General features: G+C 69.9%; 68 protein-coding genes (2 of these 68 only partly in view). 42 read left to right on the top strand and 26 right to left on the bottom strand.

The window, feature by feature from the left end; genetic code table 11:
* From OC490_RS31975 to OC490_RS31965, 3 genes are all read right to left on the bottom strand, one after another.
* Positions 1 to 254 carry the beginning of a PH domain-containing protein gene (locus tag OC490_RS31975; protein WP_262061499.1) on the bottom strand. Its footprint begins 469 nt before the window's first position, so 254 of the gene's 723 nt are visible here — the first part of the coding sequence; the start codon lies at positions 252 to 254; its stop codon lies beyond the left edge, outside the window.
* Between the two features lie 64 nt (positions 255 to 318).
* Positions 319 to 630, bottom strand: a complete 312-nt coding sequence (locus OC490_RS31970) for a hypothetical protein (protein ID WP_262061498.1) — start codon at positions 628 to 630, stop codon at positions 319 to 321.
* Positions 627 to 815: a hypothetical protein gene (locus OC490_RS31965; protein ID WP_262061497.1), complete on the bottom strand. Its 189-nt coding sequence runs from the start codon at positions 813 to 815 to the stop codon at positions 627 to 629. Before OC490_RS31965 ends, OC490_RS31970 begins: the two co-directional genes overlap by 4 nt.
* Before the next feature lie 137 nt (positions 816 to 952).
* On the opposite strand from OC490_RS31965, the gene OC490_RS31960 reads away from it, so the two are divergent.
* Genes OC490_RS31960 through OC490_RS31950 form a run of 3 tightly spaced genes read left to right on the top strand, consistent with a single transcriptional unit; the run spans position 953 to position 2203 of the window.
* On the top strand, positions 953 to 1792 hold the full coding sequence (locus OC490_RS31960; protein ID WP_262061496.1) for a helix-turn-helix domain-containing protein: 840 nt from the start codon (positions 953 to 955) through the stop codon (positions 1790 to 1792).
* On the top strand, positions 1776 to 1985 hold the full coding sequence (locus OC490_RS31955; RefSeq protein WP_262061495.1) for a DUF397 domain-containing protein: 210 nt from the start codon (positions 1776 to 1778) through the stop codon (positions 1983 to 1985). The genes OC490_RS31960 and OC490_RS31955 overlap by 17 nt, the downstream gene beginning before the upstream one ends.
* Positions 1982 to 2203, top strand: coding sequence for a DUF397 domain-containing protein (locus OC490_RS31950; protein ID WP_262061494.1), 222 nt, complete (start codon positions 1982 to 1984; stop codon positions 2201 to 2203). Before OC490_RS31955 ends, OC490_RS31950 begins: the two co-directional genes overlap by 4 nt.
* 90 nt (positions 2204 to 2293) lie before the next feature.
* On the opposite strand, the gene OC490_RS31945 is transcribed toward OC490_RS31950, so the two are convergent.
* The 4 genes from OC490_RS31945 to OC490_RS31930 form a co-directional block, all read right to left on the bottom strand.
* Positions 2294 to 3751 (bottom strand): sensor histidine kinase, encoded by a 1458-nt coding sequence (locus OC490_RS31945; protein WP_262061541.1) that lies wholly within the window; start codon positions 3749 to 3751, stop codon positions 2294 to 2296.
* Between the two features lie 74 nt (positions 3752 to 3825).
* Positions 3826 to 4563 (bottom strand): response regulator transcription factor, encoded by a 738-nt coding sequence (locus OC490_RS31940; protein WP_019073726.1) that lies wholly within the window; start codon positions 4561 to 4563, stop codon positions 3826 to 3828.
* A 138-nt stretch (positions 4564 to 4701) separates the two neighbouring features.
* Positions 4702 to 4908, bottom strand: a complete 207-nt coding sequence (locus tag OC490_RS31935; protein WP_262061493.1) for a hypothetical protein — start codon at positions 4906 to 4908, stop codon at positions 4702 to 4704.
* Positions 4909 to 4944: 36 nt separating this feature from the next.
* A complete protein-coding gene (locus tag OC490_RS31930) occupies positions 4945 to 6195 on the bottom strand; it encodes a S1C family serine protease (protein ID WP_262061492.1) in 1251 nt (416 codons plus the stop codon).
* A 342-nt stretch (positions 6196 to 6537) separates the two neighbouring features.
* On the opposite strand from OC490_RS31930, the gene OC490_RS31925 reads away from it, so the two are divergent.
* A complete protein-coding gene (locus OC490_RS31925) occupies positions 6538 to 8295 on the top strand; it encodes a trypsin-like serine protease (RefSeq protein ID WP_262061491.1) in 1758 nt (585 codons plus the stop codon).
* 27 nt (positions 8296 to 8322) lie between these two features.
* On the opposite strand, the gene OC490_RS31920 is transcribed toward OC490_RS31925, so the two are convergent.
* Both OC490_RS31920 and OC490_RS31915 read right to left on the bottom strand, forming a co-directional pair.
* On the bottom strand, positions 8323 to 9348 hold the full coding sequence (locus OC490_RS31920; protein ID WP_262061490.1) for a LacI family DNA-binding transcriptional regulator: 1026 nt from the start codon (positions 9346 to 9348) through the stop codon (positions 8323 to 8325).
* Between the two features lie 150 nt (positions 9349 to 9498).
* The gene (locus OC490_RS31915; RefSeq protein ID WP_262061489.1) at positions 9499 to 10299 is read right to left on the bottom strand and encodes a winged-helix domain-containing protein; all 801 of its coding nucleotides are present in this window, start codon (positions 10297 to 10299) and stop codon (positions 9499 to 9501) included.
* A 193-nt stretch (positions 10300 to 10492) separates the two neighbouring features.
* Between OC490_RS31915 and OC490_RS31910 the strand changes: the two genes are divergently transcribed.
* The 9 genes from OC490_RS31910 (at position 10493) to OC490_RS31875 (ending at position 15972) form a co-directional block, all read left to right on the top strand.
* Complete coding sequence (locus OC490_RS31910; protein ID WP_262061488.1) at positions 10493 to 11377, top strand: alpha/beta hydrolase; 885 nt, start codon at positions 10493 to 10495, stop codon at positions 11375 to 11377.
* A 37-nt stretch (positions 11378 to 11414) separates the two neighbouring features.
* Entirely contained in the window at positions 11415 to 11669 is a 255-nt protein-coding gene (locus OC490_RS31905) for a MoaD/ThiS family protein (RefSeq protein WP_019073733.1), read from the top strand.
* A gap of 8 nt (positions 11670 to 11677) precedes the next feature.
* A complete protein-coding gene (locus OC490_RS31900) occupies positions 11678 to 12808 on the top strand; it encodes a hypothetical protein (protein ID WP_262061487.1) in 1131 nt (376 codons plus the stop codon).
* A 130-nt stretch (positions 12809 to 12938) separates the two neighbouring features.
* Entirely contained in the window at positions 12939 to 13679 is a 741-nt protein-coding gene (locus OC490_RS31895; protein WP_262061486.1) for a DUF2993 domain-containing protein, read from the top strand.
* 201 nt (positions 13680 to 13880) lie between these two features.
* A complete protein-coding gene (locus tag OC490_RS49625) occupies positions 13881 to 13961 on the top strand; it encodes a putative leader peptide (protein WP_353963781.1) in 81 nt (26 codons plus the stop codon).
* Positions 13962 to 14075: 114 nt separating this feature from the next.
* Complete coding sequence (locus OC490_RS31890) at positions 14076 to 14915, top strand: sulfurtransferase (protein WP_262061485.1); 840 nt, start codon at positions 14076 to 14078, stop codon at positions 14913 to 14915.
* A gap of 35 nt (positions 14916 to 14950) precedes the next feature.
* Positions 14951 to 15238 (top strand): DUF1416 domain-containing protein, encoded by a 288-nt coding sequence (locus OC490_RS31885; protein WP_019064558.1) that lies wholly within the window; start codon positions 14951 to 14953, stop codon positions 15236 to 15238.
* Positions 15239 to 15314: 76 nt separating this feature from the next.
* Entirely contained in the window at positions 15315 to 15575 is a 261-nt protein-coding gene (locus OC490_RS31880) for a DUF3099 domain-containing protein (RefSeq protein WP_262061484.1), read from the top strand.
* A 22-nt stretch (positions 15576 to 15597) separates the two neighbouring features.
* Positions 15598 to 15972, top strand: a complete 375-nt coding sequence (locus OC490_RS31875; RefSeq protein WP_262061483.1) for a VOC family protein — start codon at positions 15598 to 15600, stop codon at positions 15970 to 15972.
* Between the two features lie 7 nt (positions 15973 to 15979).
* Here the strand turns inward: OC490_RS31875 and OC490_RS31870 are convergent, their stop codons facing one another.
* From OC490_RS31870 to OC490_RS31850, 5 genes are all read right to left on the bottom strand, one after another.
* Positions 15980 to 16885 (bottom strand): NADP-dependent oxidoreductase, encoded by a 906-nt coding sequence (locus OC490_RS31870; protein ID WP_262061482.1) that lies wholly within the window; start codon positions 16883 to 16885, stop codon positions 15980 to 15982.
* 28 nt (positions 16886 to 16913) lie between these two features.
* Entirely contained in the window at positions 16914 to 17963 is a 1050-nt protein-coding gene (locus OC490_RS31865) for an NAD-dependent epimerase/dehydratase family protein (RefSeq protein WP_262061481.1), read from the bottom strand.
* Positions 17964 to 17976: 13 nt separating this feature from the next.
* A complete protein-coding gene (locus OC490_RS31860) occupies positions 17977 to 18432 on the bottom strand; it encodes a MerR family transcriptional regulator (RefSeq protein WP_262061480.1) in 456 nt (151 codons plus the stop codon).
* Positions 18433 to 18506: 74 nt separating this feature from the next.
* Entirely contained in the window at positions 18507 to 18749 is a 243-nt protein-coding gene (locus OC490_RS31855; protein ID WP_262061479.1) for a hypothetical protein, read from the bottom strand.
* A complete protein-coding gene (locus OC490_RS31850) occupies positions 18746 to 19111 on the bottom strand; it encodes a hypothetical protein (protein ID WP_262061478.1) in 366 nt (121 codons plus the stop codon). Before OC490_RS31850 ends, OC490_RS31855 begins: the two co-directional genes overlap by 4 nt.
* A gap of 166 nt (positions 19112 to 19277) precedes the next feature.
* On the opposite strand from OC490_RS31850, the gene OC490_RS31845 reads away from it, so the two are divergent.
* On the top strand, positions 19278 to 20120 hold the full coding sequence (locus OC490_RS31845) for a helix-turn-helix domain-containing protein (RefSeq protein ID WP_262061477.1): 843 nt from the start codon (positions 19278 to 19280) through the stop codon (positions 20118 to 20120).
* A complete protein-coding gene (locus tag OC490_RS31840; protein ID WP_262061476.1) occupies positions 20102 to 20383 on the top strand; it encodes a DUF397 domain-containing protein in 282 nt (93 codons plus the stop codon). Before OC490_RS31845 ends, OC490_RS31840 begins: the two co-directional genes overlap by 19 nt.
* Here OC490_RS31840 and OC490_RS31835 read toward each other — a convergent pair.
* Positions 20377 to 20739 carry a DsrE family protein gene (locus OC490_RS31835; protein ID WP_262061475.1) on the bottom strand — a complete coding sequence of 121 codons (363 nt, stop codon included), beginning with the start codon at positions 20737 to 20739 and terminating at the stop codon, positions 20377 to 20379. The two genes, OC490_RS31840 and OC490_RS31835, sit on opposite strands and share 7 nt — an antisense overlap.
* 171 nt (positions 20740 to 20910) lie before the next feature.
* On the opposite strand from OC490_RS31835, the gene OC490_RS31830 reads away from it, so the two are divergent.
* Positions 20911 to 21630 carry a hypothetical protein gene (locus OC490_RS31830; protein WP_262061474.1) on the top strand — a complete coding sequence of 240 codons (720 nt, stop codon included), beginning with the start codon at positions 20911 to 20913 and terminating at the stop codon, positions 21628 to 21630.
* The gene (locus OC490_RS31825; RefSeq protein WP_262061473.1) at positions 21627 to 22469 is read left to right on the top strand and encodes a hypothetical protein; all 843 of its coding nucleotides are present in this window, start codon (positions 21627 to 21629) and stop codon (positions 22467 to 22469) included. Before OC490_RS31830 ends, OC490_RS31825 begins: the two co-directional genes overlap by 4 nt.
* Here the strand turns inward: OC490_RS31825 and OC490_RS31820 are convergent.
* Positions 22444 to 23022 carry a hypothetical protein gene (locus OC490_RS31820; RefSeq protein ID WP_262061472.1) on the bottom strand — a complete coding sequence of 193 codons (579 nt, stop codon included), beginning with the start codon at positions 23020 to 23022 and terminating at the stop codon, positions 22444 to 22446. The two genes, OC490_RS31825 and OC490_RS31820, sit on opposite strands and share 26 nt — an antisense overlap.
* A gap of 64 nt (positions 23023 to 23086) precedes the next feature.
* Here OC490_RS31820 and OC490_RS31815 point away from each other — a divergent pair, with 64 nt between their 5' ends.
* From OC490_RS31815 to OC490_RS31785, 7 genes are all read left to right on the top strand, one after another.
* Positions 23087 to 23836: a hypothetical protein gene (locus tag OC490_RS31815; RefSeq protein WP_410099201.1), complete on the top strand. Its 750-nt coding sequence runs from the start codon at positions 23087 to 23089 to the stop codon at positions 23834 to 23836.
* A 207-nt stretch (positions 23837 to 24043) separates the two neighbouring features.
* Positions 24044 to 24619, top strand: coding sequence for an FABP family protein (locus OC490_RS31810; RefSeq protein WP_262061470.1), 576 nt, complete (start codon positions 24044 to 24046; stop codon positions 24617 to 24619).
* A 345-nt stretch (positions 24620 to 24964) separates the two neighbouring features.
* Complete coding sequence (locus tag OC490_RS31805; RefSeq protein WP_262061469.1) at positions 24965 to 25636, top strand: hypothetical protein; 672 nt, start codon at positions 24965 to 24967, stop codon at positions 25634 to 25636.
* Between the two features lie 14 nt (positions 25637 to 25650).
* Positions 25651 to 27261, top strand: a complete 1611-nt coding sequence (locus OC490_RS31800; RefSeq protein WP_262061468.1) for an SAM-dependent methyltransferase — start codon at positions 25651 to 25653, stop codon at positions 27259 to 27261.
* Positions 27258 to 27914: a restriction endonuclease subunit S gene (locus OC490_RS31795; RefSeq protein WP_262061467.1), complete on the top strand. Its 657-nt coding sequence runs from the start codon at positions 27258 to 27260 to the stop codon at positions 27912 to 27914. Before OC490_RS31800 ends, OC490_RS31795 begins: the two co-directional genes overlap by 4 nt.
* Before the next feature lie 30 nt (positions 27915 to 27944).
* A complete protein-coding gene (locus OC490_RS31790; RefSeq protein WP_262061466.1) occupies positions 27945 to 28442 on the top strand; it encodes a Fur family transcriptional regulator in 498 nt (165 codons plus the stop codon).
* Between the two features lie 10 nt (positions 28443 to 28452).
* Positions 28453 to 29418, top strand: coding sequence for a YgfZ/GcvT domain-containing protein (locus OC490_RS31785; RefSeq protein ID WP_262061465.1), 966 nt, complete (start codon positions 28453 to 28455; stop codon positions 29416 to 29418).
* Between the two features lie 13 nt (positions 29419 to 29431).
* Here OC490_RS31785 and dtd read toward each other — a convergent pair whose 3' ends face one another.
* A complete protein-coding gene (dtd, locus tag OC490_RS31780) occupies positions 29432 to 29857 on the bottom strand; it encodes a D-aminoacyl-tRNA deacylase (RefSeq protein ID WP_262061464.1) in 426 nt (141 codons plus the stop codon).
* Positions 29858 to 30017: 160 nt separating this feature from the next.
* Here dtd and OC490_RS31775 point away from each other — a divergent pair, with 160 nt between their 5' ends.
* From OC490_RS31775 to OC490_RS31760, 4 genes are all read left to right on the top strand, one after another.
* Positions 30018 to 30620: an aerial mycelium formation protein gene (locus OC490_RS31775; RefSeq protein ID WP_262061463.1), complete on the top strand. Its 603-nt coding sequence runs from the start codon at positions 30018 to 30020 to the stop codon at positions 30618 to 30620.
* A gap of 12 nt (positions 30621 to 30632) precedes the next feature.
* Positions 30633 to 31586, top strand: a complete 954-nt coding sequence (locus tag OC490_RS31770) for an asparaginase (protein ID WP_262061462.1) — start codon at positions 30633 to 30635, stop codon at positions 31584 to 31586.
* A 207-nt stretch (positions 31587 to 31793) separates the two neighbouring features.
* On the top strand, positions 31794 to 33053 hold the full coding sequence (locus tag OC490_RS31765; RefSeq protein WP_262061461.1) for a GNAT family N-acetyltransferase: 1260 nt from the start codon (positions 31794 to 31796) through the stop codon (positions 33051 to 33053).
* 238 nt (positions 33054 to 33291) lie between these two features.
* Positions 33292 to 34200, top strand: coding sequence for a winged helix-turn-helix domain-containing protein (locus OC490_RS31760; RefSeq protein ID WP_262061460.1), 909 nt, complete (start codon positions 33292 to 33294; stop codon positions 34198 to 34200).
* Positions 34201 to 34240: 40 nt separating this feature from the next.
* On the opposite strand, the gene OC490_RS31755 is transcribed toward OC490_RS31760, so the two are convergent.
* Complete coding sequence (locus OC490_RS31755; protein WP_200715320.1) at positions 34241 to 34429, bottom strand: hypothetical protein; 189 nt, start codon at positions 34427 to 34429, stop codon at positions 34241 to 34243.
* A gap of 156 nt (positions 34430 to 34585) precedes the next feature.
* On the opposite strand from OC490_RS31755, the gene OC490_RS31750 reads away from it, so the two are divergent.
* The 5 genes from OC490_RS31750 to OC490_RS31730 all read left to right on the top strand — a co-directional run bounded on the left by OC490_RS31750 (position 34586) and on the right by OC490_RS31730 (position 38608).
* Positions 34586 to 35464: a GntR family transcriptional regulator gene (locus tag OC490_RS31750; RefSeq protein WP_262061459.1), complete on the top strand. Its 879-nt coding sequence runs from the start codon at positions 34586 to 34588 to the stop codon at positions 35462 to 35464.
* Positions 35464 to 36219 carry an HAD family hydrolase gene (locus tag OC490_RS31745; protein WP_262061458.1) on the top strand — a complete coding sequence of 252 codons (756 nt, stop codon included), beginning with the start codon at positions 35464 to 35466 and terminating at the stop codon, positions 36217 to 36219. Before OC490_RS31750 ends, OC490_RS31745 begins: the two co-directional genes overlap by 1 nt.
* A 152-nt stretch (positions 36220 to 36371) precedes the next feature.
* The gene (locus OC490_RS31740) at positions 36372 to 37469 is read left to right on the top strand and encodes an aminoglycoside phosphotransferase family protein (RefSeq protein WP_262061457.1); all 1098 of its coding nucleotides are present in this window, start codon (positions 36372 to 36374) and stop codon (positions 37467 to 37469) included.
* Entirely contained in the window at positions 37466 to 38089 is a 624-nt protein-coding gene (locus tag OC490_RS31735; protein ID WP_262061456.1) for an RraA family protein, read from the top strand. The genes OC490_RS31740 and OC490_RS31735 overlap by 4 nt, the downstream gene beginning before the upstream one ends.
* Before the next feature lie 18 nt (positions 38090 to 38107).
* On the top strand, positions 38108 to 38608 hold the full coding sequence (locus OC490_RS31730) for an HAD domain-containing protein (protein ID WP_262061455.1): 501 nt from the start codon (positions 38108 to 38110) through the stop codon (positions 38606 to 38608).
* Between the two features lie 9 nt (positions 38609 to 38617).
* Here the strand turns inward: OC490_RS31730 and OC490_RS31725 are convergent, their stop codons facing one another.
* Positions 38618 to 39655 (bottom strand): aminoglycoside phosphotransferase family protein, encoded by a 1038-nt coding sequence (locus OC490_RS31725; RefSeq protein ID WP_262061454.1) that lies wholly within the window; start codon positions 39653 to 39655, stop codon positions 38618 to 38620.
* A gap of 68 nt (positions 39656 to 39723) precedes the next feature.
* Between OC490_RS31725 and OC490_RS31720 the strand changes: the two genes are divergently transcribed.
* The 4 genes from OC490_RS31720 to sigJ all read left to right on the top strand — a co-directional run bounded on the left by OC490_RS31720 (position 39724) and on the right by sigJ (position 42447).
* Complete coding sequence (locus tag OC490_RS31720; protein ID WP_262061453.1) at positions 39724 to 40197, top strand: GNAT family N-acetyltransferase; 474 nt, start codon at positions 39724 to 39726, stop codon at positions 40195 to 40197.
* A 42-nt stretch (positions 40198 to 40239) separates the two neighbouring features.
* Positions 40240 to 40680 (top strand): hypothetical protein, encoded by a 441-nt coding sequence (locus OC490_RS31715; protein ID WP_262061452.1) that lies wholly within the window; start codon positions 40240 to 40242, stop codon positions 40678 to 40680.
* A complete protein-coding gene (locus OC490_RS31710) occupies positions 40677 to 41477 on the top strand; it encodes an SDR family oxidoreductase (RefSeq protein WP_262061451.1) in 801 nt (266 codons plus the stop codon). The genes OC490_RS31715 and OC490_RS31710 overlap by 4 nt, the downstream gene beginning before the upstream one ends.
* Before the next feature lie 67 nt (positions 41478 to 41544).
* Positions 41545 to 42447, top strand: coding sequence for an RNA polymerase sigma factor SigJ (gene sigJ / locus OC490_RS31705; RefSeq protein ID WP_262061540.1), 903 nt, complete (start codon positions 41545 to 41547; stop codon positions 42445 to 42447).
* A gap of 9 nt (positions 42448 to 42456) precedes the next feature.
* Here sigJ and OC490_RS31700 read toward each other — a convergent pair whose 3' ends face one another.
* From OC490_RS31700 to OC490_RS31690, 3 genes are read right to left on the bottom strand one after another with little or no spacing between them, the layout of a single operon-like run.
* Positions 42457 to 43881, bottom strand: a complete 1425-nt coding sequence (locus OC490_RS31700) for an SMI1/KNR4 family protein (RefSeq protein ID WP_262061450.1) — start codon at positions 43879 to 43881, stop codon at positions 42457 to 42459.
* A complete protein-coding gene (locus tag OC490_RS31695; RefSeq protein WP_410099200.1) occupies positions 43874 to 44125 on the bottom strand; it encodes a hypothetical protein in 252 nt (83 codons plus the stop codon). Before OC490_RS31695 ends, OC490_RS31700 begins: the two co-directional genes overlap by 8 nt.
* Complete coding sequence (locus OC490_RS31690) at positions 44122 to 44814, bottom strand: TetR/AcrR family transcriptional regulator (RefSeq protein WP_262061449.1); 693 nt, start codon at positions 44812 to 44814, stop codon at positions 44122 to 44124. Before OC490_RS31690 ends, OC490_RS31695 begins: the two co-directional genes overlap by 4 nt.
* A 53-nt stretch (positions 44815 to 44867) precedes the next feature.
* Here OC490_RS31690 and OC490_RS31685 point away from each other — a divergent pair, with 53 nt between their 5' ends.
* Positions 44868 to 46016, top strand: coding sequence for an FAD-dependent oxidoreductase (locus OC490_RS31685; RefSeq protein ID WP_262061448.1), 1149 nt, complete (start codon positions 44868 to 44870; stop codon positions 46014 to 46016).
* Between the two features lie 13 nt (positions 46017 to 46029).
* On the opposite strand, the gene OC490_RS31680 is transcribed toward OC490_RS31685, so the two are convergent.
* Positions 46030 to 46896: a phosphotransferase enzyme family protein gene (locus OC490_RS31680; protein ID WP_262061447.1), complete on the bottom strand. Its 867-nt coding sequence runs from the start codon at positions 46894 to 46896 to the stop codon at positions 46030 to 46032.
* Positions 46897 to 46988: 92 nt separating this feature from the next.
* On the opposite strand from OC490_RS31680, the gene OC490_RS31675 reads away from it, so the two are divergent.
* The 3 genes from OC490_RS31675 to OC490_RS31665 all read left to right on the top strand — a co-directional run bounded on the left by OC490_RS31675 (position 46989) and on the right by OC490_RS31665 (position 48648).
* Positions 46989 to 47435: a helix-turn-helix domain-containing protein gene (locus tag OC490_RS31675; RefSeq protein ID WP_262061446.1), complete on the top strand. Its 447-nt coding sequence runs from the start codon at positions 46989 to 46991 to the stop codon at positions 47433 to 47435.
* A gap of 95 nt (positions 47436 to 47530) precedes the next feature.
* Positions 47531 to 48181, top strand: coding sequence for a hypothetical protein (locus OC490_RS31670; protein ID WP_262061445.1), 651 nt, complete (start codon positions 47531 to 47533; stop codon positions 48179 to 48181).
* Between the two features lie 131 nt (positions 48182 to 48312).
* On the top strand, positions 48313 to 48648 hold the full coding sequence (locus OC490_RS31665) for a DUF2516 family protein (RefSeq protein ID WP_078532710.1): 336 nt from the start codon (positions 48313 to 48315) through the stop codon (positions 48646 to 48648).
* Positions 48649 to 48717: 69 nt separating this feature from the next.
* Here OC490_RS31665 and OC490_RS31660 read toward each other — a convergent pair whose 3' ends face one another.
* The 3 genes from OC490_RS31660 to OC490_RS31650 form a co-directional block, all read right to left on the bottom strand.
* Positions 48718 to 50220, bottom strand: coding sequence for a PP2C family protein-serine/threonine phosphatase (locus tag OC490_RS31660; protein ID WP_262061444.1), 1503 nt, complete (start codon positions 50218 to 50220; stop codon positions 48718 to 48720).
* 280 nt (positions 50221 to 50500) lie between these two features.
* Positions 50501 to 51628: a C40 family peptidase gene (locus OC490_RS31655; protein WP_262061443.1), complete on the bottom strand. Its 1128-nt coding sequence runs from the start codon at positions 51626 to 51628 to the stop codon at positions 50501 to 50503.
* Positions 51629 to 51848: 220 nt separating this feature from the next.
* On the bottom strand, positions 51849 to 52661 hold the full coding sequence (locus OC490_RS31650; RefSeq protein WP_262061442.1) for a class I SAM-dependent methyltransferase: 813 nt from the start codon (positions 52659 to 52661) through the stop codon (positions 51849 to 51851).
* 156 nt (positions 52662 to 52817) lie between these two features.
* On the opposite strand from OC490_RS31650, the gene OC490_RS31645 reads away from it, so the two are divergent.
* Positions 52818 to 53048, top strand: partial view of a hypothetical protein gene (locus OC490_RS31645; protein WP_262061441.1) — the 5' end (the start) only. Its footprint extends 294 nt past the window's final position; only the first 231 of its 525 coding nucleotides appear in the window; its start codon is at positions 52818 to 52820; its stop codon lies beyond the right edge, outside the window.

Here is a 53048-nt window from a genome sequence, read left to right as displayed (position 1 = left end):
CGGACGGTGACGCCGTCGGCGCCCACGGAGGTGAGACCTCGCCGCGCGGCGAGGAAACCCCAGACGAGGAGCGACACGATCACCACGAGCCAGAGCAGCTTGTACCGGACCGGAATGTGGTCCGGCCGCGTCAGCTGAAGCAGACAGTTCCCCATGATGATCCACATGATGAGCATCCGCGCCCGGGACGCCTTCCTCCACCTGCGGTACTCCCGCTCGATGCCGCGCCCGTACCCGTCCCCGTCCCCGTGCATGGACCCTCCCCCGGTCAGCAGAGGAGGAGCGTAAGACAGGGAGCTGTGCAGGTCTGCAGCGGGGTCAGCGGCCCGCATCCGGGATGCGCTCGCCTCGGCTGACGGCGATGCGGATCACGTCCTCCAGTGACTCGGACGCCCTGGTGAGCGCGAAACGCACGGCGCGTTCGCCGGCCTTGGGGTCTGCGAGGACTGCCTTGGCTCCGGTCAACACCTGTTTCCCGGAGTCGAGTTGGGCCGCCTCGATGTCGTCGGCGAGGAGGGAGAGGCGGCTGCCGTCGTGATCGGTGCTGAGGTAACAGGGCTTGCCGTCAGGGGTGTTCCAGGGCAGCAGTCGCAACTGCCGTTCACTGCTTGTGCTGTTGGGGGTGTTCATGCGCGCACCACCACTCCGTGGATACGACGGGGCCCGACGTCGATGCCGTGCACGGCGAGCCAGAGGGCGCGTCGCCGTTGCCGTTGCAGTCGCCGTTTGCGGCGGGCGCGGCGCTGGGAAGGGAGCAGGGCGTGCACGAGTGCCGTGAGGAGTAACTCCCAGAATCCCACGATGCGTTCACTCATACCGGCGCGCTCCTCTGTCCTTGTCGATGTCCTGACGAGCGGTGATTACCGTTCGTGCATCGATCGTCACTGGTGCGGCGTACGCTGCGGAAGAGGGTTGGCGTTGTCTGCGGGCCCGGGCAACGGGGAGGGGTGACGTGACCGAACAGGTTGACGCCGAGGGCGAGTCGGGCCGCGCGGTGCTGGGGCGGACGCTCCGGTATCTGCGGGAGAAGGCGGGGAAGTCGCTCGGGCAGCTGGCCGAGGACACCGGGTACGACAAGAGTTACCTGAGCCGACTGGAGTCCGGGGAACGGCTGTCCAAGGTGACGGTGATGGAAGACCTGGATGTGTATTACGAGGCCGGTGAGCTGCTGGTCAGCCACTGGAAGGCTGCGCGGCTGGACGCGTTCATGGACCCGTACAAGCGGTTCATGGCGCTGGAAGCCACGGCTCGGGTGATGTGGAAGTTCGCACCGGCGGTACCTGGACTTGTGCAGACCGAGGACTTCGCTCGGGAGGTGTTGTCTGGAGGCTGGACAACAGCTGACGCTGACGAAATGGTCGAGGAACAGGTGGCGGCTCGGCTTGGTCGGCAGTACGTGCTACGCCAGAGGCCGGCACCCGACGTCCGGATCATCATGGATGAGGTGGCGTTCCGGCGACCCGCTGCCCGCGCCGAGACCTGGCACGACCAGTTGCTTCATCTGGAGACCGTCGCGATGTTGCCGAACCTGAGCCTTCAAGTGCTGCCGTTCTCCGCGGGAGTTCATCACCACATGACGGGGTCGCTGACGCTGCTCTGGCAGAAAGACGGCAGTGCTGTCGCTTATGAAGAGGGCGATGACTGTAGTCAGCTCGACGATGATCCAGACGATGTTCTGCGGCGCCGACTGTCCTACGATCGTCTTCGCGATCTGGCGTTGTCCCCGCTGGACTCGCTGGCGTTCATCCGGGCCGTACTGAAGGAGCACCGACGTCATGACGCACACCCCTGACCTCAGCACTGCGGCCTGGCGCAAGTCGAGCTACAGCCAAGGCGGAGACAACAACTGCGTCGAGGTCGCCGACGGTTACACCGGCCTGGTCCCCGTCCGGGACAGCAAGACCCCGTCGGGCCGCCCGCTGGTTTTCGCGGCCGGGTCCTGGCTTGCGTTCGTGGAGTTGGTCCGAGGCCAGGAGGGCGCATGAAATCCACCCTCGACCTCAGCACCGCCGCTTGGCGCAAGTCGAGCTACAGCGACGGGGGAGACAACAACTGCGTCGAGGTTGCCGACGGTTACACCGGCCTCGGCCTCGTCCCTGTCCGCGACAGTAAGACCCCGACCGCCCGTCCGCTGATTCTCTCGGCCGGGACCTGGGCCGAGTTCGTGGCCGGGGTCAAGGCTGAGGTGGGGCGCAAGGCCTGACGTTGGAACAGATGGCGCACCGCCGCCCACGACCCCCCTCCCGAAAAGTGTGTCACTTCCCCCCAGAAGTGACACACTTTTTCAACTCGCCTACTGGGAGGCGGAGTCGTCCGGCGGCGGAGTCGGCGCCCCGGGCAGTCGTACGGTTGCCATCGTGCCGCCACCCGGCGCGTGTGTCAGGGTCACCTCGCCGCCGGCCTGCTGGACCGTGCGGGCGACTATCGACAGGCCCAGGCCGGAACCGGGGAGGGCGCGTGCCGACGGTGAGCGCCAGAAGCGGTCGAAGACGTGCGGGAGTTCCTCGGCGGGGATGCCGGGGCCGTGGTCGCGGACGGTGAGGACACCGCGCGTGAGCTGGACCTCGATCGTGCCGCCCTCGGGGCTGAACTTCACGGCGTTGTCGAGGATGTTGACCACGGCGCGTTCGAGCGCGGAGGGCTCCGACTGGACGTACCAGGGCTGGACGTCGGCCGTGATCGTCAGCTCCGGGCCGCGCAGGCGGGCTCGGCGCAGGGCGGCCTCGACGGTGTCCTGGAGCGAGACGATCTGGACGCGCTCACCTCGCTGCCCCTCCGAACGGGACAGTTCCTGCAAGTCGCCGATGAGGGACGCCAGTTCGGTCATCTGCGCCTTCACCGAGGCGAGCAGCGCCTTGCGGTCCGCCGGGGGGATCGGGCGGCCGGTCTCCTCGCTGCGGGTGAGGAGTTCGACGTTCGTACGGAGTGAGGTGAGGGGGGTGCGGAGCTCGTGACCGGCGTCCGCGATGAGTTGCTGTTGCAGCTCACGGGAGTTGGCGAGAGACGTTGTCATCGAGTTGAACGAGCGGGACAGGCGGGCGACTTCGTCCTCGCTGTCGTCGTCCACGGGGATCCGGATGGCCAGGTCCTCGGTGCGGGCCACGTGTTCCACGGCCTCGGTGAGTTTGTCGACCGGGCGGAGACCGGCGCGGGCCACCGCGAGGCCTGCGGCTCCGGCGCCGACGACTCCGATGCCGGAGACGAGGAGGAGAACTAGGGCGAGTTCGTTCAGGGTGTTCTGGGTGCTCTTGAGAGGGACCGCGACGACGAGTGCGGTGTCGGGGTACAGCTGAGGGAGGGTCGGGCCCGGCCTGACGAGCAGAGGCGTGGTCAGCACGCGTACGGCGTTGCCCTTCGAGTCGACGCCGTTGCGGAACACCCCCTTGAGGGTGGACGGAAGCGACGTGAGGGTACTCGCGTCCTTGATCACGTCCTTGTCGGCACCGGTGACCTTGACGACGCCCGCCGAACCGGAGGAAACGCAGAACTTCCCGCTGGACTTGACCAGTTGGAGATAGGCGGTCTGCGTCCGGAGCCCGCTGAAGCCGCTGGGGTCGGTGGTGTCGCTCTCCGTGCTGTCGACGGTCTGTGGGCAGCTCTGGAGGAACCCCACAACATCACCGGGCCGCTGCGGCTGCGCCATCTGCCGTAGATCAGCGTCGACCTGCTCGTACAGCTTCCCCTGCACGATGAACCAACACGTGACCGAGACGGCCGCCACCCCGAACGCCACCGCCGCCGCGACCAGCATCGCCAGTCGGGACCGGATCGGCAGGGTCCGGAAGCGGTGGAGGAACCGGTTGAGGAACGGGTTGAGGACGTTCTTCACTCCGCCCCACCCTGTCGCAGCACATACCCCACGCCCCGAACCGTGTGCACGAGCCGCGGCTCGCCCCCCGCCTCGGTCTTGCGGCGCAGGTACATCACGTACACATCGAGCGAGTTGGACGACGGCTCGAAGTCGAAGCCCCAGACCGCCTTCAGGATCTGCTCGCGGGTGAGCACCTGGCGGGGATGCGCCAGGAACATCTCCAGCAGCGTGAACTCGGTGCGGGTCAGTTCGACCTGGCGCCCGTTCCGTGTCACCTCGCGCGTCGCGAGGTCCATGCGGAGGTCGGCGAAGGTCAGGGAGTCGTCCTCGGGGGCCGTACCGGCCGCCGCAGCCGCCGCGTACGAGCTGCGGCGCAGCAACGCCCGTACCCGCGCGAAGAGTTCGTCGAGTTCGAAGGGCTTGACGAGGTAGTCGTCGGCGCCCGCGTCGAGCCCGGTCACGCGGTCGCCGACCGTGTCGCGGGCCGTGAGCATGAGGATCGGGGTCGTCGTGCCGGCCCCGCGCATGCGGCGGGCAGCGGTGAGGCCGTCCATGCGCGGCATCTGGATGTCGAGGACGACCAGGTCGGGCTGGTACGCGGTCGCCTTCTCCAGCGCGTCCGCGCCGTCGACGGCGACCTCGGTGTCGTATCCCTCGAAGGCCAGACTGCGCTGGAGTGCTTCACGCACCGCCGGCTCGTCGTCGACGATCAGGATGCGCTGGGTGTCACGGTCGCCTTCGGCGGGGCTCATGGGCTGGATTCCTCGGGTGCGGTGGGACAGGGAGACAACGATCGGCTGGTCGCAATCAGCCTCGCATGTTTCCCGGCTGGCGCGTAAAGAGGAGGGGAGGGGAGAAACCGGCTGAGATCGGTCTCGTACGGTGGCAGATCAGGCTCGCATCGTGGCGAGCCGGTTCAGCGGCACCTTCCGGTGGTGCGGGTGGGCCGCGCTGGTGCGGAGCCCCATCAGTTCCGGGGCGGGCGCCACTTCCGGTGCCCGGGCCGCCGGTGCGTGCAGTTCGTACGCCACCCCGAGGGCCAGGCCGAGACCGGCCGCTCCGGTGTCGGTCACCGTGTGCGAAACCTGCTTGATCATGACGTACTCCCTACTGGTTGCTGGTGGGCCGTAGGCCTAGTTGTCGGAACCGCCCGCCCGCAGCGAAGCCAGGTCCGCCTTGACGGTGTTGATCGGGATGGCGAAGCCGATGCCGATGCTTCCGGCCTCGGACGACGAGGACGAGGAGTCCGAACTCGACGAGTACATCGCGGAGTTGATGCCGATGATGTTGCCGTTCGCGTCGATCAGGGCACCGCCGGAGTTGCCGGGGTTGAGGGACGCGTCGGTCTGGATGGCCTTGTACGTCGTCGTGGACGAGCCGGTGTCGCCGTTGAACTGCTGGCCGCCGAACTGGAAGGGCCACTGGCCGCTGCCGCCCGAACCCGAACCCTGGCTCTGGCTCTCGTCGGTCGAGACGGTCACGTCACGGTTCAGGGCGGAGACGATGCCGCTGGTGACCGTGCCGGTGAGGCCCTCCGGGGAGCCGATCGCCACGACCGTGTCGCCGATCTGGATGCCGTCGGAGTTGCCGAGGGTGGCCGCCTTCAGGCCGGAGGCGTTCGCCAGCTGGAGGAGCGCGAGGTCCTTCTTGCTGTCGGTGCCGACGACCTTCGCGGTGTACGACTTGCCGTCGCTCGTCTTGACCTTGACCGAGGTGGCGCCGGAGATGACGTGGTTGTTGGTGACGATCTGGCCGTCGGTGGTGATGATCACGCCCGCGCCGGTGGAGGTGCCGTTGCTCAGGGTCGCCTCGACCTCGACCACGCTCGGGCTGACGGTCGCGGCGATGGTGGCGACGTCGCCCTTCTTGCTGGAGGGCACGACCGCCGTGGTCGTGCTGGAGGTGGCGACGGTGTCCTTGCCGGTCAGCTGCTGGAAGGCGTAGGCCGTGCCGCCGCCGACGGCCGCGGCGACTATCGCCACGGCGGCGAGCAGCGCGATGGGGCCGCGGGTCCGCTTCTTGGGCTTGGGTGCTTCCGCCTGGACGGGGGTGAGGAGAGCCGTGTCGCCCCCGCCGCCCCCCGAACCGCCGTACGCTCCGCCGTATCCGTCGGCGCCGAACGCGGCCTGCGGAGCGGGCTCGGGGGCGGGCGTCTGGCCGCCCGGCCACACCGTCGTGCCGGGCTCGACGGTGACCGGCTGCTGAGCCGGCTCGAAGGGCTGAGCGGGCTGGGCGGGCTGAGCCTGCTGCACCGGCTGGTAGGCCGGCGGGGGCGGCCACTCCGGGTTCACGGGGGAAGAGGCGTGCTGCTGCTGGGGGTACGCCTGCGGCTGGTCGCCCTGGGGGGTCTCGTACTCGCCGCTGCGGCGGAAGCTCTCGGTCATGGAAAAGAGACTGTCGCGCGATCATGAGAGGTACCTGAGTCCCCGCTGAGAAGCCCGACAGAACCTCGTATGCCCGATATAAAGACGCCGGAGGCCCGGAAACTCGGGGAAACGGGAGGTTGCGGGGGAGTGAGGGCATGGCACGGGCCGGACAAATACTTGTGTGACCCCTGTGCGACAGGTGTGTGAGTTGACAGGCGGGGCCTACGATCTCCGGGCCGGAGGGGGGCTCCGCGAACAGAGCCGGTACATGCGCCGTACCCAGAGCATGTCGTCGGCCCTGCGTGGTCGCGTCGTACGCCCTTCTCGGGCCCACTACGACACCCACACCAGGAGTCCCGAGTGATACGTGCATTGCGCGGCCGACTGAGACGCCCCATCACGGCGTTCCCGGCCGCCGCCCTCGCGCTGGCGCTGAGCTGCGCCGGCGTTCTCGCGGCCCAGCCCGCCACCGCGGCCGACGGCCCGCCCGGACTGCCGTCCGCCGCCGCTGCCGCCCAGGCGGCGGCCCTTCCGCGGCCCACCGCCTCCGACAAGGAACTGCGCTCCCGCGTCGTCGACGCGGCCAGGACCCAGGCGACCGCCAAGAAGACGGCGACCAAGACGCCGTACATCATCGGCGGCACGGAGACCACGATCTCCAGCGCGCCCTGGATGGTCCAGCTCGCCTACTACGACGACACGACCGGCGACGGCTACTTCTGCGGCGGCACCCTCGTCGCCCCGAACAAGGTCCTCACCGCCGCGCACTGTGTCGCGGGCCTGGACTGGGTCAAGAACGGTGCCGTCCTGGCCGGTGCGACCGGTCTCTACGACGACACGTCCGGCACGGTCACGGGTGTCCTGCACCAGTGGAACCACCCGCGCTTCAACGCCACCACGGCCCAGAACGACATCGCGGTCCTCACCCTGGACCGCCCCCTGGACCAGCAGTGGATGCGGCTGGCCTACCTGAACGACCTCGGGTACGTCACCCCGGGCGCGCAGGCCACGGTCTACGGCTGGGGCCTGACCTCCGGCACCGGCACCGAGCTCTCCGCGAACCTGAAAAAGGCCACGCTGCCGATCGTCGACGACGCGACCTGCGACAGCGCGATGAAGACGGTCCTCGGGGACGACGAGTTCATCGAGGGCTCGATGTTCTGCGCGGGCACCCCCGCCTCCGGCACCGACGAGGGCACCACCAGCCCCTGCAACGGTGACTCCGGCGGCCCGGTGATCGTCGGCAACAAGGTCATCGGCATCGTCTCCTGGGGCGTGGCCGGCTGCACCGCCAAGGGCGCCTACCCGGTCTTCACCAAGGTCGGCTCCTACGCCTGGGCCGCGCAGCCCCGCATCGACGACACCGACCTGTCCTACGACGGCCGCGCCGACCTGCTGGCCCGTACGCCCTCGGGCGGGCTGTTCGAGCAGGACAGCAAGGGCACCTCGCTCGCCCAGCGCGCCTACCTCGGCAGCGGCTGGCAGACGGCCAGTTGGGGTCTGCAGGCCGACCTGGACCGGGACTACTACCAGGACCTGATCGTCCGCGACAAGACGGACGGCCACCTCTACCGCGACTATCTGAACCACTCCACGGGCGAGTTCACGTGGATGCAGATCAGCTCGGTGTGGGGCGGCTACAAGTCGTACGCGATCCCCGGCGACCTGACCGGTGACGCCCGCCCCGACCTGGTCGCGGTGGACGCCGACGGCTCGGTCTACCTCTACCCGGGCAAGGGCAACGGCCAGTTCTACGGCCGGGTCAAGGTCGTCGACAAGGCGTGGAAGAACGTCAAGATCTTCGGCCACGGCGACCTGACCGGCGACGGCCGCGCCGACCTCCTGGTCCGCAACTCCTCCGGCGTCCTGTACCTCTACGCGGGCACGCAGGTCGAGAAGGCCCCGTGGAAGACCCGCGTCCAGGCCCGCACCGGCTGGAACTTCACCTCGTACGTCTCCAACGGTGACGTCACGGGAGACGGCATCGCGGATGTGATCACCCGTGACTCGGGCGGCACGCTGTGGCTCTACCCGGGCACCAACAAGGCGACGACCGCGCTCTTCGGGACGCGGATCAAGCTGGGTACCGGCTTCAACCAGTACAACCTGCTGTTCTGAACGAACTGTTGTGAACCGGTGGTCCTGTCAGGCTTCGCAGCCGCAGGACCGCCGGGTCACCAGGCGCGAGGGGAACACCTTCAGCCGCTCGCGACGGGAGCCCGCCACCCGCAGCCCGTCGTCGAGCACGAGGTCCACGGCCGCCCTGGCCATCGCCGGACGGTCGGATGCGATCGTTGTCATCGGCGGATCGGCGAGGGCGGCTTCCTTGATGTCGTCGAAGCCGATGACACCGAGCTCGCTCGGCACCTCGATCCGCAGCTCGCGCGCCGCGCGCAGCAGGCCGATCGCCTGGTCGTCGGTGGAGCAGAAGATCGCGGGCGGTCGCCGGGGCCCGGAGAGGATCCCCAGGGCGACCTGGTAGGCGTCGTAGCGGTTGTACGGCGCCTCGAAGACCCGGCCCTCGGTCGGCAGACCGGCCTCGGTCATCGCGCGCCGCCAGCCCTCGACGTGGTCGGAGACCGGGTCGCCGACGGCCGGGGTGTCCGCCGTACCGCCCATACAGGCGACGTAGTCGTAGCCGTGCTCCAGGAGGTGGCGGACGGCGAGCTGGGCGCCGCCGAGGTCGTCCGTGACGACGGCGACGTCGTCGATGGCCTCGGGGCGTTCGTGGAGCAGGACCACGCGGGCGTCCCAGGCCTCGATCTCGGCGGCGGCGAGGTCGTTCAGCGCGTGGCTGACGAGGATCAGGCCGGAGACGCGCATACCGAGGAAGGCGCGCAGGTAGTGGACCTCGCGCTCGGCGACGTAGTCGGAGTTGCCGACCAGCACCATTTTTCCGCGCTCGGACGCGGCCTGTTCGACCGCGTGCGCCATCTCCCCGAAGAAGGGCTGGCGCGCGTCCGGCACGATCAGGCCTATGAGGTCCGTGCGCCGCGACGCCATGGCCTGGGCCACCCGGTCCGGTCGGTACCCCAGTTCCTTGATCGCGGCGAGGACACGCTCGCGCGTGGCCGGGGCAACCGGCCGGGGTCCGTTGTTGATGACATAGCTGACAACGGCGGTCGAAGTACCCGCCAGCCGCGCCACGTCATCCCGAGTCACCTTGGCCACGCGCGGAGTCTACGCGGATTGACCGGCCCTGGGCAGGGCGTTTCGAAGCTTCTCGTCGCTTCCGCACAGCTTCTCCGTGCGGAAGCTGTGCGGAAGCCGTGCGGAAGTGACGAGAAGCTGTGCGGAAGCGATGCCCTGCCCGGACGCGGGTTACGCCTGCGCCGGGATCTCGGCCGCGTCCAGGGCGGCCGAGTCGGCCGTCTCGTCCGCATCCTCCGGCTTTGCACCCGCGAGAGCGGCGCTCGCCTTGAGCTTGGCGTCCTCGCCGCCCCGGTCACCCTTCTCCGGGGTCACGAATCGATAACCGACGTTCCGGACGGTCCCGATCAGCGACTCGTGCTCGGGGCCGAGCTTGGCGCGCAGCCGTCGTACGTGGACGTCGACCGTCCGCGTACCGCCGAAGTAGTCGTAGCCCCAGACCTCCTGCAGCAACTGGGCGCGCGTGAAGACGCGGCCCGGGTGCTGGGCGAGGTACTTGAGGAGCTCGAACTCCTTGAAGGTCAGGTCGAGGACCCGGCCCTTGAGCTTGGCGGAGTACGTCGCCTCGTCCACGGAGAGATCGCCGTTGCGGATCTCCATGGGAGAGTCGTCGTTGACGATCTGCTGGCGGCCCATGGACAGCCGCAGCCGTGCCTCGACCTCGGCCGGGCCGGCCGAGTCGAGCAGCACGTCGTCGATGCCCCAGTCGGCGGTGACGGCCGCGAGGCCGCCCTCGGTGACGACAAGGATGAGCGGGCACCCCGGTCCGGTGGAGCGGAGGAGCTGACACAGGCTGCGCACCTGAGGCAGATCACGGCGGCCGTCGATGAGGATGACGTCGGCACCGGGGGTGTCGACGAGAGCGGGGCCTTCCGCCGGTGCCACGCGCACGTTGTGCAGCAGCAGGCCGAGGGCCGGAAGCACCTCCGTAGACGGCTGGAGGGCATTGGTCAGGAGCAGCAGAGAACTCATAAGTCTGGTTCCTCCTCGGTCCCTGCGAGGACGTGTGTCGTGCGGCACAGCGTTTGCGGTCCCGGGGGCCCTGTATGACCTGCGGCCACCTGTGGTTTCCCGTGGTGTACCGCTTCGTATACAACGCTCCTGGAAGCACAAAAGGACCCGGGGGCTTCGCTGCCCGAGTCCTCTGTCGAGCAGAATAGCCCACATGAGCGCTGGTACGGCAGGTCATGTGGCACGATCCACCGTTCGTCCGAACTCTGAGACGATCAGACGTACACCTTTGCGGACGTTTCTGCACACCGACGACGGGGTGACGATCGATTCCGTATACGACCCGGCAGCGGCCGTATACGACGCCTCCGCGCCATCTTCCGGTGACCTGGTGTTCGTCGTCGCGCACGGTTTCACGGGCGACGTGGACAAGCCGCATGTGCGCCGGGTGGTCGAGGCGTTCGCCCAGTACGGGGCCGTCGTCACGTTCTCGTTCCGGGGCCACGGAAGGTCCGGCGGACGCTCCACCGTCGGCGACCGCGAGGTGCTCGATCTGGCCGCGGCGGTCGCCTGGGCGCGGGAGCAGGGGCACGCGCGCGTGGTCACTGTCGGTTTCTCGATGGGCGGTTCGGTGGTGCTGCGGCACGCGGCGCTCTACGGCCCGGAGGGTGACGCGGACGGTCAGGGGCGCAGGGGGCGCACAGAAGCGCACACGGACGCGGTGGTTTCGGTGAGTGCGCCGGCCCGCTGGTACTACCGGGGCACGGCCCCCATGCGGAAACTCCACTGGCTGGTGACCCGCCCCGAGGGCCGCCTGGTGGGCCGCCTCGGTCTCAAGACCCGTATCGAGCGCGGCGGTTGGGACCCCGTCCCGCTCTCCCCGGTCGAGGCGGTCCCGCGCATCGCGCCCACCCCGCTCCTCGTCGTGCACGGCGAGATCGACGGCTACTTCCCCCTCGACCACCCCCGCATGCTGGCCGAAGCCGCCGGTGACCACGCCGAACTCTGGCTGGAGCCCGGCATGGGCCACGCCGAGCACGCGGCCGGCGACGACCTCCTGGCCCGCATCGGGCGCTGGGCCGGTTCACAGGACAGCTAGCCTGGCGGTTGCAGCCCCCGATCGATTGAGGAAGCGGATGCCAAAGGTCACGGTGCGCTACTGGGCCGCCGCGAAGGCCGCGGCCGGGATCGCCGAGGAGCCGTTCGACGCGGCCACCCTCGCCGAGGCCCTCGCCGAGGTGCGCGAGCGACACCCCGGGGAACTCGCCCGCGTACTGCTGCGATGCTCCTTCCTCGTCGACGGTGACCCCGTGGGCACCCGCGGGCATGAGACGGTACGGCTGGCCGAGGGCGGCACGGTCGAGGTGCTCCCGCCGTTCGCAGGAGGATGAGCGAAGCGATGAGCAACCAGCCGTACGAGGGCTATGGCGAGGGCTACGACCCCTACGCCCAGCAGCAACAGCCGCAGCAGGCCCAGCAGCAGGCACAGGCACAGGCGCAGGCGCAGGCCTGGCCCGGGCAGCAGCAGGCGTACGACGACCCGCAGGCCGCGCAGCAGTACACCCAGCAGTGGCAGGGCCAGACCTGGGACACCCAGGTCCAGCAGTCGAGACCCTCCGCGTCCGACCTGGCGTACTTCCCGCCGCAGAACTACCAGGCGCAGACGCCGAGTTACGACTCCTACGGGCAGGGCCCCGTGACCGCGCCCCCGGCTCCCCCCGCCACGGACGAGGCGGTCGGCTACGGCCCGCCCTCCCTCGCCGGGAACGCCCGTATCACCGACGCCCAGCGGGCCCGGCTGGAGGGCCGCTCGCCGATCATCGAGCCGGGGATGCAGCCGGCCGGCCTCACCGCCCTCCTGGCGCTCCTCCTCTCCGTCACCGCGCAGATCGGGTCGTACGCCCTCGTCGTACCGCTCGTCGTGCTCCAGGCGGTCACGGCCGCGGGCTGGTTCCGGCTGAACGGGATGTGGCCCGCCCGGCAGGGCATCGCGCTGGCCTTCGCGGGCGCGCTCGTCGCCGACGTGGCGCTGCTGGCGGCCGGGCGGGACAACGGCCCCGCCGCGATCCTCGGCACCCTCGGCGTCTGGGTCCTGCTCTCCCTCGTGATGCAGCTGCGCTCGCACGCCGACCCGGACACCCGGATCACGAGCCTGATGGCGACGGTCGCCTCGGCGGCCCTGGCCATCGTCGCGACCGGCCACCTCGCGGCCGACCCGGACGCGGTCACCGTCGGCGCGGCTGCCGTGGCGGTCGCGATCCTGGCCCGCGCGCTCCCGCTGCCGACCGTGGCGTCGGTGGTCGTCTCCCTCCTCGCCGCCGCCGGTGCGGGCATCGCGGTCGGCGGGATGACGGGCCTCGGCGCGAAGGGCGCGCTGCTCGGCGCGGTCGCGGCGGTCTGCGCGCTGATCGGCCACCGCGTGGCGAGCTACGACTACCCGTCCCGCTTCGTCCACTTCACGGCCGGTGTGGCCCTCCCGCTCGCCGCGGCGGCTCCGGCGGTCTACGTACTGGGGCGCGCGCTGGTGTAGGCGGCGGCCCTGTCACAGGTGATCGACAATTTCCCACTGCACGCAACTCGCGGGACTACGCTCGCGATTCGCGGCCACCCGGTCGTTGCACCGCTTTCTTCGACGACTGCCAGGTGGGGGAACACCGTAAATGCGTGGGCTACGAATACTTTTGACCGTCGTGGTGATTCTGGGTGTCCTGTTCGTGGTCGTGGACCGCGTCGCGGTCTACTTCGCGCAGGACGAGGCGGCGGGCAAGGTGAAGACGAGCGAGAACCTCGCCTCGACCCCCGACGTCTCCATCAAGGGCTTCCCCTTCCTCACCCAGGTCGCCTCCGGTGAACTGGACGACGTCGAGCTCGGCATCAAGACCTACGAGGCGACGACGGCGAACACGACCGGCAGCGGCACCTCCACGATCCGGATCGACGACCTCAAGGCCGACATGAAGGACGTCAAGTTCTCCAACGGCTACAGCACCGCGACCGCGGCCAGCGCGACCGGCTCCGCGAGCATCGCCTACGACCAGCTGCTCAAGGCCGCCAAGTCCGAACCGACGAACATCTTCACCGGGGTCGACGCCCAGGTCGTCAACCTCTCCGACGGCGGCGACGGCAAGATCAAGGTCGACGTCAAGATCTCGGTCGGCGGCCAGGAGACGACGTACCCGGTGCTCAGTACGGTCACCGTCGACGGCGACACCGTGAAGGTGCACGCGGACAACCTGCCCAAGCTGGTCGTCGACCTCGCCGACTCCCGGATCCGCTCGATCACCGACTTCCAGCAGACGATCGACCAGCTGCCGGGCGGGGTGAAGTTGGCCAGTGTGCAGGCGGCGAAGAACGGTGTGGAGATCAAGGTGAAGGGTTCGAACGTCCGGCTGGCCGGGTAGGACGGACGAGGTCCGGCGGACGGCGGCTGTCCGAGGAGCGAGACGCCGGTGTCCGTACGGCAGTTGCGAGGACGGCGAGGGCGCGCGAACAACCGGCGACGGGGCTGTTATCGGTCGGCCGATCTCACATCACGGACGATCGCGTCTCAAAATACGACACACCGGTGACATGTTCCGTCGTCCGTCCCTACGATCGACCCTATGAGGCAACAGGCGGATCTCACGAAGCGGCGGGCAGTGGACCTGTGCCGCGTCGCCGCCATGCTCTGTCGCACTTTCTGAGCGGAAGCGCAGGCTTCCGTCTTCCCCCGTGCCCTTGATCTCAGGGCACCCGCGCGAGCCGCGCACCCCTCTCTCACGCACCGCACCGCCGTAACTGCCCCGGAGGAGAAAAGCATGAGCCGCAGTGACGTCCTGGTCGACGCCGACTGGGTCGAGGCCAACCTCGACAACGCGGACATCGCCATCGTCGAGGTCGACGAGGACACGTCCGCGTACGAGAAGAACCACATCCGCAACGCCATCCGGATCGACTGGACCAAGGACCTCCAGGACCCGGTACGCCGTGACTTCATCGACCAGGAGGGCTTCGAGAAGCTCCTCTCGGCCAAGGGCATCGGCAACGACACGCTGGTGATCCTCTACGGCGGCAACAACAACTGGTTCGCCTCGTACGCGTACTGGTACTTCAAGCTCTACGGCCACGACAGCGTCAAGCTGCTCGACGGCGGCCGCAAGAAGTGGGAGCTGGACGCCCGCGAGCTGGTCGAAGAGGTTCCCGCGCGCGTCGAGACCTCCTACAAGGCCAAGCCGCAGAACAAGTCGATCCGCGCCTTCCGCGACGACGTCGTGGCGGCCATCGGCTCGCAGAACCTGGTCGACGTCCGTTCCCCCGACGAGTTCAGCGGCAAGCTGCTCGCCCCGGCCCACCTCCCGCAGGAGCAGTCGCAGCGCCCGGGCCACGTCCCGTCCGCCCGCAACATCCCGTGGTCGAAGAACGCCAACGACGACGGCACCTTCAAGTCGGACGACGAGCTCAAGGAGCTCTACGCCGAGGAGCAGGTCGACCTCGCCAAGGACACCATCGCGTACTGCCGTATCGGCGAGCGCTCGGCCCTGACCTGGTTCGTGCTGCACGAGCTGCTCGGTGTCGAGAACGTCAAGAACTACGACGGCTCCTGGACCGAGTACGGCAGCCTGGTCGGCGTCCCGATCGAGCTCGGCGCCAACAAGTAAGCACCCGACCAGCCCCAACCCCGTAAGGACAGACCATGTGTGGAGCGAAGGCCGGCGGCCCCGACGCCTCGACGATCAAGCCCGGTGAGACCACCATCCAGGGCCAGGTGACGCGCAACGGCGAGCCGGTGACGGGTTACGTCCGTCTCCTGGACTCGACCGGCGAGTTCACCGCGGAGGTCCCGACCTCCGCCACGGGCCAGTTCCGCTTCTACGCGGCCGAAGGCACCTGGACCGTCCGCGCCCTCGTTCCGGGCGCCACCGCCGACCGCACGGTCGTCGCCCAGACGGGCGGGCTGGCGGAGGTGGCGATCGCGGTCTGATCGCCGACTGACTGTCGAAGGGCCGCACCTCTTCCGAGGTGCGGCCCTTTGGCGTGCCCAGGCCTACCCTGGAAACATGCTGGCACGCCGCCGTCGCACCTACTTCGTCATGATGGGCATCTGCATCGGGCTCTTCGTCCTGGCCTGGGGAGTCGTGCGGATCTGGTCGGTGCCCGCGGCCGTCGGGATGTGCGTGGTCGCGATGGTGATCCCGCCCGTCGCCGCCATGGTCGCCAACCGCCGGGGCCCCGACGACCGCTGGTGGGACGACCCGTCCGGCGACCCCAAGTCCGACGAGTGGTGGGACGAGCTGGACGGCAAGAAGCGCAGGCCGTAGGGCGGGTGGGTAGAGGGCGGGCATGTCGCCTACGAGACTGTCCACCGTGGTGCTCGACGCGCATGACGCGCACGAGCTGGCCGGCTTCTACCTCCGCCTCCTCGGCTACGAGATCCGGGCCGAGGAACCCGACTGGGTCCTCATCGGCCCGTCCGACGGCGGCACCGGCCTCTCCTTCCAGACCGAGCCGGAGTACGTCCCGCCCGTATGGCCCACCCGCAGGCCCGGCGAGCAGCAGATGATGCTGCACCTGGACATCGAGGTCGACGACCTGGAGGGCGAGACGGCGAGGGCGGTGGCGGAGGGTGCCACGCTCGCGGCCGACCAGCCCCAGGACGACGTACGGGTCTTCTTCGATCCGGCGGGACATCCGTTCTGCCTGTGGCGACAGGAGTAGGCCCTGTTCAGATGGCCAGGAGGACCTTCGCGCGGACCCGGCCGTCCTCCAGCCGGGCGTGGACGTCGGCCGCCTGGGCCAGCGGCACCGTGATCCGCGGCCGGAGTGTCAGGGCACCAGTAGTGAGCGCTGCCATGGCCTCCGCGAGCGCGGCCGGGATGCGGAGCGGGTCGGGGCCCGAGAGCCGGACGCCGAGTTGCGCGGCACGGTGGTCGGAGAGCGTGATCACCCGTTCCGTTCCGCCGGCCAGCTCGACCGCCACCTCCAGGCCGCCCCTGCCCGCCGCGTCGAGTACGGCGTCGACCGGGCCGGCCTTCGCACGCACCTGGTCGAGCAGGTCCGGACCGTAGGCGACAGGCACCGCGCCGAGCTTCTCGGCAGCGGCGAAGTCCGTGGCCCGCACGCCCGAGATCACCTGGGCTCCCCGGCCGACCGCCAGTTGGGTGGCGATCCTGCCGACCGAACCGAGGCCGCCGAGCACGAGCAAGGTCTCCGCCTCCCGCAGCTCAAGCTCAGCCAGCGTGCGAGCCGCCGCCTCTCCGGAGGCGGGCAGGGCCGCTGCGTCCTCCCAGGTCACCGAGGCGGGCTTGGGCACCCAGTGCTCTGCGAGCACGTGGTCGGCGTACCCGCCGAGCCGAGGCAGGAAGACCGCGACCTCCTGGCCGGGCACCACGTCGTCCACCCCGGCGCCGACCGCGTCGACGACGCCGGCCGCTTCGAACCCGAGCGTGGTTCCCGGTCCTGCGGGAAAGGCCTTCACCTTCCCGGCGCGGATCGCGAGGTCGGTGGGACCGACCCCGGCGAAGGTCACCGCGACGCGGATCTGACCGGCGCCGGGCGATCCGACCTCCACATCGCGGAGTTCGAGAACGGCGGGCGGACCGAATCCGGTCAGGACGACAGCTCGGGACATCGGGAGTTCCTCTCGTAGGTGCGCGCGCTCACAGGCCCCGCCGGATCTGGCTGTCGGCGGTCGCCACGATCGTCTCGGTGACGTCCCGAGGCTCCCAGCCCAGTATCGAGCGGGCCTTCTCATTGCTGATGACCGGTATCCGGCCCCCCAGCGCCGCCGCGTCCCGCAGGGCGGGCTGTGTCTTCGCGGCCTCGCGCACCTGCTCGACGGTCAGCTCGACGGAGGGCAGCCGGTCGGCTGCGGCGGGGAAGTGCTCCCGCAGGATCTGCGCCATGCGCAGGAAGCTGATAGCCGGCCCGCCGACGGCGATGAAACGCTCGCCCGCCGCCTTCGGGTGCAGCATGGCCCGCAGATGCAGGTCCACGACGTCGCGTACGTCGACGACGCCGAAGTACATGATCGGCACCGCGGGCATCTGCCCGGTCAACATGGCCCTGACCAGACCGACCGAGCCGGACGGCCGGGTGCCGAGCTGGGGGCCGAAGATGCCGGTGGGGTTGACGACGGTCAGCTCGATGTCGCCGTGCGCGTGGGCATAGTCCCAGGCCGCACGTTCGGCGAGGATCTTCGACTTGTGGTAGGCGGGCAGGCCCTCGGTGTCCGGGTCGGTCCAGTCCGCCTCCGTGTACTGGTTGCCGGGCTTCGGCGTGTATCCGACCGCGGCGTAGGAGGACGTCATCACGACCCGCGCGACCCCGGCCTTCCGGGCCGCGGAGAGGACCCGCAGCGTGCCGTCACGGGCGGGGACGACGAGTGCGTCCTCGGTCGCCGACGCGGTGGAGGGGAAGGGCGACGCGTGGTGCAGCACGTGACCGACGTCGCGCAGGGCTTCCCCCCAGCCGTCGTCGGCGCCGAGGTCGGCGACGGCGAACTCCAGCCGGTCCGCCGGATCCACCCCGGCCTGCTGTACGGCCGCCCGTACCCCCGCCTCCTGCTCTGGCCCCCGGACCGTCACTCGGGTCCGGTACCCCTCGCGCAGCAGCCGGGCGACCGAGTGTCCGCCGACGAGGCCGGTACCGCCGGTGACCAGTACCGTCCCGCTGCCGGGGGAGGAGGCGGTGAGATCGTCTGTGCCCATCGGATTCAGTCCTTCAGTGGGTGAATTTTTCCAGTACGCGCAGAACCGCTTCGGTCGCGCGGTTCTCGGCGGCGGCGTCCCCGCGGACCCGCGCGTCCCACAGATCCGCCTTCCGTCGCAGATACGTCAGGCGCAGCTGGAGCCGCCCGATCTCGGCGGCCAGCTTCTGCGCCTGCGAGGCGAACAGATCCCGCTGATCTGCCGCCGCGGAGTTCCCTTGGGCGAGCAGGTCCAGATAGCGGCGCATCCCGCTGACCGTGACCCCCGACGAGCGCAGGCAGGACAGTGCCTCGACGCGGGCCACGGTCGCCGGCCCGTACCGGCGATGACCACTGGACTCGTCCCGGGCGACCTCTCCCAGCAGGCCGATCTTCTCGTAGTAGCGAAGCGTGGGCTCACTGAAACCGGACCGTCGCGCCATCTCCTGAACGGTCAGATCCGCTGCCTGCTCGCTGGTCGCTGCTGCCATGGGAGGAGCCTCCGATACCTGAAGCGCTTGAAGTCAAGCCTCCACGTATACCAAGGCCTGCCGGGGGCAGGCGGTCAGCTGGTGGCGAGGATCGCCACCAGCAGTCCGCCGATGCAGAGCGCGGTGAGCACGCCGGTCCAGAAGGCGTCGTCGCGGAGGGCGCGGGGGGTCCGGAACCGTCGTGGGCGGCGGGCCCGGGGCGTGGGTGCGGGTGCGGCCGGTGGTGGTTCCGGCGGGCGTACGGGCGGCATGAGCGGGGGCGGGCATGCCTGGACCGGGAGTACCTGGATCAGCTGGTGGGGCAGCGGGCGGTTCATGCGGGGTGGGCCTCGCTGCGGTGTTTGCGCAGCAGGACGTTCGCGTCGGTCTCGGTGCTGTAGTCGTGTTCCGTCCGTGCGGTGGACCGCAGTTGGGCGAGTTCCGCGCAGGTGTCGCAGTCGTCGACGGGCCGGGGCGGGGCGGCGACCAGGAACGGACCGTCGGTCCGCGCACGGGAGTTGGCGGCGCGGACCCCGGCGCTGAGCCGCTCCTGGTCCGTCGCCGGTCGCAGCGAGGCGGGGTCGGCCTGCCATTCGCGTCCACCGCCGACGGGGCGCAGCAGGGCGTAGGGCCCCGACTTGTCCTGGTACTCGCCGACCTTGTCGGTGGCCGGGTCGTACAGCAGCGCTCCGGTTTCCATCGGCTCCTCCTTTTTGTGTAACTTCCATACAGAATGCGACAGTTGAACTACTCTGTATATTTCTGGGTGTTACGAGGATGACCCAGGTCGGAGGCGAAAGCGGCGCCAACGGGCTCAACTTCCGCACGGGGCGCGCCAAATTCCACAAATTCCACAGGAGGTCGTCATGCCGCAACGGCTGGTGGTCACGGAACGCAGCCATGAGCCCAGGAAGCGGTTCACCGAGGAGTTGCGGCGGTTGAGGGTCGAACGTGGCCTGACCCTGCGGAACTTGATGAAGGCGGTGCGGTGGGACGCGTCACTGTTCGGAAAGATGGAGCGAGGGGGCACGCTGGGCGGTCCCGAGGTCGTACAGGCGCTGGACCAGTACTACGGGACGGCCCCGCTGCTACTCACCTTGTGGGAGTTGGCAGTTGGCGACCCGACCCAGTTCAAGGAGCAGTACCGCCGGTACATGATGCTTGAGGCCGAGGCGGTGAGCATGTGGCACTACGCCGTGAGCGCCCCGCCCGGCCTGCTCCAGACGGACGGGTACGTGCGCGAGGCGCTCGCTGTGGGCTGGCTCAAGAGCCACGAGCTGGACCAGCAGGTCGAGGCACGCGGAGGGCGAAGGAAGTTGCTGGAGGGGGAGGACGCGCCTTCGTTCCGAGCCGTTCTCTCCGAGGCTGTGCTGCGCACGCCCCTGCACGATGTGAGGGCGTGGCGGGAACAGTTGGAGCACTTGGCGGAGATGGCGCAACGCCCGAACATCACCATCCAGGTGCTGCCGTTCAGCGTTGGCCCGCACGGCCTGATGAACACCGCCGTGAAGTTCCTGCGGCTGCTGGATGGTCGCACGGTCGCCTACACCGAGAACGACCTCCGCGGTGAACTGATCGAAGAAAACGCCTCAGTTGAGGAGCTTCAACGTAGGTACGATTCGGTGCGTGACCAGGCGCTGTCCCCGGCCGAGTCGCGAAAGTTCATCCTGCGGATGTTGGAGGAAGTCCCGTGCGAGCCATCGACTTGAACGGTGTGACGTGGCGTAAGAGCAGCTACAGCAACACGAGTGGCGGCGACTGCATCGAGGTCTCCGACGACTTCCTGAGCACCGCAGACTGGCGCAAGAGCAGCTACAGCAACACGAGTGGCGGAGAGTGCGTCGAGTTCGCCCCCAACCTCCCCGCCCTCGTCCCGGTCCGCGACAGCAAGAACCCCGCCCACGGCACCCTCCTCTTCGGTGTGGACGCCTGGGCGGAGTTCGTCGGCTCGGTGAAGGGGCAGGCTCAGTAGACGAGCGCCTGCGTCTCGTCGGCCATCGCTTCCTGTACGAATACCTGCGCGCCAGCGATCCGTACGCCCTCGATGACGTCCTTCTCCGTGATGTCCCGCCGGGCCGCGCACTGCGTGCACAACGTCACGCGGCCGGCCGCGAGAATCGAGTCGATCAGGTCGGGCAACGGCGCCGCGTGCGGGAGTTCGAACTCGGCCGCGCGGCCCGGCAGCGCGAACCACGCCGACTCGCCGGTCAGCCACAGGGAGACGTCCACCCCGCTGGCAACGGCCACCGCCGCCACCGTGAACGCCTGTGAGCAGCGTTCGGGGGCGTCGGCCCCCGCGGTCACCTTGATCACGAGCTTCTTCGCCATGACCGAATCGTAATCAACTTCCTTACAACTCCCTGCAATGACCACGAGTCTCCTGTGCGCGCATATGGAATGCGCATGCCATGGTCCGTGGGGGACGTTGTGGAAGCACCAGAAGTACCGGAAGCACCAGAAGTACCGGAAGAACCAACTGAAAAAGAGACAGTCGAAGAGGTGCTCCGGCCGCCGCGCCGCCGTGGCCGCACCACACTCCTGATCGCCGTCGCCGCGGTGCTCGGTGTCGTCGCCGGTACCTGCACGGGTTTCCTGGTGCAGGCGGACCGCACACCCGACAAGCTGCCCTCGCTCTCGCAGCCCGTGCTCACGCAGGCGAAGGGCCCCGCTCCCGAGCCCCTGTCCGCCACGCAGGACCGTCAGGTCAAGGTCGACGGCGACCTGCGCAAGCTCCTGCTGAAGAGGCCGAGCGGGGCGCGGGCGGCGGACAACACCCTGGGCGAGGACGGCTGGCTGAGCCTGGACGCGTACGCCGAGACGTACGACAAGCCGGACACGGCTTTCGGTGACCTCGGCATGGCCCAGTTCCGGCGCGCGGCCGTCATCAACTGGCAAGTGACCAGCACGCGTTACGTCGAGATCAGGCTCGTGCAGTACCGCCAGGAAGTGGATCTCGCGGCCTCCGGCGCGGCGAAGAACGCGTACTACTGGGCCGAACGCGAGCCCGACACCGACCAATGGCCGATCCCCGGCACCGGTGACGGGATGGTGTACGTCCACAACTCCCCGGAGCACAAGGCCGGTTACCTGGACAAGTACCAGGCCGAGGCGCATGCCTGGCGTGGTGACATCGCTCTGGAGATGTGGATCGACGACACGAAGCCGGTCTCCAAGAAGGCGATCATGGATCTGGCCGAGCGGCAGATGGAGCGGCTGTGACCGAGAACCAGTTCGGCGAGGTCGGGCCGGTGGAGTCGGCCGCACTCACGACAACTCCCGTGACCGAGACGGTAGTTGCTGCGGGTGGCGCACCCGGGACTCCGGAGAGCCGCGCCCGCGGGCGTCGTATCGCCGCCGTTGTCGGCTGTGCGGTGCTCGCCCTCGCTGTCGTCGGCGGGGTCGGATACACGGTGGTGACCGTGAACGGCGCCGACCGGGACGCGGGCGCCCCCGTCTGGAAGTTCCCCAAGGACGCGGCGGAGCCGAAGGCGCTGCCGGCCAAGGGGTTGCGTGCGGTGCTCCAGCCGTACAGCGCGAGCGGGTATGTGCGGGGGCCGGACATCGCCGAGTTCGGGGCCGACGCCGAGCTCACCGGGCGCGAGGCCACGGCCCTGCGCAAGCAGGAGATCAGCGGCTTGCCCCGCTCCGAGCGGCTCCAGCTGGAGAAGGCGATCGACCGGGAGCAGATCAAGGGCATCGCCATGCGCAGCTACCTCTATCCCGCCGCGCAGGAGGTCAACACCTACACCGTCGAGGTCCAGTTGGCGCAGATGGACGAGAAGGCGGCACGGGAGATCACCGCGTACGAGAACGAACTCCTGGACACGGTCAGCGTGTTCCGCAAGGGGCCGGCTGTCCCGCGCCACAAAGCCGCGAAGTGCTTCCTGCCGAAGAACGAGGCCGGCGAGAAGCTCACCGCGATGGTCTGCTTCGCGTCCGTGAGCAACGTCATGATCACCCTCAACGCGTCCGGGACCAAGGCGATGGACACGAAGGAGATCGCGTCGTTCATGGCCGGCCAGCTCGATCGAATCAAGACGACGGGGGAAGCGGTATGACCGAACAACACCAGGAACCGACGCCGTCGACCGCGCCCCCGACGCCGACTTCGGCCGCGGTCCCGGCGGTGACTTCGACCGTGACCCCGGCGGTGACTTCGGCTACGGTTCCGGCCGCCGTCCCGGCCGAGATCCCGGCATCGGCATCGGCATCGGCGCCGGCGCCGGACGCGGTTGCGATCTCGGATGCGGTCCCGGCCTTGGCACCGGCTTCGGGCGCGGCGTCGAGTTCTGACGGGACTCCGGCCCCGGTTGTGGCTTCGAGCGCGGTCCCGGCCGAGGTCCCGACTTCGGTGCCGGACGAGGCTCTGGCTGCGACCCCGACCCCGACCCCGACCCCGACCTCGGACGCGGACGCGGTTCCAGTCCCGACGACCCCGACCCTGGCCTCGGACGCGGTTCCAGTCCCGGCCTCGACCGTGCCCCCGGCCTCGACCGTGCCCCCGGCCTCGACCGTGCCCCCGACCTCGGACGTGACCCCGGTTGAGACCCCGGACGCTGCTCTGGCCGTGGCCGTGGCCTCGCCCGCTGTCCCGGTCGTGATTCCGCCCATGCCTGAAGCGCCCCCTCTGGTGCCCGGGGCGGAGCCCCCTGTGCGCAAGAAGGACCGTCGGGTGTTGCGCGCAGCGCTTCGCTGGACTGCCGCCGTCGTGGTGTTCGCGGTGGCCGGGACGGGGACGGCGTACGGGATCACGCAGATGAAGCGGACGGACGTACCCGGGCTCGCGACCGCGTCCGACGGGCGCTGGGACTACCCGAAGATCACCAAGCCGCCCCTGCCCTCGGGCAGCCCGGGACCGTTCGCCCCGGCCAACAAGGCGAACGCCCACTACGCGGATCTGCGCGCGCTGCTCCTGCCGGCGCCGAAGGGCGCGAAGGCCGACGCGTCGCTGCGCGGCACGGACGGCTGGCTGCCGGCGAAGGCATTCGTCGCGCAGTACGCCGACGCCGACGACCGCAAGACACTGGCCCAGAAGCTGACCGACGAGGGCCTGCGGCACATCGCGGCCGACGGCTGGACCACACCGGACGGCACACACACCCGGATCTACCTGCTCCAGTTCGACACCGCGATCGCCGCGGACGAACTGTTCTCGCCCGGTCTCATCTCGTACGACAGCCCGGTCTACGCCCTGACCGGCGCCCCGGTCACCAGCTACGACGACACCGTCAAGTCCGAGATCCTCGCCGGGAACGTCAAGGCCTCGGCCTACACCGAGGACAAGCCGTACGGAGCCGAGGACGTCCGCCAGGCCTACCTCTCGGCCGGCGACACCCTCGCGCTGGTCGTCCAGTCCCGCAAGGGCACGGCGAAGGCGGTCCCGTTCGAGCAGACGCTGACGCTCCAGAGCCAGCTACTGGGCTGAGCCGCACCTCGCAGAGAGCACCGGGCCCCGGCCGACTAAGCTGGGGCCCGGCCCTGAATACGCGCATCGCTCAAGGAGCACTCGTGGAGATCTTCTTCGAAACCCTGCTGGTCCTGGTCTGCGTCGGCGTCCTCGCCTTCGCCGGGCTGACCGTGAAGAAGCTGTACCAGGGCCAGCGCTGACACCCACCGAGGAACTGCTGACGTCATGATCGAGATCCCCTCCGACCTCCACAAGGACCTGGTCCCCCTCGTCTTCCTGCTCGGCGAGTGGGCCGGCGCGGGCGTCCACGACTTCCCGGGCTCCGAGAAGTGCAACTTCGGCCAGGAGGTCTCCTTCACGCACGACGGCCGCGACTTCCTGGAGTACCGCTCCCACACCTGGGTCCTGGACAACGACGGCAACAAGGTCCGCCCCCTGGAGACCGAGTCCGGTTTCTGGCGCATCGACGCGGACCGCAAGGTCGAGGTCACGATGACCCGCGACGACGGCGTGGTCGAGATCTGGTACGGCGACCTCGCCAAGCAGAAGCCCCAGATCGACCTCGTCACGGACGCCGTCGCCCGCACCGCCGCCTCCGGCCCCTACACCGGCGGCAAGCGCCTCTACGGCTACGTCAAGAGCGACCTCATGTGGGTCGGCGAGAAGCAGACCCCCGAGGTCGAACTCCGCCCCTACATGTCCGCCCACCTGAAGAAGGTCGTCACCCCGGAGGACGTCGAGCGGTGGGCCAAGGCCCTCCCGGACGACATGCCGGACGACGGGATCGCTTTCTTCAAGTAGCCGACAGTCGCCTGCCTCGCGTATCCAGCAAGTTCTCCACGTCCCTCGTGCGCCGCTCAGGCCCGGGGGACGTTGCTTGTTAACCCTCCCTCGGACCACCCTTGAGGGTTAACAAAATCCACAGCATGACAGTGCGGTTGCGGATGGGTGTGGCCCGACACTACAGTGATGTCGTCTTCGTGGAGCGAGTATCCAGACCTCGTGCAAGCGCGGAGCCCCGGTCGCAATAAGCCTGCGACCGGGGCTCCGGAGGCTGTGCTCTGGGTGGCTTGCAGTGCAGAGGCGAGCCCAGAACATTCACTTTCGACGATAGCACGGCGCGTCCGGGGACGCGCGGGGGGAACCATGACCAACCGCCTGCCCGAATGGATAGTGCGAGACCTGTCCTTACCGCGACTGAAGCGCTACATCCGTGCCGCGCACGGTGACGCCCAGGCCGCGGAGCGGCTGTACTGGTGGAACGCCGAAGTGTCGGCCACTCTGCTCGGCCCCCTGCACTGCCTGGAACTGGCACTTCGCAACGCCCTGCACAACGCACTCGTCCGACATCACGGCAGGCCGGACTGGTGGGTGGTGGCGCCCTTGAACGCGGGCGGACGCAGGCTGGTGGACGATGCCGAACGCTCCTTCGGGCGGCACTCGCGCTCGCGCCCGACGACGCCGGACGACGTGGTGGCGAAGCTGTCCTTCGGCTTCTGGGTCTCGTTGATCAGTCACAGTTCGGGCTACGACCGGACGTTCTGGGTGCCGGTACTGCACTCGGCGTTTCCGCACTATCGAGGACGCCGCGACGACCTTCACCGGGACCTGACCTCGCTGGTCTTGCTGCGCAACCGGGTCACGCACCACGAGCCGGTCCACCACCGTCATCTCGCCGCCGACCATGACACCATCTACCGCGTGCTCGGCTACGTCAGCCCTGAGCTGGCCAAGCAGGCACTGGCCATGGACCGGTTCCCCGCCGTGCTCGCGGGACGGGCGGACGTACTGGGCGGCACCAGACCGCCGAGGTTCTGATGGAGGAAGGCGCTGTGACCGACGTCGAGTTCACCGATGTGCTCGTCTCCCGGCCCGACATCGCCCGCCTCACAGGCGTGAAGCGTCCCGCCGTCACCAACTGGGAGCGGCGGCACGAGGACTTCCCCGTACCCGCGGGCACGGACTCCGTAGTCGAGCAGTTCCGCGCAGACGAGGTGCTGGCCTGGTTGTCCGGCCGGACCGTCCCCGCGAACGCCCTGCGCCCGGGCGAACCGGTGGGCACGACCTACGGTGACCGGTTCCGCACGGGTCTGTCCGGAGGGACGGCCGGTGGACTGCTCCGGGCGATCGAGCAGCTGGCGGGACCCGAGGCCGACCGGCTGCGGGGGCCGATGCCGCTGGACCGCTACCTCGAATGGTTGCTGTACTTCGTGCTGCTCCGCATCGTGGAACCCGACCGCGTGATCCGGACCGTGGACGACTTCGGCGAGGCGGCCCGTAGACATCACCTGCCGGGAGAGAACGTGCCCGGCCGTCTCCTGCACGGTCTCTCCCGCGTCTTCGGCAGAAGCACCGCGCGCTCTCAGCGGGAGGCCCGGGAGGCGTTCGACCGTGTGCTCGTGCAGTGGGTCGACGCTCACGCCCGTGAGGGCGGCGTGTTCTTCACCCCGCCGTCAGTGAGCCGCGTCATGACCAGGGCACTGGCCGCCGTACGGCCCCGAGCGCTGAGCGTCCACGACCCCTATGCCCGTACCGGAGAACTGCTCGTCGCTTACCTGGACGCCGTCGCCGAGCACGGCGGCGATGTGCCGGTTCACGTCAGCGGCCGGGTGGCGGAGCCTCTGGAACAAGAGGTGGCGCGCATGAATCTACGGGTGCACCATGAGCGTTTCGTACGGTTCGGAGAAGGACCGGTCACTCCCGCGCTCGACCCCGACCATCCCTTCGATGGCTTCGACGTGCTCCTGACCAACCCGCCCTTCGGACGTCTCCGCGACGACGTGCCCCCGCCGCCGTACTGGGTTTATGGAGCTGCCCGCCGGACCGAGTTCGACTGGCTTCAGTACGCCGTCTCTCGACTCGCTCCGGACGGCCGGGCCGCGGTGTTGATGCCGGCCGGAGCGGCGTTCAACGCGGGCGCCGCCGAAACCGTTCGGGCGGGGCTTGTCGAGGCCGGGGTGGTGGAGTGCGTGATCGAACTTCCCGCGGGGCTTTTCGCGCTCACCGGTGTCAAGACCCACATCTGGTTCCTGCGCGCCCCCGGCCCCTACGTGGTGGCAAACCCCGAGGTGCTGTTCGTGGCCGGTGCGCACCTCGGACAGCACGTCACCAGGACCCAAAAGGCCCTGTCCGACGACGACATCACCCGGCTGGTCGGGGAATACGTGTCCTGGTACCAAGCCGGGGAGACAGGGCGGGTCTTCGCGGGCACCCCCGGCCTGAGCCGGGCCGTGTCACTGCGGGACACGGCTCAGCGGGACCACAATCTGGACCCGGCGCGCCATGTCCACGTCTCCGGTCGGGCCCCGGATGTCACGGCGGCCGGTAGTGCCGAGGCCCTGGAACAACTGGCGAGGCTGGCCAGGGAGATGGAGGCGCAGCAGGAGCGTGTGGGAGCGGCCGACGCGGAGGTGGCACGGTGGCTCAGGAGGTACGGACTGTGACGGTGACCGAAGGGCTGATGCCACCGGAGGGCTGGTCCCGTAGCCCCCTGCGGGAACTGTGCACATCCATCCAAGCGGGTCCGGGCGGCGGCCGGCCCGAGGACAAGGGCCGTACCTGGGCGGACGGCGGAACGCCGGTCGTACTGCCGCGAGACCTCCGCAGCCGTCGGATCGTCCCCCAGGAAGCCGCAGCCGTACCCGCGATCTCCGGGGAACGGGCCCGGACGCTCGCGAAGTACGAGTTGGCCCAAGGAGATGTCCTCGTCACCCGGACCGGCAGCGTGGGCCGCTGCGCACTGGTCACCGGGGAGCACGCGGGCTGGCTGTTCCACCCCAACCTGGTGCGGCTCAGACTGCCCGAGGCAGGCCCCGTCGGAGCGGCCTATCTCACCGCCTATCTGAGCGCGGCGATCGCACAGGACTGGATCAGGACACGCACGGCCGGTGCGGTCATCCCGTCACTGAGTATCCGCACCCTGGGCGAGCTACCCGTGCTCCTGCCGCCGCAGGACGAACAGGAGGCGATCGGCGCGACACTCGCCGCTCTCGACGACAAGATCCGGGCACACGACGAGTCGGCCCGAGCGACCCGCGACTACCGCAGCGCGCTCGCCGACGCTCTGATGAACGGCGTTCTGTCTCGCAAGCCGTGACTCCGTCCGCCCCGCCCCTAGACTGGACGTGTGGTGAGCACCCAAGGCACGGACCAAGGCACTGACCAGGGCACTGACTGGAAGAGTGATCTGCGGCAGCGCGGTTACCGGCTGACCCCGCAGCGGCAGCTCGTGCTCGAAGCCGTGGACACCCTGGAGCACGCGACTCCCGACGACATCCTCATCGAGGTGCGGAAGACCGCGTCGGGGGTCAACATCTCCACGGTGTACCGGACCCTGGAGCTCCTGGAGGAGCTCCAGCTGGTCAGCCATGCCCACCTCGGGCACGGGGCGCCGACGTACCACCTCGCCGACCGGCACCACCACATACACCTCGTCTGCCGCGACTGCACGAACGTCATCGAGGCCGATGTCGAGGTCGCCGCCGAGTTCCGGGCCAAGCTGCGCGACACCTTCGGCTTCGAGACGGACATGAAGCACTTCGCGATCTTCGGACGGTGCAAGGACTGCGCGGCCAAGAAAGCGACCGGCAAGACTTCGGCTGAGTCTTCAATTACCGAGTCGTAGGCTTACCGGTATGAAGAGCCCCCTGCTGTCCCTGCCCGGCGCCGTCTCCGCCGAAGGAGTGGACGAAGGCGTCGCCGCCCACTACGGCGATCTGTTCCGCGAGCAGCGCGCCCTCGCCGACGGCACCGGTTTCGTGGACCTCTCGCACCGCGGTGTGGTCGCCGTCACCGGCGACGACCGGCTGAGCTGGCTGCACCTCCTGCTCACCCAGCACGTCACCGACCTCCCCGTGGGCGTCGCCACCGAGGCGCTGATCCTCTCCGCGCACGGCCACATCGAGCACGCCCTGTACCTCGTCGACGACGGCGTCACGGTCTGGATGCACACCGAACCCGGCCCCCAGGACGCGCTGATCGCCTACCTGGAGTCGATGAAGTTCTTCTACCGGGTCGAAGTCGCCGACAGGACAAGCGACTTCGCTGTTGTCCACCTCCCCGCCGGGTCCATCGCCCCGGTCCCCGTCGGCGTCGTCGTACGCGAGACGGCGTACGGCCGTGATCTCTTCCTCCCGCGCGCCGACCTGGAGTCGTACGCCGAGAAGGCGGGCCCGGCGGCCGGGCTGCTGGCCTACGAGGCGTTGCGCGTCGAACACCACCGCCCCCGCCTCGGCTTCGAGACCGACCACCGCACCATCCCGCACGAACTGGGCTGGATCGGCACGGCAGTTCATCTGCAGAAGGGCTGCTACCGGGGGCAGGAGACCGTCGCCCGCGTGCAGAACCTCGGCAAGCCGCCGCGCCGCCTCGTCTTCCTCCACCTCGACGGCAGCGAGGTCCATCTCCCGGGCCACGGCACCGAGTTGAGGCTCGCGGAGGAGGGGGAGGAAGGGCGGAAGATCGGCTTCATCACCACCTCCGTACGCCATCACGAACTCGGGCCGATCGCGCTGGCCCTGGTGAAGCGGAACGTGCCCCTGGACGCGCCCCTGCTGGCCGACACGACGGCCGCGGCCCAGGAAGTCGTCGTAGAACCCTAGAGCCCTGGAACCCTTAGAGGTCCACGACCACCGTGAACGGGCCGTCGTTCGTCAGCGCGACGCGCATCTGCGCGCCGAAGCGGCCCGTCGCCACCGTGGCGCCCAGGGCGCGGAGTTGGGCCACGACCTCGTCGACGAGCGGTTCGGCGATGTCGCCCGGGGCGGCGGCGTTCCAGGTGGGCCGACGCCCCTTGCGGGCGTCGCCGTACAGCGTGAACTGACTGATGACGAGCAGAGGCGCATCAATGTCGCTGCACGACTTCTCGTCGTGCAGCATGCGGATCGACCAGAGTTTGCGGGCCAGTTGGGCCGCCTTCTCCTTGGTGTCCTCGTGGGTGACGCCGACCAGGACGCACAGGCCCTCGCCCTCGATCGCCCCGACCGTCTCGCCCTCGACCACGACGCTCGCGCCGTCCACCCGCTGTACCACTGCTCGCATGGGTCCCATGATGCCGTGCGGACGAGAACGACTCCGGGCGGGCCTATTTTTGTTCCTTAACCCCCCATCTGGGGCCGTTCGGGGGCACTCGGTCACATAGCGGCCAGTTGGGGTGGCACGATGCTGTCCACACGCCGGTCGAGGGGACGGGTAGAGGCACATGAGCACACCGAGTACCGGGCGGCCCCCCGGGACTGTCTCGCTGATCCGCGCGGGAGGAACGGCCACGCGCCGCCCGCCCGTGCAGCGCGTCGACAGCCCGCTGCTGCCCGCCGAACCGGCCGCACCCGACCTGACCGCACTGCGCCTCACGGAACTGCGCGCGCTGCGCCGCGACGCCCAGCGCGACGAGGCCGACCTGAGTTACGTACGACGGCTCCTCCAGGGCCGTATCGACATCCTGCGGGCCGAACTGGCCCGGCGCTCCCCGGCAGGCGCGGCCTCGGTGGTGGACCGTCTCTCGGAGATCCTCACCGACGCACCCGCCCGGCACCGTTCCTCGGCCCGGCACGTCACGCTCGGCACCCCGCACAGCGAGGAGTACCGGCTGCTGGCCGCCGAGATGCTCGCCGAGGTCGAACTCTCCGACCTGGAGGCGCGCACCGACCTGGAACTGACCACCGCGATGGGCCGGCTCGTACGGTACGAACAGCAGGTGTCCCGGCGCCGTCAGGTCCTCCAACACACGGCCGACGGCTGCAGCGCGGAGATCGCCCGCAGGTACCGTGAGGGCGAGGCGCAGGTGGACGACCTGCTTGTGTGAGGGGTGCCCGAAGTGACGGCTGAAGGTTCTGCTGTGGCACCTCCGGTGCTCGCCGAGGTGGTCCGCTCCGGCTTCGTCGAGAGCCGGCACCGGGGCAGCCTGGTGGTGCTGGCGGCGGACGGTTCCGTGGAACTCGCCCTGGGCGACCCGCACACTCCGATCTTCCCGCGCTCCTCCAACAAGCCGATGCAGGCGGCAGGCGTCCTCCACGCGGGCCTCGACCTCACCGGCGAACGCCTCGCCATCGCCGCCGCGAGCCACTCCGGCGAACTCTTCCACAGAGATCTCGTACGCCAACTGCTCGCCGAACACGGCCTGGAAGCAGGGCAGTTGCAGTGCCCGCCGGACCTTCCGCTGGACCCGGTCGAGCAGGAGACGTACCTCGCGTCGGGCGCCGTGCGCGACCGGGTCGCCATGAACTGCTCCGGCAAGCACACCGCGATGCTGGCGGCGAGCGCGCTGAGGGGCTGGCCGCTGGAGTCGTATCTCGACCCGGACCACCCGCTCCAAAAACTTATCCACAGGGTTGTGGAAGAAGCGGCGGGCGAGCCGGTCGCCGCCGTGGGCACGGACGGCTGCGGCGCCCCCCTCCTGGCGATCAGCCTCACCGGCCTCGCCCGCGCCTACCGCTCCTTCGTCCTGGCCGCCCCCGACTCCCCGGAACGCCGCGTCGCCGACGCGATGCGCGCCCACCCCGAGTACGTAGCCGGCACCCGCCGCCCCGACACCCTCCTGATGCGCGCGGTACCGGGCCTGCTGTCGAAGATGGGCGCCGAGGCCGTACAGGCGGTCGCCCTGCCGGACGGTCGGGCCGTGGCCTTCAAGATCGAGGACGGGGCGGGCCGGGCGCTGGGACCTGTGCTGGGGCGGGCGCTGGACCTGCTGGGCGTACGGGTGCCGGAGTTCGGGAAGGTCGCGGTGCTGGGCGGGGGACGAGAGGTCGGGGAGATCCGGGCGGCCTTCTAAGCGGGCCTTGGCCTTTGTCTTTCAGCCTGTTCCCTGGCTTTCCAACGCAGGCCGGCATCAATCAGCCCGTCCGGCGTTTGAGGACGAGGCCCCTTCAGGGCCGAAGCGGGGGTCTGCGGGCGGCAGCCTCCAGGGACGGGACGGGCAGGGGCGGCGGGGGCGAAAAAATCCCCGCGACACCAGCCCCCACCGACCTACCGTGACCCCATGACCAGCCGTGCAGAAGACCTCGCCGTCCGCCCCATCACCACCCCCGAGATCCCCGACTGGATCCGCGCGCTGAACACCGGCTTCCTGCGCACCCCCACCGTCTCCGATGCGGAACTCGCGGACCGCGCAAGCTACATCGACCCGCCCCGCACCCTCGGCGCCTTCGACGGCGGCCGCTGCGTCGCGACCTTCCGCTCCTTCCCGCAGGAGCTCACGGCCGTGGGCGGCACCCCCGTCCCCGCCGACGCCATCACGAACGTCAGCGTCACCTCCACCCACCGCCGCCGCGGCCTGCTCACCCGGATGATGGCCCGGGACCTGGCCGCGGCGAAGGAGCGCGGTGACGTCGTCGCCACCCTCATCGCCGCCGAGTACCGGATCTACGGCCGCTACGGCTTCGGCCCCGCCACCTCCGCGACCCAGTGGGAGATCGACGTCCAGCGCGCCGGCCTGGACCCGCGCTGGTCGGCCCCGGAGGACGGCGGCCGTATCGACCTGGTGGACGCCGAGGACGTACGCAAGCTCGGCCCCGAACTGCACGAGCGGCTGCGCCGTCTCCAGCCCGGCGCGATCAACCGGGACGACCGCTGGTGGCAGATCGACACGGGTGCCGTCACCCTCACGCGCTCGTCGTGGACCGAGCCGTTCTACGCCGTCCACCGCTCGGCCGACGGCGAGGTGGCGGGTCTGGCCGCGTACGTCTGCGACGACACCTGGACCGACGCCAAGCAGCCGGGCGACACGGCCACGGTGAAGTGGCTGATCGCGACCACCCCGGCCGCCGAACGCGCCCTGTGGCAGCACGTCTGCTCGCTCGACTGGGTGACGAAGGTGAAGTCGGGCTGGCGTTGCCCCGACGATCTGCTGCCCCACTTCCTGCCGGACCCGCGCGCGGCCACGATCACGACCCAGGCGGACTGGCTGTGGGTGCGGATCCTGGATGTCGTACGGGCCATGGAGGCGCGGTCGTACGAGGGGGAGGGCACGCTGGTCTTCGAGGTGACCGACGGGGCCGGACTGGCGGGCGGGCGCTACCGGTTGGTGGCCTCGGCACAGGGGGCGTCCTGCGCGCCGACCACGGAGAGCGCGGAACTCACGCTGGACGTCCGGGAGTTGGGGTCACTGTGGCTCGGTGACGCCTCGGCGCTGCGGCTCGCGGCGCTGGGCCGGGTGCGGGAAGAACGAGCGGGCGCCGCCCGAGTGGCCGACGCCCTGCTGCGTACGTCCAGGCGGCCTTGGTGCCCGGACATCTTCTGAACGCTCCTTGCTGTGCGGCCGGTTGGCGGCGGGTGGGTGGACTCATCCGTAGCTGTTCAGTTGTGGTTGTCGTGCGGTGGTGCCGACCGACCGGGCTCTCGGCTCCCCTCCAGGAGAGAGGTCCGGTCGGCCAAGTTACCTAAGTTGGTAACCAACTCTTCTCTAGTTATCTCCTCTTGGATGCGTCTCATAACCACCTTTCCATGAACTGCCCAAAGATGGCGAGAAGTTGTAGGGTTTGGTCGTGGAGCCCGAACACGCCACCGTCAATGGACGGTCGAGGTCACCACGGCCACAGTGGTCACACCGCGAACTGGCCGACGAGCTGCGCACCAGGATCAGGTCCGGTGTCCTGCGGCCCGGCCAGCGCATGCCCACCCAGGCCAGGCTGGCGGACGAGTTCGGCGTCGAGCGCGGGGCCGTACGGCAGGCCCTGCGCATCCTGCAGTCCGAGCGACTGCTCACCAATGTGTCCAAGGGGAGCCCGGCGACCGTGGCCCCCGACCTCGGGCTGGCCCTGACCGGCCCCGGAGCTCCGCCGCAGCCCACGATGGTGGGCCTGGCGCCGCGCATCGCGGAGGCCTTCGCGCAGCCGCACGTGGAGATCGAGGCGCTGTGTCTGACGGCGGTCTCGCTCACGCTGGCCATCGGCGAGCCGCTGCGTCAGATCCACGCCGGGGTACTGAAACCGGCCAAGGTCGATATGCGGGTGCTGCTGCCGAGCAGTGACATCGAGCTCGCGTTCCCGTCGTTGGTGGACTCCCCGGCCGACGGCCGGCCGCAGCGCCGCTGGCTGGCCCAACGCAACGCGCAGGGGCAGGTGTTGAGGCACAATCTGCTGGCCCTGCGCGCGACGCACGGCATCGACGTCCACATCACGTTCCGCGCGCTGCCGTTCACGCCTCCGGTGAAGCTGTACCTGCTCAACGGCTCGGAGGCGTTATTCGCGTACTACACGCTGAGCCAGCGCGAGGAGGAGATCGGCCAGGAGCAGGTGGAGATGTACGACGCCGAGGGCACCCAGTCGATGCTGTTCGCGTTCGAGCAGGGTGCGGGACTGCGGGACACGACGTTCGTGGAACAGTCCCAGCTGTGGTTCAACGCACTGTGGGAGACGATCAGTTCGGAGCTGAGGCTGACGAGCTGATCGCCTCCCGCGGTGGCTGATCCGGGGGGCGGCTTTCGGATCACAGAGCGGGTCCGGTGAACAGCAGGGCCAGGACGACGGCCCCGATGGAGCTGATGGCCGGGCTCTTGGCCTTGATGCCGATGGAGATCAGGAGCAGGCCGATGATGCCGGTGGCGCCGAACTTCCACTGGACGATCTGTTCGAAGCCGACGACGAAGACGGCGGACAGGAGGGCGATGGCAGGCACGGTGTTTCCCCCTTCGGGCAACGGAAGCAAAACTTCCACCAACTTGGAGAAGTTGGCAGCCAACTCTGATTAAGTTGTTCCCATTTGGTACCTACTCACACCTACTCGCAATCAAGTTCCAAACAACTCCCCTTAGATGGGGCAGAGTTATACCGTTTGGTCGTGACCCAGGAGAACGTGGCAGTGAACGGCAGCAGAAGCTTCTCGCCCCAGGAGATCGCCGACGCCCTTCGGGACCGTATCCGTGCCGGTGACCTCAAGGCGGGAGACCGCCTGCCCACCCAGGCCGACCTGGCGGAGGAGTTCGGCGTTCCCCGGGGCGACGTACGACAGGCCCTGCGGGTCCTCCAGGAAGCCGGACTGCTCACCAATGTCAGCAAGGGGAGCCCGCCCAGGATCGCGGAGCCGACGGCCGGGCCGGACGAGCCCCAGCCGACCATGGTGGCGCTGGCGCCCCGCCTGTCCGAGGCGTTCGCCGAGCGCCACGTCAAGGTCGACGCGGCCTGCCTGACCGCCGAGAGCCTCATGCTGGCCGTGGGCGAGTCGCTCCGGCTGATCCACGAGGACCGGGTCCACCCCGCCTCGATCGACGTCCGGGTGCTGCTGCCCTCCCGGGAGATCGCCCTGGCCTTCCCGGTCCCGGTCGAGAACCCCGGCGAGGACAACCCGGTCCACCAGCGCTGGCTGACCATGCGCAACGCCCAGGCCCAGGTCCTCCAGCACAACCTGCTGGCCCTGCGGGCCACCCACGGCATCGACGTCCACGTCACCTTCCGCGCCCTGCCCTTCACCCCGCCGATCAAGCTGTACCTGCTCAACGGCGAGGAGGCGCTGCTCGGTTACTACGTCCTCGACGAGCGCGAGGAGGAGTACAACAGCCAGACCCTGGAGATGTACGACGCCCTCGGCTCCAGATCCGTCCTGTTCGCCTTCCTCAAGCAGGCCGGTCAGCGCGACGCCTCGTTCGTCGAGGAATCACAGAAGTGGTTCGACGCCCTCTGGGAAACCATCACGACGGACCTGACACTCTCCTAGTGACTCCTGATACGGCGCAGACTGTTCCGGTGACAGAAGAGACAGGCAACGTACGCGAATTGATCACCGGCGCTCGCTTCGTCCTTTTCGACTTCGACGGCCCGATCTGCCGGCTGTTCGCGGGACTCTCGGCGGAGGACGTGGCGAAGGACCTCGTGTCCTGGCTGGAGCGGCAGGGGCTGCGGGAACTGCTGACGCAGAGCGAGCGGGTGCACCCCGATCCGCACGTCGTCCTGCACGCGGTCAACAAGCGGCACCCGCGCAGCGATCTGGTCGACGAACTGGAGGAGTTGCTCACCCAGCAGGAACTCAAGGCGGTCGACTCGGCGTACCCCACCCCGTATGCGGACCCGCTGATACGCACCTGGAACGCCGTCGGCGTCCATCTCGCCGTCGCCACCAACAACTCCCCGCGCACGGTGACGGAGTACCTCCACGGCCGGGGCCTGCTCGACTGCTTCACCCCGCACGTCTACGGCCGCACGAACGACCTCGACCTCCTGAAGCCGAACCCCCACTGCCTGAACCGCGCCCTGCGCACGATGGGCGCCGCCCCCGCCGACGCCCTGATGATCGGCGACACCCCCACGGACTTCGAAGCGGCCCGCAGAGCGGGCATCCCGTTCCTCGGCTACGCGGGTAAACCGTCCAAGGATTCGAGTGAACCGTCTAAGGAAACGTTGCTGCGCCGAGCGGGAGCGGAGGTCGTTGTGGACTCCTTCGAGCCCCTACTCGACTTGGTACGGCGGGCGTAGTGGGGCAGTAGTGCAGGTCACCTCGGTCGGACGTATGTGTCGTCGCTCGCGGGCGGTTTCAATGGGCGGGTTCTCCGGCGTCGCTCGAGGCGTCTGGAGTAACGTGCGTCATCCCTTACATCGGCTCAACCGGAACGGGCTGAACCCAGCGAATGACACCCCAACTCACCGGTGTTCGGCGGCGAGCCGCCGAACTGGTCGGCGAAAGCGGCGTGGTCGATGGCCCTCTTGAGGGCTACCACCACGAGACCTATGTGCTGACCATGCCGGGCAAGACGCGGATCGTGAAACTCCGCGAACCGCGCGAGCGGATCCTGTGGTTCGACCGCAGGTGCTTCCGATCGGAAGAGGCCCTGCTCCGCGCACTGGACGGACGCATCAGCCGCATCCCCGTCATCCACGAAGTGGAGGGCATGGCGCTGCAGGTCTTCATCGAGGGCCGCACCCTCAAGTCCCGCACGTGGGACGACCGGTGGGTTCCGGACGCGGTCCACGGTCAGATCGTCGACCTGTTCCGGGAGTTGGCGCAGGTCACACCGAACACCCTTAAAGTGGAGCGCAGTTGCGAGGTCGAGGACCGCGCGGAGGACGGCGACTGCGACGACTTCCTTGACCGGCTCATCGTCTTCGTGGAAAAGCAGGTCTACGAGAAGAACTCCCCGGACTTCGGGCGGCTCTTCACGGACCTCGGCCTCCACCCCGATGCGTTCGTCCAGCTCAGAAAGAACGTTTCCGGACTGACCCGACGCGACTTCTCCCTGCTCCACGCCGACCTGCACCGGGAGAACTTCGTCCTCGACCCCCTCAACCAACTCTGGTCCATCGACTGGGAGTTGGCGATGCTGGGAGACCCGCTCTACGACCTCGCCACCCACCTCTACCTGATGTCCTACCCGGCGGACCAGGAACGCCGTATGGCCGAGGACTGGGCGAGAGCTGTCCGTGGAGTACGCCCCCGCAGCGCGCGGGGCTGGGCGGACGACCTGGACCGCATCCTCGCCTTCAAGAGAGCGCAATCGGTGTTCACCGACGTCATCCGGCTGTCGCTGTCCCTGCGCGACGGATCGAATATCCACGAGGCCCGGCTTCCGGCGGCGGTCAGGAAACTGCAGACGATCATGACGGCCGCCGCGGAGCCCCTGGGCCTGGCCGAGATTCCGAGCGGATACCGGATCGCCGAGGCACTCGTACGCTGGGTCAACACGGCCGCCCCGGCAGTCCACGAAGGGGCGGTAGCGTCCGGGGCATGACTGATGCCACCGACTTCGAGGACATCCCCACCACCACTCTCGCCGAACTCCTCGGCCGCGAGCGGGTCATGGACATCGGCATCCGGCCCCTGTGGGGTCCGCTGCTACGGCTCGCCGGACCGGCCTTCACCGTGCGGTGCCCGCCCGGTGACAACCTCATGCTGCACGCCGCCATCTACCGCGCCGAGCCGGACTCGATCGTCGTGGTGGAGTCCGGCGACCTGGACTACGCCCTCGCCGGCGGAAACGTGTGCGCCATCGCCGCGCGGCGGGGCATCGCCGGCTTCGTCCTCGACGGGGTGATCCGTGACCTCGGCGAGGTAAAGGCGGCGGGCTTCCCCGTCTTCGCCCGCGGTGTCATCCCGATCCCGGGCGTCAAGAAGGCCGTACGGCCCTTGAACGAACGCGTGCGCTGCGGCGGAGCCGTCGTCGACGCCGGGGACATCGTGGTGGCCGACGAGGAGGGGATCGTGGTCGTACCGGCCGCCCGCGGGACGGAGATCCTCACCGCTGCACGGGCCCGGCTGGAGAAGGAGTCCGGCGAGACCCTCGACGACTGGGAGAAGGCGCATCGGGCGCGGGTCGATGAGCTGTTGCGTGCGGGCGGTTTCGAGGGTTGACCCGGGAGGGGCTTCCTGATGCTTCTCTTCCTCGATGTCGACGGGACACTGCTGCCCTTCGGCGCGTCCCACCCGTACCCGGTGTACGACTCCGACTTCGCGCCGCCCGCAGCCGATGCCCCTCCACTGCTGACCCGCATCGACCCCTCGCTCGGACCACGGCTCGCGGCGTTGCGGTGCGAACTGGTGTGGGCGACGACCTGGATGGACGACGCGAACACGTGTGTCGCGCCCTGGCTCGGTCTGCCCCAACTGCCCCTGGTGGACTGGCCCGACCCGGCCGAGGACGGGGTCGGGGACGGCGCGGGCGGGCGGCTGCACTGGAAGACCCGGCTGCTGGTCGCCTGGGCCGCCGGCCGGCCCTTCGTCTGGGTGGACGACGAGATCGGGGACGCCGACCGCGACTGGGTGACCGCCCAACACCCCGGACGGGCCCTGCTGCAGCGCGTCGACCATCGGTACGGGATCACGGATGCGGATCTCGCCTCGATGGAGGTGTGGTTGGCGGCCAACCGGTGACGGGGTTCTCTACAACAGGGGCTCGTCGGACGACAGTTTCAGCAGTGACTTGGCGCTCTCCGTCGCGCCCGCCGTGCGGGTAGCCGCGGAGGCGCCGGGGAAGTGCCGGTTCCAGGCTGCCGCGCGGCCGATGACGCCGAGCCGGGTCGCGAGGGTCAGCGCGCGGCGCAGTTCCGGGGCGGAGTGGCCGTTTCCCGTCCAGGGCTCCAGGTAGGCGTCCCGCAGCCGGGGCAGCGCCTCGGGGCCGTACCGTTCGCGGACCCGCCCGGCCGGGACCAGGAAACTGCAGAAGGGGTGCGAGACCGCGGCGTCGCCCCAGTCGAAGAAGGTGTAACGGCCGGGCTCCGGGTGGAACAGCTGGCCGTCGTGCAGGTCGGAGTGGTCGAGCGAGTCGGGGATGCCCAACTCGGCGAGTTCGGCGCACAGTTCGCGCAACAGCGGCCGTAGCGCATGCAGTTGGGCGGGGGCGATGTCCGGTTCGGTGGTGGTCTCGATGAACTGCACCACCTTGTCGAAGACTTCGGGGAGGGCCGTCGTCCGGGCGCTGGGGACGCCGAGTTGTTCGAGTTCCTTGGTGTGCGGGATCAGGGCGCGTTGCATCGTCGCGTACTGGCGGAGTGGTTCCTCCCAGGCACGGGGATCGGCGGGGGTGCGGTCGAGGACCTGCCGGAAGAGTTCGCCGCCGTGGGGGAGCAGGGACCAGCCGCGGTCGGCGTCGACGGCGAGGGGTTCCAGGACGTACTCCGGGACCCAGCGAGCCAGTGCGGCGGTGAGCGGTGCCTCGAAGGCACCGGCCGGCGGATTGGCCTTCAGCCATACGGCAGTTCGGCGGGGACCTTCCCTCGATCCTTCGACGGGGATCCGGACCAGGACCGACCAGGGGCGCAGCCGCACACCCAGCCGGCCCGTCTCGCGCAGCCCCCGCGCCGCGAGTTCGCGCCGGGCCCAGCCGAGGGCCGCGTGCCGCCAAGTCTCCTGATCCCAGGGCGTCTTGGCGCCCTCGTGCTGTCCGCGGTCGATGACCTGCGACGTGTTGTCATCGTGCATCGCGTCATTCCAGCATCCGGGCCGATGGGTGATCCATCGGATTTCCGGCCCGCGCTACCGTGGTGATCATGGCGGACTGGGCGATACGGCCTGCGGTGCGGGCGGACGTCGAGAGCGTGGCCGAGCTGCGGGCGGTCGTGCTCCGGGCGGATCTGGAACGGCTCGGGCGCTACGACGAGCGGCGCGTGCGGCAGCGGCTGCGGGACGGGTTCGAGCCGGGGCACACCTGGGTGATCGAGGTCGACGGCGCGTTCGCCGGCTGCGTGGCGCTACGGCCGGACGCGGACGCCCGCTGCCACTGGCTGGAGCACTTCTATCTCGCGCCGGGGTTCCAGGGCGGCGGCATCGGGTCCGGTGTGCTGGGCGAGCTGCTGGAGCGGTGCGACCGTGACGGTGTCCACGTCGTGCGGCTGAATGTGTTGCGGGGGAGTCCTGCCCGGCGGCTGTACGCGCGGCACGGGTTCACCGTGGAGACCGGGGAGTACGAGGATCCGGTGGACGTGTTCATGGTGCGGGAGGCGCCCGGCCGACCCCGGCCCTGACAGCTGCCCTGACATTCTCGGAGGCTGCGTCGTCGTAGACGTATGAACAGAATCCGGTACGTCAGCCTCGGCCTGCTGGCCGTGGTCAGCCTGTACACAGGGACCTGGGCCTATTTCGCGCCGACGCGGTGGTACGCGAACTTCCCGGGCCTCGGACTGAGCTGGTTGCCCCAGTTGGGGCCCTACAACGAGCACCTCGCCAAGGACGCGGGAGCCATGTTCCTCGCGCTGGCCTGTCTGACGCTCGTCGCGCTGCGCCAGGTGCGGAACACCAGGCTGGTGCAGACGACGGGTGCGGTGTGGCTGGTCTTCAACGTGCTGCACTTCAGCTACCACGTACAGCACCTCGACATGTACGGCACCCGTGACCAGGTACTCAACGTGGTTTTCCTGGCCGCGCTGGTACTGCTGGCGGCGGTGCTGCTGGTGCCGGTGTCAGTGCCGGCGTCGGCCCTCTCGGCGCGACGGGGTGACCCCCGATGAAGGAGCGGAACGGTATGCGGATCGCGGTGGCGGGCGGGACCGGGCTGGTCGGCCGGTACGTGGTCGAGGAGCTGGCCGTGGCAGGACACGAAGCGGTGGTGCTGAGCCGGTCGCGGGGCGTGGACCTCGTCGCGGGCGGCGCCGGGCTCGATGCCGCACTGGAGGGGGTGGAAGCGGTCATCGACGTGAGCAATGTGACGACGACGAGCGCGAAGAAGGCCGTCGCGTTCTTCGACACCGTCGGGCACAACCTGCTCGACGCGGGAGCGCGGGCCGGCGTACGGCATCACGTGGTGCTGTCGATCGTCGGCATCGACCGGGTCGGCCTCGGCTACTACCGGGGCAAACTCCGGCAGGAGGACGTGGTGGCGAACGGCCCGCTGCCGTGGACGGTGCTGCGCGCCACCCAGTTCCACGAGTTCGCCGCGCAGACCCTCGACCGGGTCCCGGGGCCTCTCGCGGTGGTGCCCCGGATGCGGACCCAGCCGATCGCGGCCCGCGAAGTGGCCCGGCACCTGGTGGAACTCGCCCTCGCCCCCGCCCGGGGCATGGCCCCCGACCTCGCCGGACCGCGCGTCGAACAACTCGTCGACATGGTGCGCCGGCTGCTGCGGGCCCGGCACGAGCGCCGGCTGCTGCTGCCGGTGCGGATGCCGGGCGCGACCGGGGCGGCGATGACGGGGGACGGGCAACTGCCGGTCCCCGGCGAGCCGTTGGGGCCGCGCGGCAGCCAGACGTTCGACGAATGGCTCGCCCAGCACGTCGGGTCCGAGAAGCCCACTGTCCAGGGAGGATGACCCCGCCGTGCCCACCCCGCCCCAGCCCCCGCCCGGACCGGGCCAGGACCCCACCCTCGGTGCCCTCATGGCCGAGCGCCGCCGACTGCTCAACCTCGGGTACCGGATGCTCGGTTCGGTGCAGGACGCCGAGGACGTCGTACAGGAGACGTACGCCCGTTGGTACGCCCTGTCGGAGGAGGCGCGGTGGGAGATCGAGGCGCCGCTCGCGTGGCTGACCCGGGTCGCCTCGCGGATCTGCCTCGACCAGCTCGGGTCGGCGCGGGCCCGGCGTGAGCGTTACACCGGGGAGTGGCTGCCCGAGCCGGTCCGGCACAGCGGCACCTGGGCCGGCGCGGGCGGCGCGGGCGCGGACGATCCCGCCGACCGCATCACCCTCGACGAGTCGGTCAGCATGGGCATGCTCGTGCTGCTGGACTCGATGACTCCGGCGGAGCGCGTCGCCTTCGTCCTGCACGACGTCTTCGGCCTGCCGTTCAACGAGATCGCCGAGACGGTGGGCCGCACCCCGGCCGCCTGCCGCCAACTCGCCTCGTCCGCGCGCCACCGACTCGCCCGCAAGCCGCCCGGCGGCAGTACCGCCGAGGAGCACGGGCGGGTCGTCTCCGCGTTCCGCGAGGCCTGCGAGACCGGTGACTTCGACGCGCTCGTCGCCCTGCTCGACCCCGACGTCGAGTCGCGCAGCGACGGCGGCGGCAAGGTGCGGGCCGCGCTGCGGCCGGTCGTCGGCCGGGACAAGGTGGCCCGCCTCTTCCTCGGCCTCATGCGCCGGGAACCCGAGATGGAACTCGTCGAGGACGACGTCAACGGCACACCCGGTGTCGCGGTCCGGATCGCCGGTACGACGATCGCCGTGCTCGCGGCGCAGGTACGCGACGGCTTGATCACCGACCTGTGGTTGGTGGTCAACCCGGACAAGCTGCGGGCGTGGACGGGGTACGGGGACGGTGGTGCGGGTGTTCTCGACTAGCGGGTGTCCTCAACTGGCCGACACGTCTCCTTCCAGGACCGTCTGGACGATCAGGGGGCGGTCCCGAAGGGCGAGGATCTCGTTGGCGAGGGCCATGGCCGGCACCGGGTCCCAGTCCCCGTGTGCGACGATCGCGGCGGCCGACAGGCCCCGTGGCACGGCGTCCGCGTCGAGCAGCACCCGCCATTCCCGCAGGCCGAGTTCCAGGAACTCCAGTCCGGTGAGCCCGGCGATCTCCGACGGGTCGGCCAGCGTGCCGGGGTAGGCGGTCAGGGTCCGCAGGCCGGGCAGCCCGAGGACCGGGGCGAGGCTGAGCGGCGCACCGTCCAACACTCCGATGGACAGGACTTCGAGACGGGGGTGCGCGGCGGCCTCGACGCTCTTCAGGCCGGCGATGTTGACCCGGGCCACGAGGGGCGGTCGCTGCGTCTCGGGGCCGGCGGGTTCTCCTTCCTCGGCGGTCCGGCCCAGTACCAGGTCCGTGAGTGAGTCGGCGATCAGGGAAGCGCCGGTGTCCTCCTCATGGGAGAGCAGGATGACCTGTCCCGTGTGCCCTCGGGGACCGGGTGTCAGGTCTACGGCCAGCCGGTCGCCGCCGCCGTTGTCGCCGAAGGCGATCCAGCCCGGTGAGCCGACGAGACCCTGCACCGCCGCGTCGGGCGGGGTGTCGACGGCTTCCGCCGCCGCGATTCCCCAGCGGAAGTGGCGGGACGAAGCGTCGGCGACGTACAGGCCGTCCAGGTCGAAGAGCTCGCAACCGACCGTCTCGGCCTCGCGTTCCGCCGCTTCGTAGTCGCCGCCATGGTCTTCCCAACGGGCCCGGGTCACGCGGTACAGCGCCTTGAGTTCGGCGGGCAGGGCGAACCCGAGGCGGGTCTCGGTGGCGGCGATCTCCTCCTCCGTCGCGCCGATGGCGTCGGGCAGCCGCTCGCGCAGCGACCTCTCCAACGCCTCCGGGTCCGCCGAGGGCGCGGGCGCCGCCCCGGTCACCGGGTCGGGGAGTCTGCGCCAGGGCTCGGGCAGGGCGCCGTCGACCAGGAGGAGCGCTCCGGGGTGCGGGTTGCCGACGCCCGGATCGACCGCCGGGCCGGGCTCGAACAGGCGCAGGACGGCCTGTCCGGTCCGGTGGATCTCCGCGGCGAAGGAGACGGAGTCGATTCCGGCGTCCGCGAGCGCGCTCTGCACCCGCTCCGCCGCGTCGAACTCCTCCTGCATGTCCTCGACCTGGGCGGCCCGGCCCGGCGCCGGGTGTGGCCGCCGTAGATCCAGGCTCCAGCTGTACCGATCGATACGTCCCGCCACTCGGATGGATCCGGTGGACCCGGCGGATCCGGTGGCATCCCGCTTCTCGCGGTCGGCGCGCAGCAGCCGCAGCAGGGGTTCCCAGGTCGCGAAGTCGCGTATCGACGACGCGGAGGGCCTTTGATCAACCATGCCCCGACCGTACGCGCCGCCACTGACAACGGGTCCGCCGCTCCTCGGGCTGTCGGTGTCGGGCGTGCGCGGCCCGCTCCGTGCAGCTGCGGGCGACCGTGTCGGCGAAGGCCCGGGCGAGCGGGGTGAGGGCGTCCCGACGGCGGACGGCCCAGCCGACCGGGAGCGGCGGCAGACCGGCGAGAGAGGCGCGCCCTGCCTCGAACGGGCGTACCCGGGCTGGGGTGTTGGCCTGTTCGGTCACGCCTGCGGCCGGGCGAGCTTGGCGGCCACCGCGTCGAGGACCCAGTCGAGGCCGATCGCGAAGGTTGTCTCGGCGTCCACGTCCGTGCCGTCGTGCACGGCTCTGGCCAGCACCGGGAAGCGGCCCGTGGCCAGCATTCTCGTCACATGCGGGCCGGAGGCGCGCTGCCAGTCGCGTTTGGACAGGCCCGTGGCGCGCTCGGCCCGCAGGTTCGCGATCTCGCGTCTGATCGCGCCGGTGAAGTAGGCGCTGACGGTCTCCACGGCGCGCATGACGGTGTCGATGTCGGCGAGACCGTCGAGGGCGGCCAGCTTGGCCTCGGTCACGGCGAGGCCGTTCGGGCCCAGGGTCGGACGGCCGCCGAGCAGGTCGGCCAGCCATTCGTGACGGAGGGCGGCCAGCCTGGTGCGGTGGGCGAGAACGCGCAGCGCCTCCCGCCAGTCCCCGGGCCGCTCCTCGGGGAGGATCTCGGCCTGGACCTCGTCCACCATGAGGTCGAACAGCTCCTCCTTGGTGGAGATGAAGCCGTACAGCCGCATCGGGCCGGCGTTCAGCCGGGCGGCGACCTTGCGCAACGACACCGCCTCCAGCCCGCCCTCGTCGGCCAGCGCGACGGCGGCGGCGACGATCCGCTCCCGGTCGAGCGGCACGGGCCGGGTCGGCGGCTCCGGACGGTCCCACACAGTCATGGATGCATCGTACTGTTGCGATACGCCGCCCCGAATCAATACAGTGTATCGGCATGAGACATCGCATCGCTGTCGTCGGGGGCGGCCCCGCCGGCCTCACCCTCGCTCGGGTCCTGCACCGCCACGACCACCCCGTCACCGTCCTCGAACGCGATCCCGCCCCCGACGCCCGTCCCCCGGGCGGCACGCTGGACCTGCACGAAAAGCTGGGCCAACTCGCCCTGGACAAGGCGGGGTTACTGGCGGAATACCAGGCGCTGTCCCGGCCCGAGGGGCAGGCCATGCGCATCCTGGACACGGACGGGACCGTCCTGCGCGACTGGCGGCCCCGCCCGGACGACCTGGCCAATCCCGAGATCGACCGCGGACAACTCCGTGACCTGCTGCTGGGCCGTGTCCGCACACACGGCCCGGGCCCGCTCGACGTCCGGTGGGGGTGGGGCGTGACGCGGGTGGTGCCGGGGACCCGGGACGGCGTACTCGTCGAGTTCGCGGACGGGCGACAGGAGACGTACGACCTTGTCGTCGGCGCGGACGGTGCCTGGTCCCGGGTCCGCCCGGCGGTCTCGCCGGTGGCGCCGCACTACACCGGCGTCACCTCGATCGAGACCTCCCTCGACGACGTCGACACCCGCCACCCCGACCTCGCCCGGCTGATCGGCGACGGTTCCGTGGCCGTGTACGGCGCGAACCGGAGCCTCGTCGCCCAGCGCAACAGCGGCGGCCACGTGAAGGTGTACAGCAAGTTCCGCGCCCCGCTGGACTGGCACACGGACCTGGACCTGGCCGACGCCGAGGCCGTGCGGTCGAGCCTGCTGACCCTGTTCGACGGCTGGTCCGCCCCCGTCCTCGACCTCCTCCGCCGCGGCACCGCCTTCGTCCACCGCCCCATGTACGTCCTCCCCGTGTCCCACACCTGGACCCACGTCCCCGGGGTGACGCTGCTGGGAGACGCGGCCCACCTGATGCCCCCACTGGGGGTGGGCGCGAACCTCGCGATGCTGGACGGCGCCGAACTCGCCGAGTCCATCGCCACCGCCCCCGGCACCGGAGACCTGGACGAGACCGTCCGCGCCTTCGAGGAACGGATGCTGGCCCGGGCCGGCAAGTGGGCCGAGATCACGACGGCCGGCCTGGAACGCCTGGTGAGCCCGGACCCCGCCGAAGCGATCGCGGTCTTCGACGAGGTGCAGCCGTCATGACCCCCAAGGGTCTCTACAGGCCGCCCAGTCGCTCGTGCAGCGTGTCGAGTGTCGGCCAGGGCGGACCGTCGTGCAGTGCGCGCAGGAGTTCGTCCCCGAACCGCCTCCCGTTCGGAAACTGGTCGCCGCGCTTCCAACGCCACGCGGCGACCATCGCGAGGACGACCTGCCTGCACTCGTCCAGCAGCCCTTGGTCGACGTTCGGGTAGTGGTCCCAGACCGCCTCGGGGACATGGGCGAGGTCGAACTCGACGGGTCCGCGGCAGCACGTCTCAAGGTCGATGAACAACGGGCCGTTCTTCGTGCCGAGGACATTGCCCGGATGCGGCTCGCCGTGGAGCAGCTGTTCTGCGGCGCCGCGGTCGTCGATCGCTCGTCGCAGGCTCGCCAGCCTGCCGCTGAGGAACACGCGTTCCACGTCGGCGAGTTCCGGCGAGCGGGCCGGGTCGGCGACGACCTCTTCCGCCTCCGTGATCCGGTCCGTGAACCTCGGGCCCGGCGCATCGACCTCGCGCATGCCGGCGTGCAGCTGCTCCAGCGCCTTGGCGTAGTCGACCGGCGAGGTGTGAGGTGTCACGGGCTCGAAGTAGGTCCACAGCGTCACCGCGAAGCCGTCGCGCGTGTACACACGCGGGTCCGCCCGAGGCTCCAGAGGACACACCGGGCATCCGGCCTCGGCGAGCCGCTGGGCGAGCTCGACTTCGAACTGTGCGACCTCTTGTCCCACATGGGCGACCCGGGCAAAGACGTCGCACGGCGTCAGCCGCAGTGCCAGCTTGTTCGAGTTCTGCAGAACGACCGCGTCGTCGGCCGGCAGGCCGATCGATACGGCGACCGAAGTCGCAGCCGTGATCGCACGCGTGACGTCGGTCGTCTCCATCCGCGCATCCTGGCACGGGTGGGCGAGTGGCGTGGCGCACTTTTGCAAGCAGGTGCTTGCAATAGTTAGCAGAGGTGGTGCAAGGTGAAGGCATGGCATCGCTCAACGTCGGCAATCTCGGTGAGTATCTGCGTGAACAGCGGCGCACCGCGCAGCTGTCCCTGCGGCAGCTCGCCGATGCCGCCGGGGTGTCCAATCCGTATCTGAGCCAGATCGAGCGCGGGCTGCGCAAGCCGAGCGCGGAGGTGTTGCAGCAGGTCGCCAAGGCGCTGCGGATCTCCGCCGAGACGCTGTACGTGCGGGCCGGCATCCTCGACGCCGAGCGGGACCGGGACGAGGTCGAGACACGTGCGGTCATCCTCGCCGATCCCACGCTCACCGAACGGCAGAAGCAGGTAATGCTTCAGATCTACGAGTCCTTCCGCAAGGAGAACGGGTTCGAGATCGCCGACGGCGACGAAGGCGTGGAGGGCGGTCCCGGCGTGAGTGACGGTGCCGACGGCAGCGACGCCGACCCGCGGGAGCAGACGGCCGGTTGACGACGACACGACCCGTTGACGAGGACACGGCCCGTCCGCCGAGCGCGGAAGCAACAAGAACCCTCAGCTGATAGCAACCGGGAAGGACCATCACCATGGCCATCACCGATGACCTGCGCAAGACCCTGAGCGACCCCACCCCCCTCTACTTCGCCGCCGGCACCGCCGACCTCGCCCTCCAGCAGGCCAAGAAGGTTCCCGGCCTGGTCGAGCAGCTGCGTGCCGAGGCCCCGGCCCGGATCGACGCCGTGCGCGGCACCGACCCGAAGGCCGTGCAGGAGAAGGCCGCCGCCCGTGCCAAGGAGGCCAGTGCCAAGGCCAAGGAGGCGCAGGAGACCCTCCAGACCAAGGTCAACGAGTTCCTCACCAGCCTCGACGGCGACCTCAAGAAGCTCGGCACCACGCTCGACGCCGACCTGAAGAAGTTCGGCGAGTCCGCCCAGGACTTCGCGCTGCGCGGGGTCGGCGTCGCCGCCGAGTACGCGGTCAAGGCCCGTGAGGCGTACGAGAAGGTCGCCGAGCACGGCGAGCAGGCCGTGAAGACCTGGCGCGGCGAGGCCGCCGACGAGATCGAGGAGCTGGCCGTCGCGGTCGAGCCCGACCCCGAGCCGGTCGTCGAGCCCGTCGTGGTGAAGGCCGAGCCCACCCCGGCTCCCACCGCCGCCGCCCCGGCGAAGAAGCCCGTCGCCAAGAAGGCTCCGGCCCGCAAGACCACCGCGAAGAAGACGACGCCGCCCGCGAAGTGACACGGACGGGTGATCGGTGACGGGTCGGGCACTCGACGAGTGCCCGACCCGTTCTTCCTTCAGCGGCAATCCGGTTGCGGGTACGGTGACCGCGTAATGACTAGCCGAGTCTGGTGGTGGACGTAGTGCTGATGCAGGGCTTCACAGGGTTCATGTGGCTGTTGAGCACCGCCCTGATCGTGTTCAGCGGCTTCGCGCTCGTCGACGCCGCGACGCGCCGCGAGGACGCCTATCGCGCGGCGGACAAGAAGACCAAGCCGTTCTGGCTGATCATTCTCGGGCTCGCCTTCGTGGTGAACCTGATCTTCAACATCCTGTCGTTCCTGCCGATCATCGGCCTCGTCGCGACGATCGTGTACATGGTCGACGTCCGCCCGGCCCTCCGCGGCCTCCCCGGCGGCGGTCGCAGCCGCAGAGGCGGTTCCAGCAGCGACGGCCCCTACGGCCCGTACAACGGCGGACGCTGAAGAGCTCTACCGCGGGCGCTGAAGCCCTACCGCGGACGCTGAAGTCCCTACGGCCGGGAGGGACCGGGGTTACGGCGCCCGGTCCAGCAGTACCACCGCCACGTCGTCCGTCAGCTCGCCGCCGTTGAGGTCGCGGACCTCGTTCACCGCCGCGCGCAGCAGTTCCTCGCCCCGCAGGCCCTCCGCGAGCTGGCGGCGGACCATCGCCACCATGCCGTCCTGGCCGAGCCGTTCGCGTCGGCCCTCGCCGGTCCGGCCCTCGATCAGACCGTCCGTGTAGAGCATCAGGCTCCACTCCGCGCCCAGTTCCACCTGCATCCGCGGCCAGCGGGCACCGGGGAGCAGGCCGAGGGCGGGGCCGTTGTTGTCGTAGGGGAGGAGCTCGGCCGGGCGGCCGGGGCGGGCGAGCAGCGGGGACGGGTGGCCGGCGAGGCACAGGCCCGCGCGGCGGCCGTCGGGGGCGATGTCGACCGTGCAGAGCGTCGCGAAGATCTCGTCGTCGGCGCGCTCGTGCTCCAGCACCTGTTGCAGCGTGCCGAGCAGCTGGTCGCCGCACAGGCCCGCCAGGGTGAGCGCGCGCCAGGCGATGCGCAGTTCCACGCCGAGGGCGGCCTCGTCGGGGCCGTGGCCGCAGACGTCGCCGATCATCGCGTGCACCGTGCCGTCGGGGGTGCGCACGGTGTCGTAGAAGTCCCCGCCGAGCAGCGCGCGGGAGCGGCCGGGGCGGTAGCGGGCGGCGAAGTGCAGCGGGGAGCCGTCGAGGAGGGGTGTGGGCAGCAGGCCGCGTTCGAGGCGGGCGTTCTCCTGGGCGCGCAGCTTGGACTCGGTGAGCTTGCGCTCGGCCCTGTCGGAACGTTTCCGCTCCACCGCGTACCGGATCGCCCGGCTCAGCAGCCGTCCGTCCAGCTCGTCCCGGAAGAGATAGTCCTGGGCGCCCACCCGGACCGCCTCGGCGCCGCGCTCGGTGTCGCCGGACGCGGTGAGGGCGAGGACGGCGTGGCGGGGCGCGATCCTCAGTACGTGCCTGAGTACGGCCAGCTCGTCGTCGGCGCCGTCCGCGGCCCGGCCGGGGGCGGGCAGCGCGAGGTCGAGCAGGATGCAGTGGACGTCGTCGGTGAGCAGCCGCTCGGCCTCGGTGAGGTTGCGGGCGGTGCGGACCCGGATCGGCTTGCCGGTCGGGTCGACCAGCTCGGGCACGATCGGCGAACCGCCGGGGTCGTCCTCGATCATCAGCAGGGTGAGGTGACCGGCGGGACCGGCGTGGGTGCCGTGGGCAGCGCGATGGGCGGCGTCGGTCGCGCCGTCGGAATGGGCGGCCGTCTTGGCGTCGGCGCCGGTGACCGTGCCGTCGTCGACGGTGTCCTGGGGGCGCGGGGCTTCCATGACTCCGGAAGTGCCTTCGGGAGTGCCCCCGGCTGTCTCGCCGGACGCGTCGCCAGGCATGGACCCGGAGGTGTCTGCCGAGGCGTCTCCGGAGACGCCTCCAGAGGTGTCGCCGATCGTGGGCGCGGCCGGCGCCTGACCACTTTCCGCGGCCGGGATCGCTCTCTGCCGCGGTATGGGTGCGGGCATCGTCCTGTTCCTTCCCTCCCCCCGAGGGCGGTGGGGCGAGGGACCTCGACCCACCGACCGGGACCATAGCGGTAGTGGGCGCCGGAAAGGAATGGTGTGAGGCAGGTCGCCGGGCAGGCGGCCACAGTCATATGCCGTGTTCCGTACCGCAGTTGGGCAGGACGGCGGTAGGGCCGGGATGACGAAGGTCACGCCGGGTCGGGGTTTGGGGCGGGTGGTGCGTGTGCTGCGTCACGTGGCTGGGGTTATCGGTCGCCACCACGCCTACCGGACGGGCATATCACGCATCCGGTCGCACAACACCCAGTATCGGCATCGAGCCGGCCCCCGCGATCGTCACCGTACGTCCCGGCCGCGGGGCGTGGATGATCGTGCCGTCGCCGATGTACATCGCGACATGGCTGGCGTCGTCGAAGTAGATGATCAGGTCGCCCGGGCGCATGTCCTTGACGTCCACGTGCGGCAGCTGCCTCCACTGCTCCTGCGAGGTGCGCGGGATCGGGTCGCCGGCGCTCGCCCAGGCCTGTGAGGTCAGCCCCGAGCAGTCGTACGACTTCGGGCCCTCCGCGCCCCACTCGTACGGCTTGCCGAGCTGGGCCGTCGCGTACGCCACCGCCGCCTTGCCCTCGGCGGACGCCTTGCCGCTGATGTCCTTGAGGGCGCCGGAGTCGAGCCAGGCGGTCTGTGCCTTCAGCGCGGCCTGCTGCTCCAGCTTGGCCAGGCGTTCCTTCTCCTTCTTCTCCAGCTGGGATTCCAGCTTCTCGGCCGCCGCGATCTGGGTCGTGACCGTCTTCTTGGCCGCGGCCTTGGCCTGGCGGTTCTTCTCCAGCAACTGCCACTGGGTGGAGGCGTCGGCGGTGTACTGCTTCAAGTCGTCCTGGGTGCGGGTCAGTTCGGCGATCAGACCCTTGGTGGCGCGCTGGCCCTGGAGTATCCGCCCGGCACCGTCCAGAAACGCCTGCGGGTTGTCGCTCAGCATCAGCTGCGCCTCGTCCGGGAGCCCGCCCGTGCGGTACTGGGAGCGGGCCGCGGCACCGGCGCGGTCCTTCAACTCGTCCAGTTTCTCCTGGCCCTTGACGATCTTCTTGGCCAGCTCGACGATCTGCGCGGACTGCTTCTGCGCCTGCTCCTCGGCCGCGTTGTAGGCGTCGGTGGCGACGGCGGCGTCGTGATAGAGGTCGTCGAGCTTCGCGCGTACGGCCTCAAGATCCTTGTTGGTCACGGGGGTTGGGGACGCGGTCGCGCTCGACGAGGACGAAGGGGTCGACGAGGACGAAGGGGTCGACGAGGACGAAGGTGTCGGCGTGGGTGACGGGCTCGCGAAGGCGATACCGGGTGCCGCCAGCACGGTGACCGCGCAGACGACCGTGACGGCCGTCGTGATCAGGGCTCGCCTGCCCGCTCCCATACCCCTGCCCCCACATCACGTATCTGATTGACCGTCAGTAACTTACGGACGCCTGGGGGATCGTGCCATGACCGCACAGAAAACGACAGAGGTAGTACTTCCCGTACTTCTTCCCTTTCCTTCCAGGTCATGACCTGTCACGGCGATTTCCCCGCCCATGTGACGAACGGTCGCCGGAGATCGTTCCCCGCAGGTCACCCGCTCACCCGCGTACCGCGATTCACCCCCGCGGGGCCAAGGCCCGCCATTCCACGGTCACTTCGCCCTGCCGCCACCGCACCGGGCCGTCCACCACCGGCCAGTCGGCGGTGAGGTCCCGCACCGCGCGGATCCAGCGCTGACGGGCGCCGTAGGAGGCGTAGGGCGCGGCGGCGGCCCAGGCGCGGTCGAAGTCGCGGAGGAAGGCGTGCACCGGTTCGCCGGGCACATTGCGGTGGATGAGGGCCTTGGGGAGGCGTTCGGCGAGGTCGGACGGCCGCTCCAGGGAACCGAGCCGCGCCGCGAAGGTGACCGTCCGCGGCCCCTCGGGACCGAGCGCGACCCACACGTGCCGGCGCCCGATCTCGTCGCAGGTCCCCTCGACGAGGAGCCCGCCCGGGGAGTGCGCCGAGGCCGGCGCGAGCCGTCCGCACAGCCGCGTCCAGACCTCGGCGACCTGCGCCTCGTCGTACTGCCGCAGCACGTTCGCCGCGCGGATCAGCGCCGGCCGTTGCGGTACGGGGATCTCGAACCCGCCGTGCCGGAAGACCAGCCCCTCGCGCTCGTACGGCCGGGCCGCCGCGACCCGGGCCGGTTCGATCTCGACGCCGACCACGCGCGCGTGCGGGGCGACGGAACGGAGGCGCTCCAGCAGTTCCACGGCCGTCCAGGGCGCTGCGCCGTACCCGAGGTCGACGGCGAGCGGATCGACGGCCCGCCGCAGCTCCGCGCCGTGCGTCGCGACGATCCAGCGGTCCATACGGCGCAGCCGGTTGGGGTTGGTCGTCCCGCGCGTCACCGTTCCGACGGGTCGGGTGGTCGCGCGTGCTGTCATACGTACGAGGGTAGGCGGCGCGGGACAAGGGGCGCCGCACCGGCCACCGGCCGAGGTTGTCTTTGTCCGTTCCCGTTGTCCCTCCAGTTGTCCGTCCCGTTGTCAGTGCCGCCTGGCAGGATCGGAGATCAAGTCGACCGAGGTGGGGCGGGACCGATGAAGGTGCTTGTCAGTGGCGAGGTGCATGTTGACTACGGCCAGATATTCGTGGAGAGCGGCGGGGACGAATGCGACCTGTACGACGCCTTCGCCGGGCAGGAGGGTGTCGGGCTCTGCGGGGGCGGGACGGCCGGGACGTTGTTGCTGCTGACCGGTCTGCACATCGGCGGCGTCGACTTCACCGCCGAGCTGCATGACAGCAGGCCCGAGCCGGACGAGACGTGGGAG

It is taken from the genome of Streptomyces sp. STR69 (genome assembly GCF_024519455.1).
In the GTDB taxonomy this organism is placed as follows: domain Bacteria; phylum Actinomycetota; class Actinomycetes; order Streptomycetales; family Streptomycetaceae; genus Streptomyces.
Note: the sequence above shows the minus strand (reverse complement) of the source record. Positions and strands in the feature narration are given on the sequence as shown.

Excerpts from the sequence above, each read along its gene's own strand:
- OC490_RS31970 (WP_262061498.1), bottom strand. The coding sequence starts at position 630 with ATGAACACCCCCAACAGCACAAGCAGTGAACGGCAGTTGCGACTGCTG.
- OC490_RS31965 (WP_262061497.1), bottom strand. The coding sequence starts at position 815 with ATGAGTGAACGCATCGTGGGATTCTGGGAGTTACTCCTCACGGCACTC.
- OC490_RS31955 (WP_262061495.1), top strand. The coding sequence starts at position 1,776 with ATGACGCACACCCCTGACCTCAGCACTGCGGCCTGGCGCAAGTCGAGC.
- OC490_RS31950 (WP_262061494.1), top strand. The coding sequence starts at position 1,982 with ATGAAATCCACCCTCGACCTCAGCACCGCCGCTTGGCGCAAGTCGAGC.
- OC490_RS31945 (WP_262061541.1), bottom strand. The coding sequence starts at position 3,751 with ATGCTGGTCGCGGCGGCGGTGGCGTTCGGGGTGGCGGCCGTCTCGGTC.
- OC490_RS31940 (WP_019073726.1), bottom strand. The coding sequence starts at position 4,563 with ATGAGCCCCGCCGAAGGCGACCGTGACACCCAGCGCATCCTGATCGTC.
- OC490_RS31935 (WP_262061493.1), bottom strand. The coding sequence starts at position 4,908 with ATGATCAAGCAGGTTTCGCACACGGTGACCGACACCGGAGCGGCCGGT.
- OC490_RS31930 (WP_262061492.1), bottom strand. The coding sequence starts at position 6,195 with ATGACCGAGAGCTTCCGCCGCAGCGGCGAGTACGAGACCCCCCAGGGC.
- OC490_RS31915 (WP_262061489.1), bottom strand. The coding sequence starts at position 10,299 with ATGAGTTCTCTGCTGCTCCTGACCAATGCCCTCCAGCCGTCTACGGAG.
- OC490_RS31910 (WP_262061488.1), top strand. The coding sequence starts at position 10,493 with ATGAGCGCTGGTACGGCAGGTCATGTGGCACGATCCACCGTTCGTCCG.
- OC490_RS31905 (WP_019073733.1), top strand. The coding sequence starts at position 11,415 with ATGCCAAAGGTCACGGTGCGCTACTGGGCCGCCGCGAAGGCCGCGGCC.
- OC490_RS31900 (WP_262061487.1), top strand. The coding sequence starts at position 11,678 with ATGAGCAACCAGCCGTACGAGGGCTATGGCGAGGGCTACGACCCCTAC.
- OC490_RS31895 (WP_262061486.1), top strand. The coding sequence starts at position 12,939 with ATGCGTGGGCTACGAATACTTTTGACCGTCGTGGTGATTCTGGGTGTC.
- OC490_RS49625 (WP_353963781.1), top strand. The coding sequence starts at position 13,881 with ATGAGGCAACAGGCGGATCTCACGAAGCGGCGGGCAGTGGACCTGTGC.
- OC490_RS31890 (WP_262061485.1), top strand. The coding sequence starts at position 14,076 with ATGAGCCGCAGTGACGTCCTGGTCGACGCCGACTGGGTCGAGGCCAAC.
- OC490_RS31885 (WP_019064558.1), top strand. The coding sequence starts at position 14,951 with ATGTGTGGAGCGAAGGCCGGCGGCCCCGACGCCTCGACGATCAAGCCC.
- OC490_RS31880 (WP_262061484.1), top strand. The coding sequence starts at position 15,315 with ATGCTGGCACGCCGCCGTCGCACCTACTTCGTCATGATGGGCATCTGC.
- OC490_RS31875 (WP_262061483.1), top strand. The coding sequence starts at position 15,598 with ATGTCGCCTACGAGACTGTCCACCGTGGTGCTCGACGCGCATGACGCG.
- OC490_RS31870 (WP_262061482.1), bottom strand. The coding sequence starts at position 16,885 with ATGTCCCGAGCTGTCGTCCTGACCGGATTCGGTCCGCCCGCCGTTCTC.
- OC490_RS31865 (WP_262061481.1), bottom strand. The coding sequence starts at position 17,963 with ATGGGCACAGACGATCTCACCGCCTCCTCCCCCGGCAGCGGGACGGTA.
- OC490_RS31860 (WP_262061480.1), bottom strand. The coding sequence starts at position 18,432 with ATGGCAGCAGCGACCAGCGAGCAGGCAGCGGATCTGACCGTTCAGGAG.
- OC490_RS31855 (WP_262061479.1), bottom strand. The coding sequence starts at position 18,749 with ATGAACCGCCCGCTGCCCCACCAGCTGATCCAGGTACTCCCGGTCCAG.
- OC490_RS31850 (WP_262061478.1), bottom strand. The coding sequence starts at position 19,111 with ATGGAAACCGGAGCGCTGCTGTACGACCCGGCCACCGACAAGGTCGGC.
- OC490_RS31845 (WP_262061477.1), top strand. The coding sequence starts at position 19,278 with ATGCCGCAACGGCTGGTGGTCACGGAACGCAGCCATGAGCCCAGGAAG.
- OC490_RS31835 (WP_262061475.1), bottom strand. The coding sequence starts at position 20,739 with ATGGCGAAGAAGCTCGTGATCAAGGTGACCGCGGGGGCCGACGCCCCC.
- OC490_RS31820 (WP_262061472.1), bottom strand. The coding sequence starts at position 23,022 with ATGGGCGGAATCACGACCGGGACAGCGGGCGAGGCCACGGCCACGGCC.
- OC490_RS31810 (WP_262061470.1), top strand. The coding sequence starts at position 24,044 with ATGATCGAGATCCCCTCCGACCTCCACAAGGACCTGGTCCCCCTCGTC.
- OC490_RS31805 (WP_262061469.1), top strand. The coding sequence starts at position 24,965 with ATGACCAACCGCCTGCCCGAATGGATAGTGCGAGACCTGTCCTTACCG.
- OC490_RS31785 (WP_262061465.1), top strand. The coding sequence starts at position 28,453 with ATGAAGAGCCCCCTGCTGTCCCTGCCCGGCGCCGTCTCCGCCGAAGGA.
- dtd (WP_262061464.1), bottom strand. The coding sequence starts at position 29,857 with ATGCGAGCAGTGGTACAGCGGGTGGACGGCGCGAGCGTCGTGGTCGAG.
- OC490_RS31775 (WP_262061463.1), top strand. The coding sequence starts at position 30,018 with ATGAGCACACCGAGTACCGGGCGGCCCCCCGGGACTGTCTCGCTGATC.
- OC490_RS31765 (WP_262061461.1), top strand. The coding sequence starts at position 31,794 with ATGACCAGCCGTGCAGAAGACCTCGCCGTCCGCCCCATCACCACCCCC.
- OC490_RS31740 (WP_262061457.1), top strand. The coding sequence starts at position 36,372 with ATGACACCCCAACTCACCGGTGTTCGGCGGCGAGCCGCCGAACTGGTC.
- OC490_RS31735 (WP_262061456.1), top strand. The coding sequence starts at position 37,466 with ATGACTGATGCCACCGACTTCGAGGACATCCCCACCACCACTCTCGCC.
- OC490_RS31730 (WP_262061455.1), top strand. The coding sequence starts at position 38,108 with ATGCTTCTCTTCCTCGATGTCGACGGGACACTGCTGCCCTTCGGCGCG.
- OC490_RS31725 (WP_262061454.1), bottom strand. The coding sequence starts at position 39,655 with ATGCACGATGACAACACGTCGCAGGTCATCGACCGCGGACAGCACGAG.
- OC490_RS31720 (WP_262061453.1), top strand. The coding sequence starts at position 39,724 with ATGGCGGACTGGGCGATACGGCCTGCGGTGCGGGCGGACGTCGAGAGC.
- OC490_RS31715 (WP_262061452.1), top strand. The coding sequence starts at position 40,240 with ATGAACAGAATCCGGTACGTCAGCCTCGGCCTGCTGGCCGTGGTCAGC.
- OC490_RS31710 (WP_262061451.1), top strand. The coding sequence starts at position 40,677 with ATGAAGGAGCGGAACGGTATGCGGATCGCGGTGGCGGGCGGGACCGGG.
- sigJ (WP_262061540.1), top strand. The coding sequence starts at position 41,545 with ATGGCCGAGCGCCGCCGACTGCTCAACCTCGGGTACCGGATGCTCGGT.
- OC490_RS31700 (WP_262061450.1), bottom strand. The coding sequence starts at position 43,881 with ATGGTTGATCAAAGGCCCTCCGCGTCGTCGATACGCGACTTCGCGACC.
- OC490_RS31690 (WP_262061449.1), bottom strand. The coding sequence starts at position 44,814 with ATGACTGTGTGGGACCGTCCGGAGCCGCCGACCCGGCCCGTGCCGCTC.
- OC490_RS31685 (WP_262061448.1), top strand. The coding sequence starts at position 44,868 with ATGAGACATCGCATCGCTGTCGTCGGGGGCGGCCCCGCCGGCCTCACC.
- OC490_RS31680 (WP_262061447.1), bottom strand. The coding sequence starts at position 46,896 with ATGGAGACGACCGACGTCACGCGTGCGATCACGGCTGCGACTTCGGTC.
- OC490_RS31675 (WP_262061446.1), top strand. The coding sequence starts at position 46,989 with ATGGCATCGCTCAACGTCGGCAATCTCGGTGAGTATCTGCGTGAACAG.
- OC490_RS31670 (WP_262061445.1), top strand. The coding sequence starts at position 47,531 with ATGGCCATCACCGATGACCTGCGCAAGACCCTGAGCGACCCCACCCCC.
- OC490_RS31665 (WP_078532710.1), top strand. The coding sequence starts at position 48,313 with ATGCAGGGCTTCACAGGGTTCATGTGGCTGTTGAGCACCGCCCTGATC.
- OC490_RS31660 (WP_262061444.1), bottom strand. The coding sequence starts at position 50,220 with ATGCCCGCACCCATACCGCGGCAGAGAGCGATCCCGGCCGCGGAAAGT.
- OC490_RS31655 (WP_262061443.1), bottom strand. The coding sequence starts at position 51,628 with ATGGGAGCGGGCAGGCGAGCCCTGATCACGACGGCCGTCACGGTCGTC.
- OC490_RS31650 (WP_262061442.1), bottom strand. The coding sequence starts at position 52,661 with ATGACAGCACGCGCGACCACCCGACCCGTCGGAACGGTGACGCGCGGG.